The organism is Mycobacterium sp. RTGN5 (assembly GCF_033804465.1).
Lineage (GTDB): Bacteria > Actinomycetota > Actinomycetes > Mycobacteriales > Mycobacteriaceae > Mycobacterium.
The window spans coordinates 285,678-336,188 of the sequence record NZ_JAPZLA010000006.1 but is presented as its reverse complement, the minus strand read 5'-3'; the positions used below and the strand labels follow the sequence as shown (position 1 = coordinate 336,188).

General features: G+C 66.6%; 52 protein-coding genes, 1 tRNA gene and 1 rRNA gene (1 of these 54 cut by a window edge). 30 read left to right on the top strand and 24 right to left on the bottom strand.

Annotated features, from left to right (window positions below; genetic code table 11):
- Positions 1-103: ribosomal RNA gene (gene rrf, locus SLQ31_RS25635) — 5S ribosomal RNA — on the top strand; the annotation flags it as partial.
- Between the two features lie 60 nt (positions 104-163).
- Here rrf and SLQ31_RS25630 read toward each other — a convergent pair.
- From SLQ31_RS25630 to SLQ31_RS25610, 5 genes are all read right to left on the bottom strand, one after another.
- Positions 164-670, bottom strand: a complete 507-nt coding sequence (locus SLQ31_RS25630) for a methylated-DNA--[protein]-cysteine S-methyltransferase (RefSeq protein ID WP_319436944.1) — start codon at positions 668-670, stop codon at positions 164-166.
- The gene (locus SLQ31_RS25625) at positions 670-2,160 is read right to left on the bottom strand and encodes a DNA-3-methyladenine glycosylase 2 family protein (protein WP_319436943.1); all 1,491 of its coding nucleotides are present in this window, start codon (positions 2,158-2,160) and stop codon (positions 670-672) included. Before SLQ31_RS25625 ends, SLQ31_RS25630 begins: the two co-directional genes overlap by 1 nt.
- 65 nt (positions 2,161-2,225) lie before the next feature.
- Positions 2,226-2,900: an HD domain-containing protein gene (locus SLQ31_RS25620; RefSeq protein WP_319436942.1), complete on the bottom strand. Its 675-nt coding sequence runs from the start codon at positions 2,898-2,900 to the stop codon at positions 2,226-2,228.
- 87 nt (positions 2,901-2,987) lie between these two features.
- Entirely contained in the window at positions 2,988-3,653 is a 666-nt protein-coding gene (gene trhA, locus SLQ31_RS25615) for a PAQR family membrane homeostasis protein TrhA (protein WP_319436941.1), read from the bottom strand.
- A complete protein-coding gene (locus tag SLQ31_RS25610; protein WP_319436940.1) occupies positions 3,650-5,254 on the bottom strand; it encodes an adenylate/guanylate cyclase domain-containing protein in 1,605 nt (534 codons plus the stop codon). Before SLQ31_RS25610 ends, trhA begins: the two co-directional genes overlap by 4 nt.
- 49 nt (positions 5,255-5,303) lie before the next feature.
- Between SLQ31_RS25610 and nucS the strand changes: the two genes are divergently transcribed.
- Both nucS and SLQ31_RS25600 read left to right on the top strand, forming a co-directional pair.
- Positions 5,304-5,978: an endonuclease NucS gene (gene nucS, locus SLQ31_RS25605; RefSeq protein WP_319436939.1), complete on the top strand. Its 675-nt coding sequence runs from the start codon at positions 5,304-5,306 to the stop codon at positions 5,976-5,978.
- On the top strand, positions 5,975-6,277 hold the full coding sequence (locus SLQ31_RS25600) for a hypothetical protein (protein ID WP_413643007.1): 303 nt from the start codon (positions 5,975-5,977) through the stop codon (positions 6,275-6,277). Before nucS ends, SLQ31_RS25600 begins: the two co-directional genes overlap by 4 nt.
- Positions 6,278-6,297: 20 nt before the next feature.
- Here SLQ31_RS25600 and mce read toward each other — a convergent pair whose 3' ends face one another.
- On the bottom strand, positions 6,298-6,765 hold the full coding sequence (mce, locus tag SLQ31_RS25595) for a methylmalonyl-CoA epimerase (RefSeq protein WP_319436937.1): 468 nt from the start codon (positions 6,763-6,765) through the stop codon (positions 6,298-6,300).
- Between the two features lie 93 nt (positions 6,766-6,858).
- Here mce and SLQ31_RS25590 point away from each other — a divergent pair, with 93 nt between their 5' ends.
- The 3 genes from SLQ31_RS25590 (at position 6,859) to SLQ31_RS25580 (ending at position 9,398) form a co-directional block, all read left to right on the top strand.
- Positions 6,859-8,037 carry an acetyl-CoA C-acetyltransferase gene (locus tag SLQ31_RS25590; protein ID WP_319436936.1) on the top strand — a complete coding sequence of 393 codons (1,179 nt, stop codon included), beginning with the start codon at positions 6,859-6,861 and terminating at the stop codon, positions 8,035-8,037.
- Positions 8,038-8,110: 73 nt separating this feature from the next.
- Positions 8,111-8,485, top strand: coding sequence for a DUF3817 domain-containing protein (locus SLQ31_RS25585; protein WP_319436935.1), 375 nt, complete (start codon positions 8,111-8,113; stop codon positions 8,483-8,485).
- 13 nt (positions 8,486-8,498) lie between these two features.
- Entirely contained in the window at positions 8,499-9,398 is a 900-nt protein-coding gene (locus tag SLQ31_RS25580) for a tetratricopeptide repeat protein (RefSeq protein ID WP_319436934.1), read from the top strand.
- A 4-nt stretch (positions 9,399-9,402) separates the two neighbouring features.
- Here SLQ31_RS25580 and glgB read toward each other — a convergent pair whose 3' ends face one another.
- Both glgB and SLQ31_RS25570 read right to left on the bottom strand, forming a co-directional pair.
- Positions 9,403-11,598 (bottom strand): 1,4-alpha-glucan branching protein GlgB, encoded by a 2,196-nt coding sequence (glgB, locus tag SLQ31_RS25575; RefSeq protein WP_319436933.1) that lies wholly within the window; start codon positions 11,596-11,598, stop codon positions 9,403-9,405.
- 25 nt (positions 11,599-11,623) lie between these two features.
- A complete protein-coding gene (locus SLQ31_RS25570; protein WP_319436932.1) occupies positions 11,624-13,711 on the bottom strand; it encodes an alpha-1,4-glucan--maltose-1-phosphate maltosyltransferase in 2,088 nt (695 codons plus the stop codon).
- Positions 13,712-13,904: 193 nt separating this feature from the next.
- Between SLQ31_RS25570 and glgP the strand changes: the two genes are divergently transcribed.
- The gene (glgP, locus tag SLQ31_RS25565; RefSeq protein ID WP_319436931.1) at positions 13,905-16,469 is read left to right on the top strand and encodes an alpha-glucan family phosphorylase; all 2,565 of its coding nucleotides are present in this window, start codon (positions 13,905-13,907) and stop codon (positions 16,467-16,469) included.
- A gap of 119 nt (positions 16,470-16,588) precedes the next feature.
- Entirely contained in the window at positions 16,589-17,314 is a 726-nt protein-coding gene (locus SLQ31_RS25560; protein ID WP_319436930.1) for an MspA family porin, read from the top strand.
- Between the two features lie 8 nt (positions 17,315-17,322).
- Here SLQ31_RS25560 and SLQ31_RS25555 read toward each other — a convergent pair whose 3' ends face one another.
- The 4 genes from SLQ31_RS25555 to SLQ31_RS25540 form a co-directional block, all read right to left on the bottom strand.
- A complete protein-coding gene (locus SLQ31_RS25555) occupies positions 17,323-17,805 on the bottom strand; it encodes a DUF3887 domain-containing protein (protein ID WP_319436929.1) in 483 nt (160 codons plus the stop codon).
- Between the two features lie 73 nt (positions 17,806-17,878).
- Positions 17,879-19,321: a neutral zinc metallopeptidase gene (locus SLQ31_RS25550; protein ID WP_319436928.1), complete on the bottom strand. Its 1,443-nt coding sequence runs from the start codon at positions 19,319-19,321 to the stop codon at positions 17,879-17,881.
- Between the two features lie 89 nt (positions 19,322-19,410).
- On the bottom strand, positions 19,411-21,396 hold the full coding sequence (locus tag SLQ31_RS25545) for an ATP-dependent DNA helicase (RefSeq protein ID WP_319436927.1): 1,986 nt from the start codon (positions 21,394-21,396) through the stop codon (positions 19,411-19,413).
- The gene (locus tag SLQ31_RS25540; RefSeq protein ID WP_319436926.1) at positions 21,393-22,682 is read right to left on the bottom strand and encodes a nicotinate phosphoribosyltransferase; all 1,290 of its coding nucleotides are present in this window, start codon (positions 22,680-22,682) and stop codon (positions 21,393-21,395) included. Before SLQ31_RS25540 ends, SLQ31_RS25545 begins: the two co-directional genes overlap by 4 nt.
- A 66-nt stretch (positions 22,683-22,748) precedes the next feature.
- On the opposite strand from SLQ31_RS25540, the gene clpS reads away from it, so the two are divergent.
- The 12 genes from clpS to SLQ31_RS25480 are packed head-to-tail and all read left to right on the top strand — an operon-like array spanning position 22,749 to position 31,682.
- Positions 22,749-23,054 (top strand): ATP-dependent Clp protease adapter ClpS, encoded by a 306-nt coding sequence (clpS, locus tag SLQ31_RS25535; protein WP_319436925.1) that lies wholly within the window; start codon positions 22,749-22,751, stop codon positions 23,052-23,054.
- Between the two features lie 33 nt (positions 23,055-23,087).
- A complete protein-coding gene (locus SLQ31_RS25530) occupies positions 23,088-23,675 on the top strand; it encodes a DUF2017 domain-containing protein (RefSeq protein ID WP_319436924.1) in 588 nt (195 codons plus the stop codon).
- On the top strand, positions 23,672-24,724 hold the full coding sequence (locus SLQ31_RS25525; RefSeq protein WP_319436923.1) for a P1 family peptidase: 1,053 nt from the start codon (positions 23,672-23,674) through the stop codon (positions 24,722-24,724). The genes SLQ31_RS25530 and SLQ31_RS25525 overlap by 4 nt, the downstream gene beginning before the upstream one ends.
- Positions 24,725-24,750: 26 nt before the next feature.
- Positions 24,751-25,170: a M67 family metallopeptidase gene (locus SLQ31_RS25520; RefSeq protein WP_319436922.1), complete on the top strand. Its 420-nt coding sequence runs from the start codon at positions 24,751-24,753 to the stop codon at positions 25,168-25,170.
- A 14-nt stretch (positions 25,171-25,184) separates the two neighbouring features.
- The gene (locus SLQ31_RS25515) at positions 25,185-25,457 is read left to right on the top strand and encodes a MoaD/ThiS family protein (protein ID WP_319436921.1); all 273 of its coding nucleotides are present in this window, start codon (positions 25,185-25,187) and stop codon (positions 25,455-25,457) included.
- 12 nt (positions 25,458-25,469) lie between these two features.
- Positions 25,470-26,441 (top strand): cysteine synthase, encoded by a 972-nt coding sequence (locus SLQ31_RS25510; RefSeq protein ID WP_319436920.1) that lies wholly within the window; start codon positions 25,470-25,472, stop codon positions 26,439-26,441.
- On the top strand, positions 26,432-27,112 hold the full coding sequence (locus SLQ31_RS25505; RefSeq protein WP_319436919.1) for a rhomboid family intramembrane serine protease: 681 nt from the start codon (positions 26,432-26,434) through the stop codon (positions 27,110-27,112). Before SLQ31_RS25510 ends, SLQ31_RS25505 begins: the two co-directional genes overlap by 10 nt.
- Positions 27,109-27,930, top strand: coding sequence for a glutamate racemase (gene murI, locus SLQ31_RS25500; protein WP_319436918.1), 822 nt, complete (start codon positions 27,109-27,111; stop codon positions 27,928-27,930). Before SLQ31_RS25505 ends, murI begins: the two co-directional genes overlap by 4 nt.
- A gap of 57 nt (positions 27,931-27,987) precedes the next feature.
- Positions 27,988-28,761: a cyclic nucleotide-degrading phosphodiesterase gene (locus tag SLQ31_RS25495; RefSeq protein ID WP_319436917.1), complete on the top strand. Its 774-nt coding sequence runs from the start codon at positions 27,988-27,990 to the stop codon at positions 28,759-28,761.
- A 22-nt stretch (positions 28,762-28,783) separates the two neighbouring features.
- Positions 28,784-29,563, top strand: coding sequence for a ribonuclease PH (gene rph, locus SLQ31_RS25490; RefSeq protein WP_319436916.1), 780 nt, complete (start codon positions 28,784-28,786; stop codon positions 29,561-29,563).
- A 2-nt stretch (positions 29,564-29,565) separates the two neighbouring features.
- A complete protein-coding gene (locus SLQ31_RS25485; protein ID WP_319436915.1) occupies positions 29,566-30,177 on the top strand; it encodes a non-canonical purine NTP pyrophosphatase in 612 nt (203 codons plus the stop codon).
- Positions 30,178-30,224: 47 nt separating this feature from the next.
- Complete coding sequence (locus SLQ31_RS25480; RefSeq protein ID WP_319436914.1) at positions 30,225-31,682, top strand: MFS transporter; 1,458 nt, start codon at positions 30,225-30,227, stop codon at positions 31,680-31,682.
- Here SLQ31_RS25480 and SLQ31_RS25475 read toward each other — a convergent pair.
- Genes SLQ31_RS25475 through SLQ31_RS25465 form a run of 3 tightly spaced genes read right to left on the bottom strand, consistent with a single transcriptional unit; the run spans position 31,672 to position 33,210 of the window.
- Positions 31,672-32,031: a DUF3817 domain-containing protein gene (locus SLQ31_RS25475; protein ID WP_319436913.1), complete on the bottom strand. Its 360-nt coding sequence runs from the start codon at positions 32,029-32,031 to the stop codon at positions 31,672-31,674. The genes SLQ31_RS25480 and SLQ31_RS25475 overlap by 11 nt on opposite strands.
- Positions 32,028-32,420, bottom strand: a complete 393-nt coding sequence (locus SLQ31_RS25470; RefSeq protein WP_319436912.1) for a hypothetical protein — start codon at positions 32,418-32,420, stop codon at positions 32,028-32,030. Before SLQ31_RS25470 ends, SLQ31_RS25475 begins: the two co-directional genes overlap by 4 nt.
- A 49-nt stretch (positions 32,421-32,469) precedes the next feature.
- A complete protein-coding gene (locus SLQ31_RS25465) occupies positions 32,470-33,210 on the bottom strand; it encodes an LAGLIDADG family homing endonuclease (protein WP_319436911.1) in 741 nt (246 codons plus the stop codon).
- Between the two features lie 88 nt (positions 33,211-33,298).
- Between SLQ31_RS25465 and SLQ31_RS25460 the strand changes: the two genes are divergently transcribed.
- From SLQ31_RS25460 to SLQ31_RS25435, 6 genes are all read left to right on the top strand, one after another.
- A tRNA-Leu gene (locus SLQ31_RS25460) sits at positions 33,299-33,384 on the top strand.
- Between the two features lie 36 nt (positions 33,385-33,420).
- On the top strand, positions 33,421-33,768 hold the full coding sequence (locus SLQ31_RS25455) for a VOC family protein (RefSeq protein ID WP_319436910.1): 348 nt from the start codon (positions 33,421-33,423) through the stop codon (positions 33,766-33,768).
- A 344-nt stretch (positions 33,769-34,112) separates the two neighbouring features.
- Entirely contained in the window at positions 34,113-35,315 is a 1,203-nt protein-coding gene (locus tag SLQ31_RS25450; RefSeq protein ID WP_319436958.1) for a DUF1214 domain-containing protein, read from the top strand.
- Positions 35,312-36,457: a sulfotransferase gene (locus SLQ31_RS25445; RefSeq protein WP_319436909.1), complete on the top strand. Its 1,146-nt coding sequence runs from the start codon at positions 35,312-35,314 to the stop codon at positions 36,455-36,457. Before SLQ31_RS25450 ends, SLQ31_RS25445 begins: the two co-directional genes overlap by 4 nt.
- Positions 36,458-36,480: 23 nt before the next feature.
- A complete protein-coding gene (locus SLQ31_RS25440; protein ID WP_319436908.1) occupies positions 36,481-37,140 on the top strand; it encodes a TetR/AcrR family transcriptional regulator in 660 nt (219 codons plus the stop codon).
- 15 nt (positions 37,141-37,155) lie between these two features.
- Positions 37,156-37,959 carry an SDR family NAD(P)-dependent oxidoreductase gene (locus SLQ31_RS25435; protein WP_319436907.1) on the top strand — a complete coding sequence of 268 codons (804 nt, stop codon included), beginning with the start codon at positions 37,156-37,158 and terminating at the stop codon, positions 37,957-37,959.
- 19 nt (positions 37,960-37,978) lie between these two features.
- Here SLQ31_RS25435 and SLQ31_RS25430 read toward each other — a convergent pair whose 3' ends face one another.
- Positions 37,979-38,788 carry an SDR family NAD(P)-dependent oxidoreductase gene (locus tag SLQ31_RS25430; protein ID WP_319436906.1) on the bottom strand — a complete coding sequence of 270 codons (810 nt, stop codon included), beginning with the start codon at positions 38,786-38,788 and terminating at the stop codon, positions 37,979-37,981.
- A gap of 82 nt (positions 38,789-38,870) precedes the next feature.
- Between SLQ31_RS25430 and SLQ31_RS25425 the strand changes: the two genes are divergently transcribed.
- The 3 genes from SLQ31_RS25425 to SLQ31_RS25415 all read left to right on the top strand — a co-directional run bounded on the left by SLQ31_RS25425 (position 38,871) and on the right by SLQ31_RS25415 (position 41,677).
- Positions 38,871-39,863, top strand: coding sequence for an NAD-dependent epimerase/dehydratase family protein (locus SLQ31_RS25425; RefSeq protein WP_319436905.1), 993 nt, complete (start codon positions 38,871-38,873; stop codon positions 39,861-39,863).
- A complete protein-coding gene (locus SLQ31_RS25420; protein WP_319436904.1) occupies positions 39,860-40,426 on the top strand; it encodes a TetR/AcrR family transcriptional regulator in 567 nt (188 codons plus the stop codon). Before SLQ31_RS25425 ends, SLQ31_RS25420 begins: the two co-directional genes overlap by 4 nt.
- A gap of 84 nt (positions 40,427-40,510) precedes the next feature.
- Positions 40,511-41,677, top strand: a complete 1,167-nt coding sequence (locus SLQ31_RS25415) for a cytochrome P450 (protein WP_319436903.1) — start codon at positions 40,511-40,513, stop codon at positions 41,675-41,677.
- Here SLQ31_RS25415 and SLQ31_RS25410 read toward each other — a convergent pair.
- The 8 genes from SLQ31_RS25410 to SLQ31_RS25375 all read right to left on the bottom strand — a co-directional run bounded on the left by SLQ31_RS25410 (position 41,674) and on the right by SLQ31_RS25375 (position 49,698).
- On the bottom strand, positions 41,674-42,171 hold the full coding sequence (locus tag SLQ31_RS25410; protein WP_319436902.1) for a hypothetical protein: 498 nt from the start codon (positions 42,169-42,171) through the stop codon (positions 41,674-41,676). The genes SLQ31_RS25415 and SLQ31_RS25410 overlap by 4 nt on opposite strands.
- 103 nt (positions 42,172-42,274) lie before the next feature.
- The gene (locus tag SLQ31_RS25405) at positions 42,275-43,645 is read right to left on the bottom strand and encodes a lipocalin-like domain-containing protein (RefSeq protein ID WP_319436901.1); all 1,371 of its coding nucleotides are present in this window, start codon (positions 43,643-43,645) and stop codon (positions 42,275-42,277) included.
- 1 nt (position 43,646) lies between these two features.
- Positions 43,647-44,753, bottom strand: a complete 1,107-nt coding sequence (locus SLQ31_RS25400; RefSeq protein WP_319436900.1) for a Zn-dependent alcohol dehydrogenase — start codon at positions 44,751-44,753, stop codon at positions 43,647-43,649.
- Positions 44,754-44,780: 27 nt separating this feature from the next.
- On the bottom strand, positions 44,781-45,623 hold the full coding sequence (locus SLQ31_RS25395) for an LLM class F420-dependent oxidoreductase (RefSeq protein ID WP_319436899.1): 843 nt from the start codon (positions 45,621-45,623) through the stop codon (positions 44,781-44,783).
- A gap of 38 nt (positions 45,624-45,661) precedes the next feature.
- Entirely contained in the window at positions 45,662-46,522 is an 861-nt protein-coding gene (locus tag SLQ31_RS25390; RefSeq protein WP_319436898.1) for a mycofactocin-coupled SDR family oxidoreductase, read from the bottom strand.
- Between the two features lie 54 nt (positions 46,523-46,576).
- Positions 46,577-48,106, bottom strand: a complete 1,530-nt coding sequence (locus SLQ31_RS25385; RefSeq protein ID WP_319436897.1) for an aldehyde dehydrogenase family protein — start codon at positions 48,104-48,106, stop codon at positions 46,577-46,579.
- Between the two features lie 30 nt (positions 48,107-48,136).
- Complete coding sequence (locus SLQ31_RS25380) at positions 48,137-49,273, bottom strand: thiolase family protein (RefSeq protein WP_319436896.1); 1,137 nt, start codon at positions 49,271-49,273, stop codon at positions 48,137-48,139.
- On the bottom strand, positions 49,270-49,698 hold the full coding sequence (locus SLQ31_RS25375) for an OB-fold domain-containing protein (RefSeq protein ID WP_319436895.1): 429 nt from the start codon (positions 49,696-49,698) through the stop codon (positions 49,270-49,272). The genes SLQ31_RS25380 and SLQ31_RS25375 overlap by 4 nt, the downstream gene beginning before the upstream one ends.
- Positions 49,699-49,785: 87 nt before the next feature.
- On the opposite strand from SLQ31_RS25375, the gene SLQ31_RS25370 reads away from it, so the two are divergent.
- On the top strand, positions 49,786-50,511 hold the 5' portion of the coding sequence (locus tag SLQ31_RS25370) for a CaiB/BaiF CoA-transferase family protein (protein WP_319436894.1). Its footprint extends 495 nt past the window's final position; only the first 726 of its 1,221 coding nucleotides appear in the window; its start codon is at positions 49,786-49,788; the stop codon falls past the right edge of the window.

Below are 50,511 nucleotides of genomic sequence, written 5' to 3'. Positions count from 1 at the left end.
ATAGCGGCAGGGAAACGCCCGGACCCATCCCGAACCCGGAAGCTAAGCCAGCCAGCGCCGATGATACTACCCAAAAGGGTGGAAAAGTAGGACACCGCCGAACACAATTTAAGTCCTGGGCCCCCAATTTCGATTGGGGGCCCAGGCATTTGTGTATCTGGGTCTAATCGAAGAGTGAAAGATCGGCCGGCATTCGGCTTCTCTCCAGCGCTAAAAGCGCACGCTTTCGATCAATTCCGCCGCCATATCCGGTCAACCCACCCGTGGAACCGATAACGCGATGGCACGGCACAATAATGCCGATTGGATTTCGGCCATTGGCCAATCCCACCGCGCGCGAGGCGCCCGGTGATCCGATTTGCATGGCAATTTCGCCATACGACCGCGTCTCCCCATACGGAATGGTGCGAAGCGCACCCCATACTTTCCGCTGGAATTCCGTGCCGGCAAGATTAAGGTCGAGCTCGAATTCGGTGAGGTCGCCCGCGAAATAGGCCGCCAGCTGCTCGACCGTCTCGGCGAATACCTCGCTTTCGGCCGGCTGCCACGCGGAGCGGTCCGGCTCGTGGGTCTGATCCACCATCCGTAGATGCATCAAGGTCGATCCGGCGCCGGCCAGCGTGAGCGGCCCGACCGGGCTGTCGATCGTTCGGTAGTGCATCGTCGTCATCACATCGTCTCCTTCGGTGGCCACTGATTCACGGAGTGGTCAAGAGTTGTCCAAAGATGCTGCACCGCGTACGACCGCCACGGTCGCCAGCGTGCACTGTGCGCGGTCAACGCCCGCACCTCGGTCGCCAGGCCGAGTTGTTCGGCCGCCAGCCGCACGCCGAGATCACTGGCGGGGAAGGCATCGGGATCACCGAGCCCCCGCATCGCCACAATCTCGGCGGTCCACGGCCCGATGCCGGGCAGCGCCAGCAGCTGCTGACGCGCTTGCTCCCAGTCGCAGCCGGGATTCACGGTCAGCTCGCCGGTGGCCAGCGCCCCGATCAGCGCGGTCAGCGTCCGTCGGCGGGCTTCCGGCATCGCCAGATGGGCCGGGTCGATATCGGCCAGCTGGGCGATGCTGGGGAAGGTGTGGGTCAGGCCGCCGTGCGGATCGGTCACCGGGCTGCCGTAGGCGCTGACCAGCCGGCCCGCGTGGGTGCGCGCCGCCTTGGTGGACACCTGCTGCCCGAGTACCGCCCGCACCGTCAGTTCCTCTTCGTCGACCGTCCGCGGGATGCGCTGCCCGGGCGCCTTGGCCACCACCTCCCGCAGGTCGGCGTCGGCGCCCAGCACCGCGATCACGGCCTCGGGGTCAGCGTCGAGATCCAACAGCCGCCGACACCGGGCGATCGCGGTCGACAGATCGCGGACCTGCTCGAGCACAAGCGTGCACCGGACGTGGTCGGGCTGCGGTGTCAGGCTGACTACTCCATAGCCCGAGGGCAGGCGCAGCGTGCGGCGGTAGGCGCCGTCGCGCACCTCTTCGCAGCCCGGCGCCGCGCCGGCGGCCAGATGGCCGAACACACCCTCGTAGGCGAACGGCGTCCGTACCGGCAGCCGTAGCGACAGCGCTTGCCCGCCCGGTGCACTGTTCTGCCGATCTCGGTGGATGGTCTTGTGCCGCAGCGCCGTCGGAGTCATGTCGCAGGCCGCTCGAAGGGTGTCGTTGAACTGCCTGATGCTGGCGAAGCCCGCCGCGAACGCGATATCGCTGAACGGCATGTCGGTGGTCTCGATGAGCACCCGCGCCGTTTGCACCCGCTGGGCCCGGGCCAGGGCCAGCGGACCGGCACCCACCTCGGCCTGCAGCATGCGCTCCAGCTGGCGGGTCGTGTATCCCACCCGGGTGGCCAATCCGGTGACCCCTTCGCGGTCCACCGCGCCATCGGCGATCAGCCGCATGGCCCGGGCCACGACGTCACCGCGAACATTCCACTCGGGCGATCCCGGCGACGCGTCGGGACGGCATCTCTTGCAGGCCCGGAAACCCGCTCGCTGGGCGGCCGCCGAGCTGGGATAAAAGCACACGTTGCGGGCCAGCGGCAGGCGCACCGGGCAGCTGGGCCGGCAATAGATACCGGTGGTCTTGACCGCGGTGACGAACCAACCGTCGAACCGCGAGTCCCTGGACTGAACAGCCCGGTAGCAGTGGTCGAAGTCGTCGTGCATATCTCGACCTTTACACGCCGGCACCGACAGTACTGGCGGAAAACCGACATCGTGGTCGGCGGCCGCTAACTGACGACGGTACGCACCGGCTGATCGCCCCAGCCCGAGGTGCTCACCAGGTCCAAGAAGGTGGGCGCGGGTCCGCCGTTGATCAGGTGGTCCAGGTGCGCGGGAAACGAAAACGGCGGGGCCTTCATCGGGTTGGCCCGGGTGCCATCGGCGATCGCCGCCGCGATCGCGTATCCCAGATCGTGGCGTGGCCACGCGGCGTGCACCCGTTCGGCGAACCCGGCCGACAGTCGCTGCTTGTCGAACCCGTTGATGTCCAACGCAATTCCGAGGTGCGACACCGCCTGGACTGCGCCGAACCGGTGCGCCAACCCGACGCTGGTGTGCAGGGCGATCGTCTGCCACACGGTCTGCACCGGTTCTTCGCCGACTCCGCGCTCGCGCAGGAATCGCACTGCGGCATCCGCCCCGTCGACTTCGAAGCGCTGATCCCCGCCGCCGTATTCGGTGACGCCCAGGTCGTGCAGCACACAGCTGAGGAAGACGAGTTCGTCGTCGTAGTCGACCCCGGCGCGCAGCCCATTGGCGGCCGCGAGTTCGCGGCCGAACAGGTAGCTACGGATGCAGTGATTGGTGATGAATGCGGGGGACACGTCGGTCGCCAGCTGCAGTGCCGCTGAACAGATATCGGAGTCCGGGAGGCCCCACGGGGCCGAGTCGCTGACTGTCATGCCACCACGGTGCCCAACGTGGGCCCGGCACACCAGTGGCTCGCAGGCCCGGTACCCCTCGGATCAGGACATCAGCCCGGCGCTGGGTCAGACCACGATGAGCCAGATCGCTATGAAATGACAGGTCGCCGCGGCGGCAGTGAACGCATGGAAGAACTCGTGGTAGCCGAACGATGCGGGCCATGGGTTGGGCCAGCGCAGCCCGTAGAGCACCGCGCCGATGTTGTACAGCACGCCGCCGGCCACGAGAAGGACGACGACGGTCAGCCCGGCGCCGTCGAGAAGTGTTCGGGCGAAACCGATCGCGGCGTAGCCGAGCATCAAGTACAGGGGCACACCGACCCATCGAGGCGCCGAGGGCCACAGCACCTTGAGCGCAATTCCCGCCGCGGCACCGATGCCGACGATGGTCAGCACCTGTGTTGCGCTCCGCACCGGCATCGCCAGGACGGCGACGGGCGTGTAGGTGCCGAGGATGAAGACGAAGATCATCGAGTGATCGGCGCGCTTCATCCACATCAGCGCGTTCGCCGAGCGCCACCGGACAAGGTGATACGTCGCGCTCACACCGAACATGGCGATGATCGTGGCGGTGTAAATCGTTGTCGCCCAACCGGCGTCCGGTGACGCCGCGGTGAAGGCCATTCGCACCAGGGCGGCGCTGGCGATGACGGCGACAACGGCCGAAATGAAGTGAATCCACCCGCGTACCCTCGGCGTCGCGAGTACCTCGACGATGGCCGCGGACGTCACGCCGGAACCGCAAGCCGGGTCGGCTGGTCGTGGCCGCGCAACGTCACCGCGTCACCGAGGACCCAGCGAGCACGCTCCTGCTCACTGGCGTTCTCGACCGCCACCGCCGACGCCAGCACCCGGCTGTCGGTGGACTTGGCCAGCTCGGACAGGCGTGCGGCCTCGTTGACCGGGCCGCCGATCACGGTGTACTCGAATCGCTCGTTGGCGCCCACGTTTCCGGCGACGACCTGCCCGGCCGCCACCCCGAGGCCCGCGGGGCATTCGGGTACCTCCCGTTCGAGCCGCTTGACGATCGTGCGCGCCGTGGCCAGCGCGTCGTCTTCCGGATTGTCCAACGTGACGGGGGCGCCGAAGATCGCCAGCGTCGCGTCACCTTCGAACTTGTTGACGATGCCGCGGTGGCGGTCGACCTCCTCGACGATGACGGCGAAGAACCGGTTGAGCAGTTCGACCACCTCGATCGGCGGCAGCGCGCTGACCAATCGGGTGGATCCGACGATATCGACGAAAAGCACTGCTACATGGCGCTCTTCGCCGCCGAGCGTGGGTCGCTGCAATTCGGCTGCGGCAGCGACCTCCCGTCCGACGTGGCGGCCGAACAGATCGCGCACCCGCTCACGTTCCCGCAACCCGCTCACCATCGAGTTGAAACCCCGTTGCAGCTCACCGAGTTCGGTGCCGTCGAAGACGACGAGGTTGGCGCTGAGGTCCCCGTCTTCGACGCGTTTGAGCGCCGAACGCACGATCCGGACGGGAGTTGCGGTGAGCCAGGCCAGGATCCACATCAGCATGAACCCGAACACCAGGGTGGCCAACGAAACGATCAGGATCGCGACTTCCAGCTGTGTCTTGCTGAGATTGTCGAGCACCAGCGAAAACAGCGCGGTCAACCCGATCCCGATCACGGGAACACCGGAGCCCAGCATCCACACCGTCATCGTGCGGCCCATGATCCCGGGCGCCAGTCGGTGCGGCGGCGGTCCCGCCGCCAGTGCTTGGGCCGCCACCGGGCGCAGCGCGAACTCGGTGAACAGGTAGGCGCCGGTGGAGACCAGGACGCCGCAGAAGCCCACCCCGAGCGCGATCCGGGGAATGAAGTCGGTGTCGTAGAGCCCGTAGAGGACGGTGAACGCGGCGGTGCCCACCGCCCAGAGCGTCAGCTGCGCCTTTGCGACCTGCCACGGGGTGAAGAACGCATTGCGCTGGTCGGCCCGGGTCGGCGCGCGCCCTTCGGCCGCCCACCGGAGGTCGTTGACGGTGCGCGTGGTGATCCACCAGGTGCCGAACGCCAGCGCGAACGCGGCATAGGCCGGCGCGAGTCCGTAGGTGAGCCAGGCCGGCACGTCGGTGAACACGCTGGGCACCGGATACGCCACGGTCACCAGCAAGGCCGCCACCAGGATCCCGATAAGGTTGACCGAGATCAATGACACCGTGACCAGCGTCTGGATCCGGACCCGCCGGCGGGCGGGACTTTCGGTCACCTTGCCCAGGAGCAGCGACCCGTAGGCCGGTGTGCCGATCAGCCGACCGCTCTGTCGGGTGACCCGTTCGAGTACCCGGCCCAACCGCTGCGCAAAGCTCGGGTGGGAACTCATGGTGGCGTCAGCCTAATTCGTCGCGGACCGTAGACCCTAAGCTTGTGCGGTGCGCCTCGTGATCGCTCAATGCCACGTCGACTACGTCGGCCGTCTCACCGCCCACTTGCCTTCGGCTCGCCGGCTGCTGCTGATCAAGGCCGATGGTTCGGTCAGCGTGCACGCTGACGACCGCGCCTACAAGCCGCTGAACTGGATGAGCCCGCCCTGCTGGCTCACTGAAGAGGCGAAGGACGATTCTTTGCCGGTGTGGGTCGTGGAGAACAAGACCGGTGAGCAGCTTCGCATCACCATTGAAGGCATCGAGCACGACTCCAGCCATGAGCTCGGGATCGATCCCGGGCTGGTGAAGGACGGTGTCGAAGCCCATTTGCAGAAGCTGCTGGCCGAGCACATCGAGCTGCTGGGTGACGGCTACACCCTGGTTCGCCGGGAGTTCATGACCGCGATCGGTCCGGTCGACATCCTGTGCCGCGACCACACGGGCGCCACGGTGGCGGTGGAGATCAAGCGTCGCGGTGACATCGACGGCGTCGAGCAGCTCACGCGCTACCTCGAACTGCTCAACCGGGACAGTTTGCTGGCTCCGGTCAGCGGCGTGTTCGCCGCCCAGCAGATCAAGCCGCAGGCGCGCACGCTCGCCGTCGATCGCGGGATACGTTGTGTCACTCTCGATTACGACGTCATGCGCGGTATGGACAGCGACGAGTTCCGGCTCTTCTGATGCCGCGGCGCCGGCCGGATCGTCGGAAGGGCAGCGATCTACCGCCGCCCCTGCTCGGGCAGCGTCGAGTTGAGACGGGCGCCGACGGATTCGATTACGAGGTACGGCCGATACCGGGGGCGCGTGCCGTCAAGAACTATCGGTGCCCCGGCTGTGATCACGAAATCCGTTCGAGCACAGCACATGTGGTGGTGTGGCCGGTCGATCAGGGTGAGGCTGGGCTCGAGGACAGGCGGCACTGGCACACCACATGCTGGACCAATCGTGCAACGCGCGGACCGACCCGCAGGTGGTCGTAACCCGTTAGTGGTCGTAACCGTTAGTGGGAAGCGGGCTCGACGAGTTCCACCAGGACGCCGCCGGCGTCCTTCGGGTGGATGAAGTTAATGCGCGAGTTCGCGGTTCCGCGTCGCGGCGCGTCGTAGATCAACCGGACACCCTGGCCAAGCAGCTGCTCAGAGATGGCATCCAGATCGCTGACCCGGTAGGCCATCTGCTGGATGCCGGGGCCGCGCTTGTCGATGAATTTGGCGATCGTCGAGGTCTCGTCGAGCGGGGCCATCAGCTGGATCTGCGCGCAGTCGGGCGCGGCGTTCTTCAGCGACAGCATGGCCTCGCGAATACCCTGGTCTTCGTTGATCTCCTCGTGCACCAGGATCATGCCGAGGTGCTCGTGATACCACTGGATGGCTGCGTCGAGATCCGGCACCGCGATGCCGACGTGGTCGACAGCGGTGACGAGCGCACTGGCCAGGACTGGACGGGCGTCAACTTGCTCGGCGGTCATAACGCAAAGGTAACCTAACCACATCGGATTCAACAGCTGGAGGATCCGTGAATAGCCGCACTGGGGCGGCTCGAAACGCTCATGGAGGTAGGAATGACGACGTCGGTGATCGTTGCTGGAGCTCGCACTCCCATCGGAAAACTGATGGGTTCCCTCAAGGATTTCTCTGGCAGCGATCTGGGCGCCATCGCCATCAAGGCGGCTCTGGAGAAGGCGAAGGTTCCCGCGTCGCTGGTCGAGTACGTGATCATGGGCCAGGTCCTGACCGCTGGTGCCGGTCAGATGCCGGCCCGCCAGGCGGCGGTGGCCGGCGGGATCGGCTGGGACGTGCCTGCCCTGAGCATCAACAAGATGTGCCTGTCCGGGATCGACTCGATCGCGCTGGCCGACCAGCTCATCCGGGCCGGTGAGTTCGACGTCGTGGTGGCCGGTGGCCAGGAATCGATGACCAAGGCGCCGCACCTGCTGGTCAACAGCCGTGAGGGCTACAAGTACGGCGACGTCACCGTGCTCGATTCCATGGCCTACGACGGCCTGCACGACGTCTTCACCGACCAGCCGATGGGCGCCCTCACCGAGCAGCGCAACGACACCGACAAGTTCACCCGCCTCGAGCAGGACGAATTCGCCGCCACCTCGCATCAGAAGGCCGCCGCGGCGTGGAAGGACGGGGTGTTCGCCGACGAAGTCGTGCCGGTGAAGATTCCGCAGCGCAAGGGCGACCCGATCGAGTTCGCCGAGGACGAGGGCATCCGGGCCAACACCACAGCCGAATCGCTGTCCGGCCTGCGGCCCGCGTTCCGCAAGGACGGCACCATCACCGCCGGTTCGGCCTCCCAAATCTCCGACGGCGGTTGCGCTGTCGTGGTGATGAACAAGGCCAAGGCGCAGGAACTGGGCCTGACGTGGCTGTGCGAGATCGGTGCTCACGGTGTGGTCGCCGGCCCGGATTCCACGCTGCAGTCCCAGCCGGCCAACGCGATCAAGAAGGCCATCGCGCGGGAGGGCATCAGCCTCGACGACCTCAGTGTCATTGAGATCAACGAGGCGTTCTCCGCCGTCGCGCTGGCCTCGACTCGCGAGCTCGGGGTAGATGCCGAGCGGGTCAACCGCAACGGTGGCGCCATCGCGGTCGGTCATCCGATCGGCATGTCAGGCGCACGCATCACGCTGCACGCGGCGCTGGAGCTCTCCCGTCGTGGCTCGGGCTACGCCGTGGCCGCGTTGTGCGGCGCTGGCGGCCAGGGTGACGCGCTGATCCTGCGGGCCTAGCCGGCGAGGGTAGCGGCGACCGCAGCAACGACGCAGCGTAGTAGCTGGCTCGGGGCTGCGGCACAATGGCGGCATGACGAGCACTTTTGATATCCGCGGCACGGCGGGGCGGTTCCGCGTGGTGGCGCTGGCCGAAGCGGTGAGCTGGGTTGGACTGCTGGTCGGGATGTACTTCAAGTACCTGGGCAGCCCGCGCACCGAGGTCGGGGTCAAGGTCTTCGGCATGGTGCACGGACTGGTGTTCATCGCTTTTGTGATCACTGCTCTGCTGGCCGGGATCGCCTACTCCTGGGGCGTGGCCACGTGGTTGCTGGCGTTGCTGGGGAGCATCGTGCCGCTCGGAAGTGTGATCTTCCTCATATGGGCTGATCGGACGGCTAAATTCGGTGGTGAGGCGGCTCCGGCGGTTTCTTCTCAACCGCGAGATTCGGCGCCGTCGACGACGTGACAGACTTGGATACGTGACACGCCCACGCCCTTCGATCGGCCCCGCTTTGGCCGCCGGTGCCGTCGATCTCTCCGCCCTCAAGCAGCGGGCCCAGCAGCCTGCGTCCGGCGGTCCGACCGCCCCCAGCGGTGGGCTGGAGGTCACCGAAGCGAATTTCGAAGCCGAGGTGCTGGTCCGGTCGGGTCAGCTGCCGGTTGTGGTGGTGCTCTGGTCACCTCGCAGCGATACCTCGGTGCAGCTGGCCGAGGCACTGGGCACGCTGGCTGCCGACGACAACGGCACGTGGTCGCTGGCCACCGTGAACGTCGACGTGGTGCCGCGGGTGGCCCAGATGTTCGGCATCGAGGCGGTGCCTACCGTGGTGGCCCTGGCGGGCGGGCAGCCGCTGGCCAGCTTCCAAGGACCGCAGCCCCCCGATCAGCTGCGTCGTTGGGTCGATTCGCTGCTGTCGGCGACCGCAGGAAAGCTCGCTGATTCCGCCGATCCCGAGGACGAGGCGGCCGTCGATCCCGTTTTGGCGCAGGCCCGTGATCTTCTGGAGGCCGGCGATTTCGCGGGTGCGGCGACGGCGTATCAGGCCATCCTCGACGGCGACCCCGCGAATGCCGAAGCCAAGGGCGCGCTGCGGCAGATGACCTTTCTCGAACGCGCCACGACACACACGCCCGACGCGGTTGCCGCGTCCGATGCGGCGCCCGACGACATCGACGCGGCCTTCGCCGCTGCCGATGTGCAGATCCTCAACCAGGACGTCATCCCCGCCTTTGACCGGCTGATCGCGTTGGTGCGCAAGACATCCGACGACGACCGCACCAAGGTGCGCACCCGCTTGATCGAGCTGTTCGAGCTGTTCGACCCGGCTGATCCCGATGTGATCACCGGGCGGCGCAACCTCGCGAACGCGCTGTACTGACCCCCTAAGCGGGCTCGAGCCAGATCGCTGAGGTGGGTGGCAGCACCAGCGTCGCCGACGCGGTCCGGCCGTGCCAGGGTTCGTCGGTGGCCTCGACGGCGCCGAAGTTGCCGACCCCCGCCCCGTTGTAGATCGTCGCGTCGCTGTTGAGCACCTCACGCCAGGTTCCGCTGTGCGGCAGGCCCAGTCGGTAGCGGGTGTGCTCGGCGCCGGAGAAATTGAACACACATGCCAGCACCGAACCGTCGCTGCCGTAGCGCAGGAAGCTCAGCACGTTGTTGGCCGAGTCGTTGGCGTCGATCCAGGAATAGCCCTCCGGCCGGCTGTCCTGGCTCCACAACGCCGGGCGGTCGCGGTACAGCGCGTTGATATCGGCGACGAATCGCGTGATACCGGTGGAGTAGCTGTTCTCGTCGAGCTGATACCAGTCGACGCCGCGTTCCTCCGACCATTCCGCGCGCTGGCCGAATTCCTGGCCCATGAACAGCAGCTGCTTACCGGGGTGGGCCCACTGATAGGCCAGCAGGCTGCGCAGTCCGGCCGCTTTGACGTGGTCGTTACCCGGCATGCGTCCCCACAGTGTGCCCTTGCCGTGCACCACCTCGTCGTGGCTGATCGGCAGGACGAAGTTCTCGCTGAACGCGTAGAGCAACGAGAACGTGAGCTCGCCGTGGTGATAGGTGCGATAGATCGGGTCGCGGCCGATGTAGTCCAGGGTGTCGTGCATCCACCCCATGTTCCATTTCATCGAAAAACCAAGTCCGCCAAGGTTGGTCGGGCGTGTGACGCCGGGCCATGAGGTGGACTCCTCGGCGATCGTGACAATGCCCGGCGCCATCTTGTGGACGGTCGCGTTCATCTCTTGCAGGAACTGCACCGCCTCCAGGTTCTCCCGCCCGCCATAGATGTTGGGCGTCCAGCCATCGGCCGGGCGGGAGTAGTCCAGGTAGAGCATGGAGGCGACGGCATCCACCCGCAGACCGTCGATGTGGAATTCCTGCAACCAGTACAGCGCGTTGGCGACCAGGAAGTTGCGCACCTCGGCGCGGCCGAAGTCGAAAACGTAGGTGCCCCAGTCGAGTTGCTCACCGCGGCGCGGGTCGGAGTGCTCGTAGAGTGGGGTGCCGTCGAAGCGGCCCAGCGCCCAGGCGTCCTTGGGGAAGTGCGCGGGCACCCAGTCAACGATCACGCCGATGCCGGCCCGGTGCAAGGTGTCCACCAGGAACCGGAACTCGTCGGGCGTGCCGAACCGCGACGTCGGCGCGTAGTACGACGTCACCTGATAGCCCCACGAGCCACCGAAGGGGTGTTCGGCCACCGGCAGAAGTTCGACGTGGGTGAAGCCTTGGGCCAGAATGTAATCGGTGAGTTGCTCGGCCAGTTCGAGATAGCTCAGGCCGGGCCGCCACGAACCGAGGTGAACCTCGTAGGTGCTCATCGGTTCGAACACCGGGTTCTTCGCCGCCCGCTGGGTCATCCACTCGGTGTCATCCCAGGTGTAGTCCGAGGTGAACACCCGCGACGCGGTGTGCGGCGGGACCTCCGTCGCGAACGCGAACGGATCGGCCCGGTCGGTGACCGAGCCGTCGACCCCGTGCACCCGGAACTTGTACAGCCCGTCGGTGGGGAACCCGGGCCAGAACAACTCCCACACGCCACTGGACCCGAGCACGCGCATCGGGGCGTCGTTGCCGTCCCAATGGTTGAACTCGCCGATCAGGTTGATTCCCTTGGCATTCGGAGCCCACACCGCGAACGACACGCCCTCCACGACGCCGTCGGCGGTGGTGAAGGACCTCGGGTGGGCGCCAAGGATCTCCCATAGCCGCTCGTGGCGTCCCTCGCCGAACAGGTAGAGGTCCATCTCGCCCAGCGTGGGCAGGAACCGGTAGCCGTCGGCAACGGTGACGGTGTGCCCGCCCGGATAGGTGACCTCGAGCCGGTAGTCGACCAGGTTGGTGAACGGCAGGGCCACCGCGAACACACCGGAGTCGAGGTGCGTCATCGGGTGACGTTCGTCGCCGACTAAGGCCACGACCTCCTCCGCATGCGGTTTGAGCGCCCGGATCACGGTGTGATCGTCGTACTCGTGGGCGCCCAGAATGCTGTGCGGGCTGTGATGCACGCCGCCGACCAGCCGGGCCAGCTCGGCGGGGTCGGGTGCCAGATGCGGGCTGGCGAGTTTGTCGGTTCTCGTCATTGCCAGGGCTCCTTTGTAGTTCCCGTCATTCCCGTCGCAGCAGACTTGCTCTCTGCTCCTGCGGTACCAACGGCATGTTCAAGATGTGCGCGACGGCCCGGGAGGGCTCCAACCGCACATAGTTCGACTGTCCCCACTGGTATTCCTCTCCGGTGATCTCGTCCCGGACCCAGAACCGGTCATAGGGGTGCATACCCAGTGCAGCCATATCCAGCCATACGGTGCCTTCTTCGGGACCGAAGGCGTTCAACGTCACCACCACCAGCACAGTGTCGCCGGATACCGGATCGAACTTGCTGTAGGCCAGCAATGCGTCGTTCTCGACGTTATGGAACGTGATGGTGCGCAGCTCACACAACGCCGGGTGAACGTGTCGGATCTCATTGAGGCGCTGCAGGAATGGCTCGAGTGAGAGTCCCTGCGCCAGTGCGCCCTCGAAGTCGCGCGGTCGCAGCTCGTACTTCTCGGAGTCCAGGTACTCCTCGCTGCCCGCTCGCACCGGCAGATGCTCGAACAGTTCGAAGCCCGAGTAGACCCCCCACGAGGTGCCCATCGTCGATGCCAGCACCGCCCGGATCGCGAACATGCCAGGACCGCCCTGCTGCAGGCTCTCGTGCAGGATGTCCGGGGTGTTGACGAACAGGTTGGGCCGCGTGTAGTCGGCGTGCTCGGCGATCTCGCGACCGAACTCCTCGATCTCCCACTTCGCGGTACGCCAGGTGAAGTACGAATACGACTGGGTGAAGCCGAGTTTCGCCAGCCCGTTCAGCCGGGCCGGCCGGGTGAACGCCTCGGCAAGGAACAGCACGTCGGGATCGACCGATTTGACCTGACTGATCAGCCACGCCCAGAAATTCGGTGGCTTGGTGTGCGGGTTGTCGACCCGAAAGATCTTGACGCCGTGGTCCATCCAGTGCCGCACGACCCGCAGAACTTCGTCGTACAGGCCGCCGGGATCGTTGTCGAAGTTCAGCGGATAGATGTCCTGGTACTTCTTCGGCGGGTTCTCCGCGTAGGCGATGGTGCCGTCGGGCAGCTCGGTGAACCACTGCCGATGATCCTTGGCCCACGGGTGATCCGGGGCGCACTGCAGTGCGAGATCCAGTGCCACCTCCAGACCGTTCTCACCCGCGGCGGCCACGAACCTGTCGAAATCGTCGATCGTCCCGAGATCGGGGTGAACCGCGTCGTGGCCACCCTCGGCGCTGCCGATCGCCCATGGCGACCCCACGTCGCCGGGTTCGGCGGTCACGCTGTTGTTGCGGCCCTTGCGGTGCACCTTGCCGATCGGGTGAATGGGCGGCAGGTAGACGACGTTGAATCCCATCGCGGCGACCCGGGGCAGCGCCGCGGCCGCGGTGGCGAACGTGCCGTGCACCGGCTTGCCGCTCTCGTCGCGGCCGCCGGTGGAGCGGGGGAACAGCTCGTACCAGGCGCTGCAGCGCGCCAGCGGCCGATCCACCCACACGCCGTAGGTGGCGCCCCGGGTGACCAGCTCGCGCAGCGGGTATTGGGCCAGCAGGTCGGTGACCTCACGCGAGAGCGCGAGCGCCGCACGGGTCAGCGGGTCGCCGGGCTCGCGCAGTGCGGCCGCGGCATCGAGCAGCGGCGCGCGGTGATCGCGCGGAACACCGGTGGCAGCCCGTGCCAGCAGGCGCGCGCCGACGTGTAGATCGTTGTCGAGTTCCGATTCGCCTTGACCGGCGTTGAGTTTCGCGGTGACCGCACCGCGCCAACTGGTGATCGGGTCACCCCAGCCGTCGATCCGAAACGTCCACAGCCCCACCCGGTCGGGCACGAATTGGCCGTGAAACAGATCCGGTGAGCGTCCGGTCGACATCGCGTAGAGCGCTGGCTTGACCCGGCTGGCCGCAGGCGCCGCCTCGGCCAGGTCGGACCCCTCTAACGCCTTGACCCGGCGAGCGGGACTCTGCCCGAGCTGCGGGTAGGCCGTTCCGAGGTAGCGCACCACCAACGTCGCCGCCACCGCGTCGTGACCCTCCCGCCACACCGTCCCGGACACCGGCACGACTTCGCCGACGACCGCTTTGGCTGGGTAGGTTCCGCAGGACACGACGGGCGCGACGTCATCGATCTCGATACGACCGGGCACCCAACCACTCCATTCCTGACGGTGCGGCGTGGTCTGCCCCGCGCCGGCTCCGTCGGTCTATTTCTCGTCGGTCTTCGTTCCTCGGGGTAACCGCATCGCGCTCTATTCACACCGTAGTAGCCCGAGTGAATGCGGGGGGAAGAAGCACACGGTCGCCCGTCGGCACGGTCCGATCTCAGTAAGGTTGGAAAACGTGAAGGCACTCCGCAGGTTCACGGTCCGCGCCCATTTGCCCGATCGGCTCGCCGCCCTCGGTCGGTTGTCCACCAATTTGCGATGGTCGTGGGACAAACCGACGCAGGACCTGTTCGCCTCGATCGACCCGCAACTGTGGCTGCAGACCGGTCAGGATCCGGTGGCGTTGCTGGGCGCGGTCGCCCCGGCCCGCCTGGACGAGCTGGCCGTCAACGAGCCGTTCCTGAACATCCTCGACCAGCTCGCCGCCGATCTGGACGACTACCTGAACCGGCCGATGTGGTTTCAGGAGGAGGACGCGGCCAGCATGCCGACGGGCATCGCCTACTTCTCGATGGAGTTCGGCGTCGCCGAGGTGCTGCCCAACTATTCGGGCGGTCTGGGCATTCTGGCCGGCGACCACCTGAAGTCCGCCTCAGATCTGGGTCTGCCGCTGATCGCCGTCGGCTTGTACTACCGGTCCGGGTATTTCCGGCAGTCACTGACCGCCGACGGCTGGCAGCATGAGAACTATCCGTCGCTGGACCCGCAGGGGCTGCCCCTGCGGTTGCTCGCCGACGCTGCCGGGGCGCCAGTCCTGGTGGAGCTCGCGATGCCGGACGCGAAAGTGCTGCGGGCCCGGGTGTGGGTGGCGCAGGTCGGTCGGATTCCGTTGCTGCTGTTGGACTCTGACATCCCCGAAAACGAGCATGACCTGCGCAACGTCACCGACCGGCTGTACGGCGGCGACCAGGAGCACCGCATCAAACAGGAGCTGCTGGCCGGTATCGGCGGGGTACGGGCGATTCGCGCGTTCACCGCGATCGAGGGCCGGCCCGCTCCCGACGTGTTCCACATGAACGAAGGCCACGCCGGTTTCCTTGGCGTGGAGCGGATTCGCGAGTACATGTCCGAGCAGCAGCTCGACTTCGACACCGCGCTGACCCTGGTGCGCTCGGCGACGGTGTTCACCACGCACACCCCGGTGCCGGCGGGCATCGACCGGTTCCCGGTCGACATGGTGCAGCGCTATTTCGGCGACGACGGCAAAACCGGGTTGCTGCCCGGTGTTCCGGTTGAGCGGGTGCTGGCGTTCGGGGCCGAGGATGACCCGTCGAAGTTCAACATGGCACATATGGGTCTGCGCCTTGCCCAGCGCGCCAACGGGGTATCCCTGCTGCACGGGCGGGTCAGCCGGACGATGTTCGACGAATTGTGGCCTGGCTTCGACCCTTCCGAGGTGCCGATCGGGTCGATCACCAACGGCGTGCACGGCCCCACCTGGGCGGCCCCGCAATGGCTGCAGCTCGGCCGCGAGCTGGCCGGCTCCACCGAGGCGCTGCGCGAGCCCAGTGTCTGGCAGCGGTTGCAACAGGTCGACACCGGTCACATCTGGTGGATCCGCTCTCAGCTGCGCGCCTTGCTGGTCGAGGACGTTCGGCTCCGGCTGCGCCGGTCCTGGCTGGAGCGTGGCGCATCGGAGGCCGAACTCGGCTGGATCGCAACGGCTTTCGATCCGGACGCCTTGACCATCGGTTTCGCCCGGCGGGTGCCCACCTACAAGCGCCTCACGCTGATGCTGCGTGACCCGCAACGCCTCGAGGCGCTGCTGCTCGACGAGGACAAGCCGCTCCAGCTGATCGTGGCCGGCAAGTCCCATCCCGCCGACGATGCCGGTAAGGCGCTCATCCAGCAGATCGTCAAGTTCGCCGATCGCCCAGAAGTGCGCCACCGCATCGCCTTTCTGCCCGACTACGACATGTCCATGGCGCGCCTGCTGTACTGGGGTTGCGATGTGTGGCTGAACAATCCGCTGCGGCCGCTGGAAGCCTGCGGCACGTCCGGAATGAAGAGCGCGCTCAACGGCGGACTCAACCTGTCCATCCGGGACGGCTGGTGGGACGAGTGGTACGACGGCGAAAACGGTTGGGAGATACCGACTGCGGACGGTTTGGCCGACGAGGGACGCCGCGACGACCTCGAGGCCGCCGCGCTCTACGCCTTGCTCGAGAATTCGGTGCAGCCGCGGTTCTACGACCGTGACGACAACGGTGTGCCGAACCGGTGGGTCGAGATGGTGCGGCACACCTTGCAGACGCTGGGCCCCAAGGTGCTGGCGTCGCGCATGGTGCGCGACTACACCGAGAAGTACTACGCGCCGGCCGCCCAGTCATTCACCCGGACCAGCGCGCCCGGTGCGGCCAGCGAGCTGGCGGCCTACCGGCTTCGGGCCAAAGAAGCCTGGCCCAAGATCCAGATCACCGATGTGGACAGCACCGGCCTGCCGGACACCCCGCTGCTCGGGTCGGAGCTGACGCTGACGGCCGCCGTCCAGCTGGCCGGGCTGCGGCCCGACGAGGTGGTGGTACAGGCGGTACTGGGCCGCGTCGACGCCGCGGATGCCCTGCAGGACCCGGTCACCGTCGCCATGGCCCATACCGGTTCCGGTGACGGCGGCACCGACATCTTCACCACGACGACGCCCCTGCAGCTGGCCGGGTCGCTCGGCTACACGGTGCGAGTGCTGCCCCATCATCGGTTGCTGGCCGGTGACAACGAGCTCGGCCTCGTCACGCTGGCGTAACGCTGGGACTTGCGGAACCGGTTAGCAGGGCATGGGCGCCACCTGTAGGTTCCCAACAGGAGCGTCGAGGGGTCCCGCATCGGGGCGGACCACCGGCATCCGGGAAGGCGTTCGGGGCAGTGTTTGTTCGTCGTGCGGTGCTGATGGCGCTGGTAGGCACGTTGTTGGCGACGCCGGTACCCGCATGGGCCGATCCCGATCCAGGCGGCCCTGATCTGGCCCAGCCCGTCGCCGCGGCCGACCCGGCCCTCCCACCACCCGTCGATGACGGAAAGGTGATGTCCACGCCGCCGATCAGCACCAAGTCGCCCGACGGCTGGACGCTGACGATCTCGGCCAAGGATGAGCTCCAGATGCCGATCGCACCGCTGACCACCGCGATCTCGTCCCGCGAATACACCGTCAGCGGCGTCTTCAACGGTGCGCTCGACGGACCCAGTGACATGCCCAAGGGCGTGTTCGAGGTCGGCTACCAGATCGGCTGCGGCATCGACATGAGCACGTCCAACGGTGTCGCGTTGGGCGGCACCATGGGCCTCAATGCGTCGCTGGGCTTCATCGGCCTGGACTTCCCCAACAACGCGGCGGACGGTCTGCTGCCCGGCATCGGCGGCAACGTCGGCGGCGCCATCACCGTGGGTCTCAAGCCGGGCATCATCAACATGGTTCCGGTGACGAAGAAGGAGTACAAGGGCGACCGCCCCTGGGTGTCGATCAGCAACTTCCACGTGAAGATCGACGGCTGCGTGGGGGAGTCGTTCATCCGCTCCTACGCGACGCTGTCCAAGTCCACCGACGAAGGCGACGCGATCCTGTCCTGGTACGGCGTGACGAAAAAGATCTAGCCGCTATCTCAACGAGCCTGGGCGCCAGCCGCATCGGGATCAAGGATGTACAGCCCGGCAATCGACTGATCGTCACGGAAGCTGATGCGAGCGACGAATTCGCCGGCCTCGAAGCTCAATGGCGTGTTGGTGGTGGTGAAGTCGCCCGCCCGTACGGCGTCAGTGTCCCCGTGGCTTTCGTAGGCCCCGGCCAACCCCGCAATGTGCGCCCATCCCTCGGCGAGCCCCTCCTCGGTGAGCCCGTCGCGCATCGTGGCGTCGAACCGTGCGCGGACATCAGCCCACCGGGCATGAGCAAGATCATCGATGACCGTGCGTGCCAGCTCTTCGGCCTCGGGAAGTGCATTCGTATTCATGACCTCGCCGATCTCCTGCCAGCTTCGGCCCGCCTCGCGCGCCTGCTGCACCGCCGCGGTCAGCGATGCCTCCGCTCGGTCCCGAGCCTCGCGCGCTGCACGCACCAACTCGAGCGGATCGCTTTCGTCATGCATGACATCGAGTGTGCGCTCAGATCGCGAAACCAGGCGGCGCAACGATCTCTTCGCACACTCGGCGAGCTCGGCGCTACGGGAAGCGTTTGATGCACCGGTCCTGATCGCCGAGCACCCCGATGCGGAAGGCATCGATGCGGTTGAACCCGGCGGGCACCGATTCACCGTTGACATCGCTGGCGACCAGACCGTTGGTCAGCAGACCCGACACGGCTTCGTCGATGTCGCCCGCAGTGAGGGCGACGGTGTTGCCGTCGGATGTGGTGACTTCCTTGGACAATTTCGTGGTGGCCACCCCGGTCAGGCACGCGGTGCGCAGCCCGGCCTCGGCGTTGTCGAGCACCAGGCCGCCGCGCTCGTGCTGGACCGCCAGCATGTAGCGCGACACCAGCACCGAGTAGGCGGTGTTGTCCCCGGTGACCAGAACGTTGTCTTGGCCCTCGTTCGAGGCGCCCATTTTCTCCAGGCCGGGCAGGTCGACGACGATGGTGTTGGTTGCCGGGCAGAAGGACACCGGCGAGCTGGGCCGGGCGTCGGGGCACTTGGCTGCCGAGGCGGCATCGAAGCTCAGCGTCGGCGGGTTCTTCGGCTTGAACAGGATGTTCATCGCCTCGACAATCGCCCGGGTCGACTCCTCGGTCACCGGCCACTCACCGGTCTGGTCGCGTTGCAGTTCGATGGGCAGATTGCCGCGGCGCTGACCGATCTCCTGGGCGTCGATGGCCGCGCAGGACGACGGCCCGTCGGTGAACCCGAACTGGAAGGCCGAGATTCGTTCGAACGCCGATCCGTGTTCGTCGCCGGTGTCGGAGTAGTCGTCCTGGCTCAGCAGCGGATCGCGGAACGCGATCATCGCGGCCAGAAGGTTATTCAGCCCGTCGCCGGTGCTCAGCGTGAACCGCTTCGAGTTGCCTTCGGCCACCCAGCGCATGTAGACCCCGGCGAAGCAGTCGGCCTGCTGCTCGGCCACCAGCGTCGGGGTGCCCTTCTTGTTGAGATTGGCCATCTTCTGGATCGCGTGGCCGTATTCATGCGCCAGCACCATCGTGATTGCCATGTCGCCGTTGGCTTGTCGCAACGCCGGCAGCAGGACGCCACGATCCCAGCCGATGGTGTTGTCGTCCTCGCAGAACGCGGCGTTGATCAGCCCGGAGGTGGTGTCGTCGCAGAACTCGCCGTCGTAGGCGTCGGAGTCCCAGGAGATGAGGTCCTTCACCGGCTTGAACTGACCGTCGAACGTACCGCTGTAGTTATCCGCCCAGAACGACTCCAGGTCGCTGACCGACTGCGCGGCGATCTCGTCGGCCTTGCCGCCGTCGGTGTGGGAGACCTTGCGGGTGGGCTTCTCGGCATCGGAACGCAGGCCGCTGGTCCCGTCGACCGCCTGCAGGCCGCCGACCTTGAACGGGTCGTCGAACACCGACACCGCCTTGCCCGAAATGGTGGAGCCGCAGCCGGCCAGCACCACAGCGGTGCCCGCAAGCGCGAGCAGGCGGGCAAGGGATCGTCGGTGCATGAGGGCCACTCTCTCAGGGGTGTCAGACCGGCGGGTGTGCAAAATTGCTCTCACAATAGTGCCGTGGCCCCGGCTCTACCGATCCCAATTCATGGCCCGACGTCGTCGCGTAGGCGCTGAAGTGCTTGTTTGACGCGGTCGGGATCGGTGGTCGGCCAGAACGGCGGCAGCGACGCACGGAGGTAGCTGCCGTACCGGGCGGTGGCCATCCTCGAGTCCAGTACCGCGACGACGCCCCGGTCGTCCACGCGGCGCAGCAGCCGGCCCGCGCCCTGAGCCAGCAGCAGTGCGGCATGGGCGGCGGCGACCGACATGAACCCGTTGCCTCCGCGCGCGGCGATGGCCCGCTGCCGCGCGGTCAGCAGGGGATCGTCGGGGCGCGGGAACGGGATGCGATCGATGAGAACCAGGGACAGCGACGGTCCCGGCACGTCGACGCCCTGCCATAGCGACAGCGTGCCGAACAGCGATGTCTCGGGATCGGCGGCGAAACGTTCGACCAGGGCGGCCGTCCCGTCGTCGCCCTGGCAGAGGATCGGGGTGTCGATGCGCGCCCGCAGTGCCTCGGCTGCCGCCTTGGCGGCGCGCATTGAGGAGAACAACCCCAGGGTGCGCCCACCCGCGGCCTCGATGAGTCCGGCGATCTCGTCGAGCTGCTCCGGGTTGCCTGCGCTGTCGCGGCCCGGCGGCGGCAGATGGGCGGCGACGTAGAGGATGCCGGACTTCGCGTGCTCGAACGGGGAGCCGACGTCGAGGCCCTTCCATTTGGGGCCGTCGCCGAGTCCCCACGCGCCGGCCATCGCGTCGAACGAGCCGCCGACGGTCAGCGTCGCCGACGTCAAAACTGTTGTGGCACTGTCGAACAGACGGGTACGCAGCAACCCGGCGACCGACAGCGGCGCCACCCGCAGGACGGGTCTGAGATTTCCCCTGATGTCTTCATGGTCCAGCCACACCACCTCGGTGCGGTCCGGGATCGCCGGCACGAATGAGTCCAGCACCCGCGAGGCGGCGTCGCCGATTTCGGTCAGCGACGCGATCGCCTCGCTGCGCGCCGCCGCGGCCTTCGGGTCTTTCGGCGCCGGATCGATGTCGCCGCGGGCGGCGGTGGCGGCGTCCCGCAGCGCGGTCAGGTAGGTGGCCAGTTCGTCGTCGAGATAGTCGAGCCGGCCTGGCTGGGCGTCGTGGATCGCCGACGAGAACGTCGCCACCGCCGCCTCCATCCGCTGGACGAGCCGTGGGCTGATCAGCCGGGAGATGCGCCGGGTGGCCACCCCGAGCGGGGCGGGGGTCAGCTCGCCGGTGGCCACCGACGTCACCCGATCCACCAATTCGTGCGCCTCGTCGACCACCAGGTAGCTGTGTTCGGGCAACACCGAGGCGTCCGCGATCGCGTCGATGGCCAGCAGTGCGTGGTTGGTGACGATGATCTCGGCGCGGCCGGCCTCGCCACGCGCCCGTTCGGAGAAGCAGTCGGTGCCGTACGGGCAGCGCGCCATCCCGAGGCACTCCCGGGCCGAGACGCTGACCTGCGACCAGGACCGGTCGGGCACGCCCGGCGTCAGCTCGTCACGATCGCCGGTCTCGGTGGACGACGCCCACGCCGTCAACCGGGCCACGTCGCGGCCCAACGCGGTCGCGGCGACGGGTTCAAACAGCTCTTCCTGCGGGTTCTCGGCATTTTCTTCGCCGCCGCCGTTGTGAATCTTGTTCAAGCACAGATAGTTTCGGCGCCCCTTGAGCAGAGCGAACGTGGGCCGCCTTGGCAGGCTGTCGGCAAGGGCGTCGACCAGTCGTGGCAGGTCGCGATCGACGAGCTGGCGTTGCAGGGCGATGGTCGCGGTGGACACCACGACGGGGGTTTCGTCGGCGACCGCCCGGGCGATCGCCGGAATGAGGTAGGCCAGCGACTTGCCGGTTCCGGTGCCCGCCTGCACCGCTAGATGCTCGCCGCCGGCGAACGCCTGCGCCACCGCCTCGGCCATCTGCACCTGGCCGGGCCGCTCGTTGCCGCCCAAAGCGGCCACCGCCGTCGTCAGCAACTCGGTCACCGGCGGCACTTCGTCCGCACTCACCGCATCGGCACCTGACGGGTCGGGATCGCCGGCTCGCCCTGGGACAGGGCCAGACCCTCCCACGGCAGGCTGCGCAGCCCGGTCGCCACCAACGCGCGCGCCGCAGCCAGGTCCGGTACGGCGACGGGCTGCCCGCCGCGCACCAGCGGCACGGTCAGCGCCCGCGAAGGTTCGGTCAACTCGGGAGGTGCGGACACCGGGTAGATGACCTCCTCGATGATCGTGCCCGTCGGTCGGGACAGCCGCAGGGCTGCCTTGCGGCCGCCGTGAGATTCCTTGCGGCTGCTGCGTTTTTCCACCGGCAGGCCGTCCACCTCGACGAGTTTGTAGACCATGCTGGCGGTGGGCGCGCCGGAGCCGGTGGCCACCGAAGTCCCGACACCATAGCTGTTGACGGGATCGGCGCGCAGCGCCGCGATCGAGAACTCGTCGAGATCCCCCGACACCACGATCTGAGTGCCGGTCGCGCCAAGGTCGTCGAGTTGGGTGCGCGCCCGGCGGGCCAGCACGCCGAGGTCACCGGAGTCGATGCGCACCGCGCCGAGTTCGGGTCCGGCGACGGCGATCGCGTTGGCCACCCCGGTCGTCACGTCGTACGTGTCGACCAGCAGAGTCGTCCCGATGCCCAGTGCGTCGACCTGCGCGCGGAATGCGGCCCGCTCGTCCGGGCCGTCGGCAGTCGTGTAGAGCATGGTGAACGCATGCGCGCTGGTTCCGATCGCGGGGATGCCGTAGCGGCGGTGGGCTTCGAGATTGGATGTCCCGGTGAAGCCGGCGATGTAGGCGGCCCGTGCCGACGCCAGCGCCGCAATTTCGTGGGTGCGCCGCGAACCCATCTCGATCAGTGTCCGGCCGGCGGCGGCGCTGACCATCCGCGCGGCGCCCGAGGCGATCGCGGTGTCGTGGTTGAAGATCGACAGCGCCAGCGTCTCGAGCAACACGCACTCGGCGAAGGTGCCGGTGACCGACAGGACCGGGGAGCCGGGGAAGTACAACTCACCTTCGGCGTAGCCATCGATGTCGCCGGTGAAGCGGAAGTCCCGAAGGTAGTCCAGGGTCGTGGAGTCGAGGAACGACGACAGCGATTCCAATGCCTCGTCGTCGAAAATGAACTCGCTCAAGGCTTCCAGGAACCGCCCGGTCCCGGCCACCACTCCGTAGCGGCGACCGTCGGGCAGCCGGCGAGCAAACGCCTCGAATGTCGTCCTGCGTCCGGCTGAACCATCGCGCAGCGCGGCGGCCAACATCGTCAGCTCGTACTTGTCCGTCAGCAGGGCGGCGGTCACAGCGCAACCGTATCGGCCGCCCCACGGGCTGGATAGCGATTGAACCCGCTCGCTATCCTTATCCGCATGGGCTCGCAAGCAGCTCCGACCAAGCCGGACGCAGCAGGACAGCAACAGACTGAAACCGTCAGCGCTCTGGACAACCCCTGGGTGACGATCGTCTGGGACGACCCGGTTAACCTCATGAACTACGTGACCTACGTGTTCCAGAAGCTCTTCGGCTACAGCGAGCCGCACGCGACGAAGCTCATGCTGCAGGTTCATGAGGAGGGCAAGGCAGTGGTATCGGCGGGGAGCCGGGAATCCATGGAAGTAGACGTGACCAAGCTGCACGCCGCCGGGTTGTGGGCGACCATGCAGCAGGATCGCTGAGCAAGGCCACCCGGTCTATCGGTCAGGAATAACGTGCGCAAATGGAAGCGGGTCGACACCGCCGAGGGTCCCCGTTTCCGTTCAGCACTGGCTCCGCACGAAGCGGCGCTGCTCAAGAACATGGTGTCCTCGGTGCAAGGGATGCTCGACGAGCGCGAGGCCGCGAATCCGTCGGACCCGCTGGAGCAGATCACCGGCATCCGCGCGGGCAATCCGCAGCCGCCCGAGGACTCCACCATGCGGCGACTGTTGCCCGACTTCTTCAAACCGCAGCGCGATCACCCAGCCGGCTCGGCCGCCGCTGAAAGCCTCAACGGCGCCCTGCGCAGCCTGCATGAGCCCGACATCATCGATGCTAAAAAGGCTGCGGCACAACGTGTTCTGGACACGCTTCCCGACGGCGGGGGCAGGTTCGAGATCACCGAGGGCGACGCGAATGCCTGGATATCGGCGATCAACGACGTACGGCTTGCGCTGGGCGCGATGTTGGAGATCGGACCCGAGGGTCCCGACCGGCTGCCCGCCGACCACCCGCTGGCCGGGCACCTCGACGTGTATCAGTGGCTGACCGTCCTGCAGGAGTATCTGGTGCTGGGGCTGATGGGTAAGCCCATCCGATGAGTCCCGGACCGATGAGTCACGGATCGATCACCGACGTCGACGGCATCCTGGTCGGCCATCACGGTCGCCTCGACGCGGACGCGACGCTGGGATCGGGCTGGGCCTGCGGCACCACGGTGATCGTCGCGCCGCCGGGGACGGTCGGGGCCGTCGACGTCCGGGGTGGTGCGCCCGGTAGCCGCGAGACCGATCTGCTCGACCCGTCCAACAGCGTCCGGCACGTCGATGCCGTGGTGTTGACCGGCGGCAGCGCGTACGGACTGGCCGCCGCCGACGGCGTGATGACCTGGCTGGAGCAGCAGGGCCGCGGTGTGGCGATGGACGGGGGCGTCGTTCCGATCGTTCCGGCCGCGGTGATTTTTGACCTTCCGGTCGGCGGCTGGGGCTGCCGGCCGACCGCGGACTTCGGATACGCGGCCGCGCAGTCGGCCGGCGTGGACGTGGCGGTCGGCACCGTCGGAGCGGGCGTCGGCGCGCGCGCCGCGGTACTCAAGGGTGGCGTCGGCACCGCATCGATGACACTCGATTCCGGGGTGACCGTCGGCGCGATCGTCATCGTCAACAGTGCCGGCAACGTCGTCGACCCGGCCACCGGCCTGCCCTGGATGAGCCATCTCGTCAAGGAGTTCGGGCTGGTCGCACCGCCCGCCGAACAGATCGCCGCGCTCACCGCCCTCGACGCCGAGTCCAGCCCGCTGAACACCACCATCGCGGTGGTCGCCACCGACGCCGCGCTGTCGCCGTCGGCCTGCCGGCGCTTCGCGGTGGCCGCGCAGGACGGCCTGGCGCACACCATCCGGCCGGCGCACACCCCGCTGGACGGGGACACCGTTTTCGCGTTGGCCACCGGTGCCATCGAGCTCGAACCGGACGCCGACACCCCGGCGCAGATGGCGCCGGAGACCAAGCCGCTCGCGAGGCTGGGCGCGGCCGGGGCAGACTGTTTGGCGCGCGCGGTACTGGTCGCTGTGCTGGCCGCGGAGTCGGCGGCCGGAATACCGACCTACCGCGACATGTTGCCCGGTGCGTTCGGCGCATCCGCCCGCTGAGCCCGACCACAGGAGGAAGCCCCGCCGTGCTGGTGATCCGTGCCGACCTGGTCGACGCCATGGTCGCCCACGCCAGGGCCGACCACCCCGACGAAGCGTGCGGAGTGCTGGCCGGGCCCGAAGGGTCCGATCGTCCCGAGCGGCATATCCCGATGATCAACGCCGAGCGGTCGCCGACGTTTTATCGGTTCGATTCCGGTGAGCACTTCCAGGTGTGGCGGTCGATGGATCAGGCCGATGAGGCTCCCGTCGTCATCTACCACTCGCACACCGCGACCGAGGCCTATCCCAGCCGCACCGACATCTCGTATGCCGGCGAACCCGGCGCGCACTACGTCCTGGTCTCCACCCGGGATCCCGAGGAGCACGAGCTGCGCAGTTACCGGATCGTCGACGGCGTCGTCACCGAAGAACCCGTCACCATCGTCGAGCAGTACGAGAACTGAAGAAGGAGCCACCCATGTCTGTAGAGGTGTCCATCCCGACCATCCTGCGCACCCACACCGGCGGCGAGAAGCGCGTCAACGCTGACGGCTCGACGCTTCAGGCCGTGATCGCCGATCTGGAGGCCAACTACTCCGGCATCTCCGAGCGGTTGGTGGAGAACGGCAAGCTGAACCGGTTCGTCAACATCTACGTCAACGACGAGGACGTCCGGTTCTCCGGTGGGCTGGACACCGAGATCGGTGACGGCGACTCGGTGACGATCCTGCCCGCGGTGGCCGGTGGCTGAGCGGGAGACGAATTGACGCGCTACGGCTCGCTGCTGCAGGCGGTCGGCGACACCCCGCTGGTCGGGTTGCCGCGGCTGTCGCCGCGCTGGGACGAGACGGACGACGGCCCGCATGTCCGGCTGTGGGCCAAACTCGAGGACCGCAACCCGACCGGATCCATCAAGGATCGGCCCGCCCTGCGGATGATCGAGCAGGCCGAACGGGACGGGCTGCTCACACCGGGCACGACCATCCTCGAACCCACCAGCGGCAACACCGGGATCTCGCTGGCGATGGCCGCGCTGCTGAAGGGCTACCGGCTGATCTGCGTGATGCCGGAGAACACCTCGATCGAGCGCAGGCAGATCCTCGAGCTCTACGGCGCGCAGATCATCTCGTCGCCCGCCGAGGGCGGCTCGAACACCGCGGTGGCCCGGGCCAAGGAGCTCGCCGCCGAGCACCCCGAGTGGGTGATGCTCTACCAGTACGGCAATCCGGCCAACGCCGACGCGCACTACTACGGCACCGGGCCCGAACTGCTCAAGGACCTGCCCGAGATCACGCATTTCGTCGGCGGCCTCGGGACCACCGGCACGCTCATGGGCACCGGACGGTTCCTGCGCGAGCACGTCCCCGGCATCGCGATCGTCGCCGCCGAACCGCGCTACGGCGAGGGCGTCTACGCGCTGCGCAACATCGACGAGGGTTTCATCCCCGAGCTGTACGACCCCGACGTGCTGACCACCCGTTTCTCGGTCGGCTCGATCGACGCGCTGCGCCGCACCCGGGAGCTGATTCAGGTCGAGGGCATCTTCGCCGGCATCTCCACCGGCGCGATCCTGCACGCCGCGCTCGGGGTGGCGGCCAAGGCCGTCAAGGCCGGTCAGCGTGCCGACGTGGCGTTCACCGTGTGTGACGCGGGGTGGAAGTATCTGTCCACCGGTGCCTACGCCGGTAGCCTGGACGAAGCCGAGCAGGCGTTGGAAGGGCAGCTATGGGCATGACCGGGCCGGCCGGCTATCCGGCACAGGCGCCGCAGCCGAAGAAGCGACCGCTGTGGATGACGGGTGGCATCACCATCCTGTCGTTCGTCGCGCTTCTCTACGTCATCGAAGCCGTCAATCAGGCCACCGGCGACCGTCTTGACTACAGCGGCGGTATCAGGCCGCTGGACTCGGATGGACTGTGGGGCATCCTGTTCGCGCCGCTGCTTCACGCAGACTGGCAGCACCTGATCTCCAACACCGTGCCCGCGTTGGTGCTCGGCTTTCTGATGACGCTGCTTGGCATGTCGCGGTTCATCTTCGCGTCTGCATTCATCTGGATCGCAGGCGGCTTCGGCACCTGGCTGATCGGGAATGTGGGCAGCACCTGCGGCGGCGAGCCGAACATCATCGGCGCGTCCGGCCTGATCTTCGGGTGGCTGACATTCCTGCTCGTGTTCGGGTTCTTCACCCGCACGGTGTGGCAGATCGTCGTCGGCATCCTGGTGCTCCTGTATTACGGCACTGTCCTGTTTGGCGCGCTTCCCCAGGTTGGCTGTACCGGCATCTCCTGGCAGGGGCACCTGTGCGGCGCGGTCGCCGGGGTGTTTGCGGCCTATTTGCTGTCCGGCCCGGAACGCAAGGCCCGGGAACGCAAGAAGTCCGGTCAACTCCCCGGGCTGACTTCGTGAGCGACCGCTTCGCACCCGTCGGGATCTTCGACTCCGGCGTGGGCGGGCTGACCGTGGCCCGCTCGATCATCGACCAGCTGCCCGACGAAGACATCATCTATGTCGGCGACACCGCCAACGGACCGTACGGCCCGCTGACGATCCCCGAGGTCCGGGCGCACGCCCTGGCCATCGGCGACGACCTCGTCGAACGCGGGGTGAAGGCCCTCGTCATCGCCTGCAACACCGCATCGTCGGCCTGCCTGCGCGATGCCCGCGAACGCTACGACGTGCCCGTCGTCGAGGTGATCCTGCCCGCGGTGCGACGCGCCGTGGCCACCACCCGGACCGGACATATCGGTGTGATCGGGACTCAGGCGACCATCGCCTCGCAGGCCTACCAGGACGCCTTCACGGCGGCCCGCGACGTCGACGTCACGGCGGTGGCGTGCCCGCGATTCGTGGACTTCGTCGAGCGTGGCGTCACCAGCGGCCGGCAGGTGCTGAACCTGGCCGAGGGATACCTGGAGCCGCTGCAGCACGCGCAGGTCGACACGCTGGTGTTGGGCTGCACGCACTACCCGCTGCTGTCCGGGCTGATTCAGCTGGCGATGGGGGATTCGGTCACGCTGGTGTCCAGTGCCGAGGAGACGGCAAAAGACTTGCTGAAAGTGCTGACCGAGGGCGATTTGCTGCGGCCCCATGAGGCTCCGGCGGCGACCCGACTGTTCGAGGCGACCGGCGATCCTGAGGCATTCACGGCCCTGGCGGCACGCTTCCTTGGGCCGGCGATCACCGGTGTCCACCCTGTTCAGCGTCACGTCGCCGCGACGAAGTGAATCTCGTAGCGAAACCCGTCATGTTTTCCTCTTGCGGCATCCGGACATGGCAAGCTAGTGGGTGTGCGAATCACGATCCTCGGTTGCTCCGGCAGTGTTGTCGGGCCTGATTCGCCGGCGTCTGGCTACCTGCTGACGGCACCGGACACGCCACCGCTGGTTCTGGATTTCGGCGGCGGGGTGCTGGGCGCCCTGCAACGCCACGCCGACCCCAACGACGTCCACGTTCTGCTGTCGCATCTCCACGCCGATCACTGCCTGGATCTCCCCGGCTTATTCGTGTGGCGCCGCTACCACCCGAGCCCGGCCAAGGGCCGCGGGGTGATGTACGGCCCCAGCGATACCTGGAGCCGGCTTGCCGCGGCGTCCTCGCCGATGGGCGGCGAGCTCGACGACTTCTCCGACATCTTCGATATCCATCACTGGCAGGACAAGCGACCGGTGCAATTCGGCGCCTTGACCGTGTTGCCACGATTGGTGACGCATCCGACCGAGTCGTTCGGTATGCGGATCACCGACCCGAGTGGTGCCACCCTGGTCTACAGCGGTGACACCGGGGTGTGTGACTCGCTCGTCGAATTAGCCAGCGGCGCAGATGTTTTCCTCTGCGAGGCGTCCTGGACCCACGCGCCGGACCGGCCGCCGCATCTGCATCTGTCGGGTACCGAGGCGGGCCTGATGGCCAAGCGCGCCGGTGTCGGCGAGCTCTTGTTGACTCATATCCCGCCCTGGACGTCCCGCGAGGACGTGATCAGTGAGGCCAAGGCCGAGTTCGACGGTCCTGTCCACGCCGTGGTCTGCGGGGAGACCATCGAGGTCCATCGGCACTGACCCGCTCCGCTAGGGTTGCGAGGTGTCCCGACGCAAAGACGGCAGGCTTGACGACGAGCTGCGGCCGGTCACCATCACCCGCGGTTTTACGTCCAATCCGGCCGGCTCGGTCCTGATCACTTTCGGTGAGACCCGGGTGATGTGCACGGCCAGTGTCACCGACGGGGTGCCGCGCTGGCGCAAGGGGTCGGGCCAGGGCTGGCTCACCGCGGAGTACGCGATGTTGCCGGGGTCCACCCACACGCGTTCAGATCGTGAATCGGTGAAGGGCCGCCTCGGCGGGCGCACCCAGGAGATCAGCCGGCTGGTCGGCCGCTCACTGCGGGCCTGCATCGACCTGGCCGCCCTTGGTGAGAACACCATCGCGATCGACTGCGACGTGCTGCAGGCCGACGGCGGGACCCGCACCGCGGCGATCACCGGCGCCTACGTCGCGCTCTCCGATGCCGTCACCTTTCTGGCCGCGGGCGGCAAGCTGTCCGATCCCCGCCCGCTGTCGTGTGCCATCGCGGCGGTCAGCGTCGGCGTGGTCGACGGCCGGGTGCGCGTCGACCTTCCCTACGAAGAGGATTCGCGCGCCGAGGTCGACATGAACGTCGTCGCCACCGACACCGGAACTCTCGTCGAGATCCAGGGCACCGGTGAGGGTGCGACCTTCCCGCGCTCGACGCTGGACAAGATGCTCGACGCCGCGCTGGCGTCGTGCGAGACGTTGTTCGCCGTGCAGCGCGAAGCGCTGGAGCTGCCCTATCCCGGCGTGCTGCCGGAAGGCCCGCCGTCGAAGAAGGCGTTCGGCTCGTAACCATGGCGCGACTGCTGGTCGCCAGCCGCAATGCCAAGAAGCTGGCCGAGCTGCGCCGGGTTCTCGATGCCGCCGGCGTGTCCGGGCTGACCTTGGTGTCGCTCGACGACGTGCCACCCTTCGAGGAGGCCCCTGAAACCGGCGCCACCTTCGAGGAGAACGCGTTGGCCAAGGCGCGGGACGGCTACGCCGCCACCGGTCTGCCGACCGTCGCCGACGATTCGGGGATCACGGTCGCTGCCCTCAACGGAATGCCGGGTGTGCTCTCGGCGCGGTGGGCCGGCGCGCACGGTGACGATGCCGCCAACAACGAACTGCTGCTGGCTCAGTTGCGCGACGTCCCCGACGAGCGGCGCGCGGCGGCTTTCGTCTCGGCGTGCGCACTGGTCTACGGTCCCGGCGACGCCGACAACGCGGTCGTGCGCGGCGAGTGGCCCGGGCTGCTCGCCCGCGAGCCGCGCGGCGCGGGCGGCTTCGGCTATGACCCGCTGTTCGTCCCGGAGGGGGAGACCCGCAGCGCCGGGCAGCTCAGTCCGGCGGAGAAGGACGCGGCATCACACCGCGGCCGGGCGCTGGCGCTGCTGATTCCGGCGCTGCGTGCGCTGGTCAGCTGAGTATCCGCAAATTTTTCTAGCGCATCTAACTGTGTCATGATGCTCGCGTGGGTCGTCACTCGGTCCGGGCGGCGCACCCCGGTGTTCTGATCGCCGTTCTGGCGGCTGCCGGTATCAGTGTGTCGCTGATGCAGACGCTGATGATTCCGCTGATTCCCGAGCTTCCGACGCTGCTGCACACCAGTCCGGCCAATGCCTCGTGGGCGATCACGGTGACGCTGCTGACCGCCGCGGTGACCACGCCGGTATTCGGCCGGCTCGGCGACATGTACGGCCCCAAGCCGATGCTGATTATTTGCGCTGCCACGCTGACCGTCGGCTCATTGATCGCGGCGATGACCAGTTCCCTGCTGCCGTTCATCGTCGGCCGTGGGCTGCAGGGTCTCGGCATCCCGATCATCCCGCTGGCCATCGGTGTGCTGCGGGCCGCGCTACCGGCCGACCGGGTCGGCTCGGCGATGGGCTTGATCAGCGCGTCGCTGGGCGTCGGCGGCGCGCTCGGGCTGCCGCTCTCGGCGGTGATCGCCGAGAAGGCTGACTGGCACACGCTGTTCTGGGGCGCGGCCGGCCTCGGGGTCGGATCGATGTTGCTGTTTCACTTCCTGGTGCCGAAGGTCCCCGCCACGTCCAACGACCGGTTCGACCCGCTCGGCACGGTGCTGCTGACTGTCGGACTGGTGACACTGCTGCTGCCGATCTCCAAGGGGTCGACGTGGGGGTGGACGAGCCCGACGACCGTGTGGCTGTTCGTTGGCTGCCTGGCGGTTTTCGCGCTCTTTGCGTGGTGGCAGTTCCGGGTGGACGCGCCCCTCGTCGATCTGCGCACCACGCTCACACGGTCCGTGCTGACCACGAACATCGCCTCGATCGCGGTCTGCTTCGCGATGTTCGCGATGTCATTGGTCGGACCGCAAATTCTCGAGCTGCCGCCCCAAACCGGCTTCGGGCTCGGTCAGACGATGCTGCAGGCCGGTCTGTGGATGGCGCCCGGCGGTCTGGCGATGATGGCCGCGGCGCCCATCGCCGCGCGGGTGGCGGCGAGGCGGGGCTCGAAGTTCACCCTCATCGTCGGCTCGGTGATCATCGCGAGCGCGTATCTGGCCGGGGCCTACCTGCTGATCAGTCCGGTTCAGGTGATGGTGTTCAACATCGTCATCAGCTTCGGCGTGGGCTTCGCATACGCGTCAATGCCGGCGTTGATCAACGCGGCGGTGCCCATGTCGGAAACCGCTGCCGCCAACGGAATCAACGCGCTGGCGCGATCCTTGGGGACGTCGATATCCAGTGCGGTGATCGGGGCGGTGCTGGCGACGATGTCGATCTCGTTCGCCGGTCACGTCGTGCCGTCGTTGGCAGGCTTCCGAGTCGCGCTGCTGATTGCCGCCGGCGCGGCGGCGCTGGCTGCGGCGATCGTGCTGACGCTTCCGGCGGCGGCCGACGCCGCGGTCGAGGACTGGTCGCCCGATGAGCTCGAGCTCGAGGATGATCCGCTGATCAGAGGTTGAACCGGGTCTTCAGTTCCCGGGTCTGCACCTGCTCGACGATGATGCCCAGCAGCGGAATCGTTCCGGCCAGCAGCACGCCGATGGTCTTGGCGATCGGCCAGCGCACCTTCACCGCGAGGTTGGCGGTGAACAGCAGGTAGATGAAGTAGACCCAGCCGTGCACCACGCCGATCCAGGTCGGCGGGTCGTCGACCTTCACGATGTACTTCATGACCATCTCGTAGCAGAGCGCGATCAGCCAGATACCGGTTGTCCAGGCCAGGACCCGGTAGCCGAGAAGGGCTTTGCGGATCGTCTCGTTCGGCTCGCCCGCCTGTGTGTGGGCTTCGGGCGACTCGGGTGCACTCATGCGGTGGTCCTGTTCTGCTCTTCTGGGTTCTTGTCGGCCTGGGCCAGCTCAGCGAGGTAGGCGTTGTATTCGCGCATGGCGGGGTCGAGCTCACCGGAAGTGGCTCGGGCCGTGGGACGTTCGGGCAGCAGCCCGGCGGGAATCTCGGTGAGAGATTCCGCGGCCGACGGCGGCACAGGTGGGGCGTCCTCGTAGCGAATGAACTTGCGATAGGCGTACACACAGAACCCCGCGAACATGGGCCATTGCAGGGCGTAGCCCAGGTTCTGGAAGCTGCCCGACGTCGACTCGAATCTGCTCCACTGCCACCAGCCCAGAGCCAGGCAGCCGCTGGCAGCGATGATCACTCCGATGATCAGCGTGAACCTGCGGCGGCGGGTCGTGGACACACCACGACGGTACCGTGCCAGCGGTTATGGGTTCATGGGTGCGTGACGCTCAGCACTTCGGACCGATGAATTCGTCGAGTCTCGCGGTAGCTGCCTTGCGGTAGATCGAGACGACGTACTTGGTCGACCGGGTCCACGTGATGCCGAGCTGGTCGAGGGTGTGGGTAAAGAGACCGAGGATGTCCTCGGAGTGGTTGGTGAAGTGGTAGCGGATGCTCTTGACGCCACGGTCGTTGGCGATCACGCGGCAACCGTCGCTGTGTATCAGGCCGCGAATGAATTCTTCTGGTGCTTGCTCCACGAGCTGCTCTTGCCACGGCTCCAACGTGATCGGCCGGAGGTGCTTCACGCCGGGACCGTGTTGAGGGAACAGGCATGGCCAGTGGTTGGAGCAGAGGTACACATCCGCGTACGTGCCACTCGGCCGCGTCCACAGGCCCGCCCGTTGTCCCGGCATCACGGTGTCGATCACTCTGCGACAGTCATCGATGATTCCGGGATACTTCGTATCGCAGGTGATCCTGAGCATCCAAGTTCGTGCGGTCTTCGAGATACAGCCGTCTCCGAGATACAGACCCAGCAGATAGCAGTAATCATCAGCCGGCAGGTTGCCGAAGTCGTGGACGCGAGCACAGACTCCCGATCGTCGTTCACGATCCCACCTGGGCGGCCGCGTGCGCCAAACCTGCACCGTGCGACGCGGAATCCCTGTCTGTCTCGAGATCGCGCAATCATTCAAGCCAGCCTCGATGAGGCCGCGTACGAGCTCGAATTCCTTGGCTGAGCGCACGTTGCGTCCTATTCGGGTGTCCTCAACACAACATATGAGCCACCACCGACAAGAATGGTGCGTCGCCGACGCTAGAATCGACCGTTACGCGGGCGTGGCGGAATGGCAGACGCTATGGCTTTAGGTGCCATTGCTCGAAAGAGCGTGTGGGTTCGAATCCCTCCGCCCGCACCATTGAGATGTGTCACAGGCCGGGGTTAGCGTCGGAGGATGGCACTCAAGACCGAGAACATCACGTTCGACACCACCGATCCCGAAGGCTTGGCCGCATGGTGGGCACGTGCCCTGGATGGTCAGGTGAATCCCATTGCGCCGCCCTTCTTCGTCGTGGTCAGTCGACTCGAGGGGCCGGGTCTGGCCTTCCAGCAGGTGGAGGATCCGACACCGGGGAAGAACAAGGTGCACCTCGACTTCTCCACCGATGACGTCGAGGCGGAGGTCGCGCGGCTCGTCGAGCTCGGCGCCACCGAAACCGGTCGTAACAGCTTCGGCGACTTCGGCTGGGTCGTGCTCGCCGACCCCGAGGGCAATGCGTTCTGCGTAGCGCCGCAGGGCTAGCGCGCCCGCTGCAGGTCAGCGGTGCTTTTTTGGGGATTTTCCCACACTTAACTTGGTAGTTTCTACCGAGATTAATACTTGCGGCCCAGGCTGCACTCCGACTGAGCCGCCCGGCGGATCGCTACGGTGGGTGAATCGCGAATCGTACTGTGGTTTAACGGCATTGGCGCTGGTCGGCCTGGCGAACCTTCGCGACTTCCGGCCAAACCATTGACACGACGGATTCGCGGTGTCACGATCAGGCCGTTGAATCGAAAACAACGTTTTCGAAATCTCACCGCCGAGCTGGACCGAAGGAGCGCACCGTGGCCGCCGAATCGGACCCGCCCGCCTGGAAGAACCCGTTGTCCTGGCTGCCGCACTCCATTGCCGAGGCGGCCCTGTCCGGCACCGGTCATGACGTCGAATTGCCCGCCGCATGGGCGCATCTGCAGGAGCGCCTCGAGGCTGCCTCGCAGCTGGTGATGTCAGATCCGGTGAACAAGAACAACATCGACTTCGCCGCCGGGATGCGGCACCTGATGATCCTGCTCACCGTCGGCATCGATATGGCCTTGCGCGTCGATCCCGACCCGGTGCTCGCCGTCAATCGCGCAAGCATGGACGACATCGTCACGTGGGGTCTGGAATGTCCCGACTGCGTGTATCTGAACGCCAGCCTGCGCGCTGGGGAGAGCTACCGGTTGTACGGATCCCGCGGGACCGCCCGCTATGTCGGCATCCAAACCATGGACGGCATCGCCGCGACCGCCAACTACCTGGTCGACGATCTCGACGTCAATCCGGACGGGACCTTCGAGGCGATCCTGTCCGCGGACGAACACCCCGCCAACTGGATCAAACTCACCGGCGAGCATCCGACGCTGACGGTGCGCAACTTCCTTTACGACTGGTACACCGAGGAACCCGCATCGCTGCGCATCGAACGGATCGGCCCGAAGGTCGACGTCGAGAGCGCCGCGGTGGAGCCGACCACGTTCGTCTCCCGCCAGCTCTTCGCCCTCGGCGACTTCGTCTACGACAACCTGAAGTTCTTCCTCGACTTCGGTGCGATGCCGCCAAGCAACGGGTTCCTTGAGCCGGCCGACATGACTCAGATGGGTGCGGCCGCCGAAAACCGGCCTGTCATCGGACGATTCGCCCTCGACCCGGGGCAAGCGCTCATCGTCGAATTCGAGCCGCCCAAGGGTGTGTACTGGAGCATCTCGCTCGGCAACCCATGGCTGGAGACCATCCACTACGGTCGCCACCAGTCCAGCCTCAACGGTCACCAGGCGATCGTCGACGCCGACGGGATCGCCCGCTTCGTGCTCAGCGACGAGGACCCCGGGGTGGCCAACTGGTTGGATACCGCCGGCCATAGCAACGGGGCCATCTTGCTGCGCTGCGTTCGCACCGAGACCGCACCGGTGCCTGCCACGCGCATCGTGGCCACCGACGAGGTGCTCGCCGCGCTGCCCGGCGACACGACGACGACCACCCCAGCCGAACGTGTCGACGTCATCGCACGGCGGCGCCGTGCCGTTCACGAAAGGTTCTATCGATGACTTTCTCCGCTGACGAGCTTGAAGCCGGTGCCCGTGCGGCGGCCGGTCTCGAGGATTTCGAGTCGACCTACTACCGCGAGGGCCTCGAGCGCACCGTTGATGGCCTCAACACCGAAGCCGAGCTCAACGACCTCGGGCGGGTGATGCAGCACGCGACGATCAGCAACGCTCTGATCCAACGGCTGCGAATCGTCGACACCCTCAAGAAGCATCCCGAGATCGGCGAGGAAGTCGTCGACGGACCCATCGTCGTCCTGGGCTTGCCCCGCACCGGGACCACCGCACTGGGCCAACTGGTTTCGGCAGACCCACAGTTCCGGTTCCTGCGTACCTGGGAATCTCAGGCGCCGACCCCGCCGCCCGAGGCGGCCACCCAGCGCACCGATCCCCGGATCGCGCAGGCCGCCGAGGGCATCGCGATGATCCAGCAGATGTTCCCGGACTTCCGGGCCATCATCAACTCCGAGGCCGAAGCCGCCACCGAATGCCAGGACCTGATGGGGATGAGTTTCCGGACCTTCCACTTCGACGGTGTGGTTCGGGTTCCCGGATATGTCGAGTGGCTGCTCGACTGCGATATGCGCGAAACCTACGGCTTCCACAAGGAGGCACTCAAACTGCTGCAGTGGCATTGCAAGCCGAATCTGTGGCTGCTGCGCACGCCGGTGCACATGTTCGCTCTCGACGCCTTCGTTGAAACCTATCCCAACGCAAAATTCCTCTGGAGCCACCGGGATCCGGCCAAGGTGCTCGGCTCGGTGTGCAGTCTCATCGCCTACGTCCGCAGCTGGAGTAGCGACTACGTCAACAATGCCGAGCTGGGCGCCGAGCAATTGGCGTGGTGGTCCGAAGGCATCAAGCGGGCGATGGACTTCCGGACGAAATTCGGTGACGACCGCTTCGTCGACGTCTCGTTTGCCGATCTGCAAAACGACCCCGTTGGCACCGTGTCCAAGAGCTACCGCGAGCTGGGGCTGGATTTCTCGGCCGAGTCGCGCGCCAGGGTCGCGGGCTGGGCGGACAGCCATCAGCCAGGACAGCGCGGCACCCACAGCTACGATCTGGCCGACTACGGCCTGACGCCCGACCAGGTGCAGGAAACGTTCAGCGACTATCTCACGGCGTACGACGCGTCGGCGTAGCGGCAGCGTGGTAATTACAGGACATGCAACCGACAACCACGGCTGGCCGCAAGAAACTCGACCCCGATCCGCGCGTGCGCATCGAGATCCTGTCCGCGGCGTCGAAGTTGGTGCGCGAAGAGGGTGTTCGTGCACTCAGCATCGCCGCCGTCCTGTCCCGTGCGCACCTGAGCACACGGGCGTTCTACCGGCATTTCGACTCCAAGGACCAACTGGTTGCTGCGGTGTTCGTGGAGATGGCTCGCGTCGAGAAGCTGCGACTGCGCAGTCGGATGGCCGAGTATGACGACCCGGTGCGCGCGGTGGCCGAGTGGATCGACGGCCGCCTCGACCTGGCGTTCAACGAACAGATCCGATCGGACCTGCGCAAGATGTCGCTGGAGGCGCAGTCCCAGATGTTCGCCGAACCCGAACTCGTCGGGCCGGCCTACACCGAGATCCTGCTGCCATTGCGTGAGCAGCTCGAACGCGGCAGCAAGGCAGGAGTTTTCGTCGGCATCGATCCCGATGCCGAAGCGCTGTGCATCCAGGGCACCGTGTGGGCGAATGTCGAGCGGCACTGGGCCACCGGTGATTGCGAGCTGAGCAGTCTGCGTGAACGCGTGCTGCGCTTCTGTCTGCGCGGACTTGGCGTGGCACCGGACGCGATTGCCAACGTACTACGGGAATTTCATCAAACCTGACGAGAGGGAACAGCGATGGACTTGGGACTGGCTGGAGCGACCGCGGTGGTCACCGGTGGCAGCAAGGGGATGGGGCTGGCGATCGCCCAAACCCTGGCCGAGGAGGGCGCGCGGGTGGCCGTGATGGCTCGAGAGCAAGGACCGCTCGACGCCGCGGCGGAGTCGCTGCGCGCCGCCGGATCACCTGACGCGGTGGGGATTTCCGTGGACATGAACGACCCGGAATCCATCGCCGCTGCGTTCGCCGAAGTCGCCGAGCGGTGGGGGAGTCTCAACAGCCTGGTGCACACCATCGGCCCCGGCGACGGGTACTTCGAGGAGATGACCGACACCGACTGGGACTCCGCATTTGGACTGGGCACCATGTCCGGTGTGCGCAGTATCCGGGCCGCGTTGCCCAGCCTGCGCCAGGCCGAGTGGGCCCGCGTCGTGACGTTCGCGGCGCACTCGATCCAGCGGCAGAACCCGCGCATCGTCGCCTACACCGCGTCGAAGGCAGCGCTGACGAGCATCACCAAGAACCTGTCGAAAAGCCTTGCCAAAGACGGCATCTTGGTCAATTGCGTATGCCCGGGCACGATCGTGACCGCGAGCTTCACCGAGAACCTCAAAGACATCCTGGCCGCCGACGGTCTGGATGCCACCGATCCGGTGGACGTCATGACTTGGATCGACGACAACTTCCACCAACCCTGCGACCTCGGCCGCGCGGGACTGCCCGAAGAGATCGCCTCGATCACCACGTACTTGGCGTCTCGGCGCAACGGCTACGTCACCGGTGCCACCGTCAACGTCGACGGCGGCTCGGACTTCATCTGAGCCGCCCGCGATTCGTTTCCTACGAGCTGGGCCCCAGGGCGTAGTCGCCGGTTTCGGGATGGTGATACCAGCCGCTGCTGGCCTGCGTTCCGCCGTCGACGTGGATCGTCTGCCCGGTGATGTAACTCGACAGATCGGATGCCAAAAACACGGCAGCTCCGGCCATTTCATCGACGTGACCGGCTCGCCCCATCGGGACGGTGAAGCCGAAGCGCCGCTCACCGCCCGGCGGAGCGACCTGCATCATTCCTTCGGTGAGGGTGATATCGGGTGCCAGCGCATTGACGCGAATGCCGTTGAGCGCCAGCTCGAGGGCGGCCGTCTTGGTGTAGTTGATCACACCGGCTTTGGCGGCCGCGTACGTTGCGTAACCAGGTGCGGCGCGGACACCCTCGATCGAGGTGACGTTGATGACGCTGCCGGTCAACCCCTGCGCCACGATGGCTCTGGCCACCCGCTGCGTGCACAGGTAGACGTGGCGCAGATTGGCCTTATACAGAGCGTCCCAACCATTTTCGGACGTCTCGAGGATGCCTGAGTGGAACACTCCACCGGCATTGTTCACCAGGATGGTGACCGGGCCAAGCTCGGCCGCTGTCTGGGCCAGCGCGGAGTCGACCTGCGCGCTGTCCCGGACGTCCGCCGGAATTCCCAGTGCCCCAATCTCTTGCGCCGCTGACGCACAACTGTCGGGGTCACGCTCCCAAATCGCCACCCGCGCCCCGAACGCGGCAAGGCCGGCCGCGATACCGCGCCCGATGCCGGCGCCGCCGCCGGTGACGACCGCAACCCGGTCGGTCAACAGAATGTGAGAAGGATCGATAGACATGGTGCGAATGTAGACCATGCCCAGTTCGGCTGTTACATTCAAGACTTAATCTGTCGTATATGTAACAACTCGAGAGGGTGGGATGAGCGCCACGATTTTTGTCACCGGGGGCACCGGACAGACCGGCGGCAATGTGTGCGAGCAGCTGATCGAGCGCGGCGATCACGTCCGGGCTCTGGTGCGCAACCCCGACGAAGCCCACGCTCTGGCAGACCTCGGCGTCGAGTTGATCAAGGGAGACATCAGCGATGCCGACGACGTGCTGCGCGCGGCCACCGGCGCCGAGGCCGCCATCCACTGCGCGGCGTTGCTCGGCGGAGCCAGCCAGGACATCAACGACTTCCGGGCGGTCAACATGACCGGCACCACGAATGTTCTTGACGCGGCCAAGAAGCTGGGGATGCGCCGTGTCGTCGCGTTGAGCACCGCCACCTTCATCGACCAGACCACTGATGAACAGTTCGAAGATGCTCCGGTGCTGGCGAATCCGCCCGACGACCCCTACACAGTGACCAAGTTGGCCGCGTTTCTCGAGACCCACGAGCGCGCCGCCGCCGGCGAGGATGTGCTCACGTGTCACCCGGGAGCGATCTTCGGACCGGGCGTTGTCATCGAGCGGGCGTTGCACCGGACCAGCTTCAACCGCGTCCTGCTGGCGGGCATGCGCGGCCGGATCGCCCGCTATCTGGCGTTCCCGGTCACCTGGGTGGCCGGCGCGGATGTCGCACGCGGCTCGATCGCGGCCCTGGACCGTGGTGTGGCCGGCGAACGCTACCTGTTGATCGGCCGTCCGGAGGACACCGTCAGCACCGCGGCCGGCATCAACCGTGCGTGCGAGATCGCCGGGGTCGACCACCGGGTGGAGGACCTCGACTACCGCGCCGATCCCGATCGCTTCACTGCCGAGTTCGGTCCGACGTTGATGGCGATCGCCGAAGCTGCGGCCAAGGAAGTTCGCCCGCCTCGCTCGGCGGACAACCCGACCCGCCGCCGTCTGGGTTATGACCCGATCTCCTTCGACGATGGACTGCGCGCCTACATCCCGTGGTTGCGTAAACTCGGGCGATTGACATGACGAGTGCGGCCGAGAACGCCCGGTCGGATCACGGTGATCTGACCGGCCGGATCCTCGATGCCGCGCGCAGGCTGGTTCTGCAGTCGGGGACGCGCAAGCTGTCCCTGACTGAAGTGGCCGCCGTCGCCGGAGTGTCGCGGCAGAGCATCTATCGATACTTCCTCTCCAAGGAGGAACTCATCGACGCGCTCGGCAAGTATGAGTACCAGCGCTTCAATGCCGCGATGGCGCGGGCGATCGAGGGGCGCACCGGTCCGGCCCGCATGGAGGCAGCCCTCGACGTGGTGGCCACGGTGCTGCAGGACCAGCCCCCACGACGCATGGTTGACCTGGATCCGCGATTCGCGCACGAGCAGATTGTCGGGGCACTACCGGTGATCACCGAAGGGCTTGTCGGCGTGATCCGGCAGTGTCAGCGTGACGGTATGCATCTGGCGGCGGCTCCGCGGGACCTCGCTGCGGCGATCGCGCGCACTGTGCTGAGCCACTACACGTTTCCGGACCAGGATGCCGCCGCCGCGCGCCGGCAGATCCGCGCCATCGTCGGCCTGCCCACCAGCTGATACCCGTGTCGACCCCGCGCCACCGTTTTGTATGCTTACCGTAATCAATACGGTTGATGAGCTTTGCCCGGCGGAAGGTACCTGATGACGGCCCCGAAGATCGACGACCCGGACTTCTGGCGCGACCGCCCCGACCGCGAACTGGCCGAATTTCGTCGCCGCTGCCCGGTCGCCGAGCTGCCCGACTCCGGGTTCTGGGCCGTCACCGGTCACGCGCAGATCACCGAGATGAGCAAGGACCCCACCGCCTACATCTCCTCCAAGGGCGTGCTGATCGGCGACGTCAAGAGGAACGTCTCGGGCAATGACTCGATCCTGTACGTCGACCCGCCGCGCCACGTCACGATGCGCCGAATCGTCAACAGGGGCTTCACTGTTCGCCGCGTTGCCCAGCTCGCCGATCTTGCGGAGTCCATTGTGGCCACGGTGTTCGACGACATCGACCCGACCGTGCCCGTCGATGCGATCGACGCTATCAGTGCTCCCGTGCCGCTGCTGATCATCGCCCACATGCTCGGGGTGCCTGGCGAGGACATACCGACCTTCCGGAAGTGGTCCGACGCGATCGCGATCGCCGCCACCGACCCCACCGATCCGCGGGCCATGGCCGCCATCGACTTCTTCGGCTACTTCAACGCCAAACTCGACGCCCGGATTGCCGAGACCGATCCGCCCGAGGATCTGCTGACCGCGATCACCGCCGACTCCGACCTGACCCGCAGCGAGCAGCTGGGCTTCTGTATGAGTCTGCTGGTGGCCGGAAACGAGACCACCCGCCACTTGATCAGCGGTGGTCTCGTGGCGCTGGCAGAGCACCCCGATCAGCGCGCGGTGCTGGCCGCCGACGAGTCGCTGATCCCGGCCGCCGTCGAGGAGATGTTGCGTTGGGTCACACCGATTCTGGCGATGGGACGGACCACCGCGTGCCCGGTGGACCTCGGGGGCACACAGGTCTCCGAAGACGAGTACCTGGTGATGCTGTACGCCGCCGCGAACCGTGACGAAGCTGTCTTCGGCGACACCGCCGATGCCTTCGACGTGACACGCTCACCCAATCCGCATCTGGCCTTCGGGATCGGTGAGCATTTCTGCCTGGGGGCACAGCTGGCCCGCCTCGAGGCCAAGATCGTCTTCACTGAGATCCTGCGCCGCTGGCCGAATTACCAGGTGCTCGACGGGGTGGAACTGGGGGCCTCGACACTGCTGCGCGAGACCACGAAACTGCCGATCCTGTTGCAGCCCAACAACTAAGAGCCGGTGATGCGTTGCGTGTCCGCCACGGCGCGCTGCGGTTGCCACGGTGCGTAGCCGCGAAAGTCTTCCGTCGCCCCGCATGTTCCTGGCAGCGACGCGGCTTGCATCGCTTGGGTCTTGAACGCGATCGCGGCCGCGCTGAGCCGGTGTTCTACATCGTGAAAGCGGTCGCCCGGCAGGGATCGTCCATCACCCCATATGGTGACTTCGGTTCCGGGACTATGCATCAACGCATCGATCCTGGTGCGAATCCGATGCGGCAACGCCGTCACACCACTCCCGATGGCGACCGCGGCAGGCCTCGGCCCTGGCCACAGATCACTTCGTTCGTCGTCCAGCGTTCTCACTGACACGCCGAGTATCCGCAAGGGTGTGATGTCGAGGCCGGCGGGCACCCATGCCGTGACATCCCATCCGGCCCACACCCGGTCGCACATCCATCCGCCGGCATCCCGGACGGCATCGCCGACACGATCGATGACGACGGTCATCGCGTGCACGTGAGCTTGCCCGGGGCTTGCAGTAGCAGGGTGTACGGATGAACAGGGTGGTGCCAGGTGAGGTCGCGACGTCAACGCGGTCAGGACTCGCTCGTTAGTGGAGGTCATTGCGCACAGCCTCGATGAGTCCGTCGAGCAATTCGAGCAGCTCGGCTGACACCGGCGCTGGGAGCTCAGCCAGCTGCGCGCGCACCGTGCCGTCGAGGTGCGCCAACGCGGCGGCTTTGTCGTTGTCGGCGATCAGCGTCCGGGCTGTCCCCACATCCTCGAGGAGCGCGGCCGATTCGGCTTGTTGATAGACGATTTGGGTCTCGAGAACATCGACGAGTTCCCAATCGCGATACATCGCGTTGGACGCTTCATAAAGTGCTACGCCGGTGACCGGTGCGCCCCCCATCGTGCCGACGTAGGCGTAGGGGCCCTCCAGGTATTCGATGGGCAGGGCGTGGCCGGGGGCGCGTACCAGCGGGTCGCCAAAGAGTTCCAGGTCGAGCGTTTTGGACCGGACGACATGCCGTTCGGGCAGATACCGTGCCGCAGCAAGCGGTTTCATCAGACTGCGCACCTCGTCGGGCCAGCGCACGTAACTGGTGGTGGTGACGTCGAGGTCATCGATGCATTCCGGTTGTGTCCCATCCTCATACGTGGCGGTGATACCGGTGAAGGGCACCAACACGTTGGCCCCGCGCCGGTCGTATTGCCGCCACACACTGAGGTCCACACCGTTGTCGAGGGCGATCGTGTGCCATTCGTGGGCCTGCCCGCGCGCGTCCCCGCCAGTACCCCCACCGCCGGCGTAGCGGGGGAACCACTGCCGGTCGATGTGTGCCGAATCGCTGTGCACCCGTTCCTCGATATCGCCCCACCGCAAGGTGCCGGTCATTCTGAGTCCGGTCTGGAAGTACGAGTAGGTGTCTGGTTGCAGACACGCATCGATCCGGCCGTTGTGCACCGAACCACCGACCGGCACGGGGCCCCGCGTTGGCGTGAGATGGAGGGTGAGCTGCATGGGTGCACCGTTCCTGTCGGTGCCGACCGCGTTGTAATCGTAGGTGTAGGGCACCAATTCACCAGCGTCGTCGCGGTTGGCCGACCATGTGACGGTGCCCGCGCTGCTGTCGTAGCGCAGGTCGAGATGACCCTCGGCGCTGGTCAGCTTCGGCACCGCGCCCGGCGCCATGTTCTTCGGCGGCATGTCGTAGTCGGTGTAGGTGCCGTACGCGCCGTGGTCGGTATCGAACAGCGCGAACGTGTAGAAGTCGGCGACCACGTCGCCGCCCGGCCGGTTGCGGTTGAAGATCGTGATGAACGCGTACCGGCGGCCGGAATCGGTTCCGGTCAGGTGTCCTGCCAGATACCAGGTGTCTGACTGGAATTCGGGGTGAGTGCCCTCGGCGGCGGGGAAGTGCAGCAGTGGTTCACCGGGCACCAACTCGTAGGGGTATTGCCGCCACGCTTCGGTCATGTCACTCGCCCCTTACTTCGTCGTTCACGATCATGGATCGAATTCCGTTGCCGCTCATCAGGTCATCGAATGCCGAGTTGACCTCGTCGAGGCCGATTCGCCGGGTGATCAGCTTGTCCAGTGGCAGCGCGCCCGTGCGCCAGAGGTTCAGCAGCATCGGGAAATCGCGTCCTGGCACCACCGATCCGTACTGACAACCCACCACCGTCTTGCCCTGCATAAAGAGGTCATGCGCCGACAGCGAGATCTTCTCGGCGGGCGAAGCCGCACCCACCACGCAAGTGGTGCCGCCCGGGCGGGTGGCGCTGAATGCGGTCTCGATCGTTGCGGCACGCCCGACTGCCTCGAACACGGAGTCGGCACCCCTGCGCCCGGTGATGGCCTTGATCTGTTGGACAACGTCCTCGGTGCTCGGATCGATGACGTGCGTGGCGCCGAGTTCGACGGCGATCTCGCGGCGGGACGCTACGGGGTCGACGGCGATGAGCTCCGCCGCGCCCCGGACGCGGGCGGCCATCAACGCGGCAAGGCCCACTCCGCCCATGCCGATCACCGCCACCGCACTGCCGTGCTGGACCGGAGCGGTGTTGAGTGCGGCCCCGGCGCCGGTGGCCACGCCGCAGCCCACCAGTGCGGCGATGTCAAACGGAATGTCGTCGTCGATCTTGACGACCGCCCGCGCCAGACAGTTGGTTGCCGTCGCGAAACTCGATACCCCCATCGAGGTGAACAGCGGTGTGCCCTCGGTGTCGGTGGCGTACGGCATCGAGTAGACATCGCGAATCGCATTGCGGCACAGGTGTACCTCGCCGCGATAGCAGTACCAACACCGGCCGCATGCTGCGGTCCAGGCGATCGCGACATGGTCTCCCGGCTTGACATGGGTAACCTCGGAGCCGACCTCTTCGATGATCCCGGCGCCCTCGTGGCCCAGCACGCACGGCGTGCCGGCAGGCAGGACCCCGGTGGCCTGGGACAGGTCGGAATGGCAGACGCCGCTGGCGGCGATGCGCACCCGGACCTGGCCGGGGGCCAGCGGGGCGAGGTTGATCTCCTCGAGCACAAGGGGCTCGGAGATCGCGCGAAGAATTGCGCCATGTTCACTCATTGCTGCCCCTCAGTCGTCGCGGTGCCATCACATCTTGCTCATGATTTCGTCGGTGAACCGGGCAATTCCGTCAAGTGCTCCGCTGGTGCGCTGCCACGGGTCGACGATCACCCGGTCGATGCCGATGTCAGCGAGTCGCTTAACGTCGTCGCGGGTGGTCACCGAGTGGGTGATGGTGATCTGCGGGCGGCCGACTCGGCCGTGCTCGACCCACAGTTCATTCAATGTGCGCAACGAGGCCGGCAGCATGTCGAGGGTGTGATTCATCGGTAACCAGCCGTCGCCGAAGCGGGCCACCCGCCGCAGGGCCGCCTTGCCGTCGCCGCCCACATGGATCGGCGGGCCGCCCGGCTGCACCGGCTTGGGTTCGAACATCACCTCGTCGAAGCTGAAGAAACGGCCCTGTAGCGCCACCTTCGGTTCCGACCACAGTGCGCGGCAGATTTCCAGTGCCTCGTCGACGCGGGCGCCGCGGGTGTCGAAGTCCCATCCCACCGCGTCCCATTCCTCACGCAGCCAGCTTGCGCCGATCCCGAAGTCCAGCCGGCCCGCCGACAACACGTCGAGAGTCGCCGCGGCGCGGGCGCTGACGAACGGGTGGCGCAACCCGATGTTGTAGACGTGGGTGCCCAACCGGATGGAGCGGGTCTGAGCGGCCAGGAACGACAAGTAGTTCAGTGCGTCGAAGACCGGGGTCTGCGGGGGTATGGGCGGATGTTCGGCGCCGTGGTGCGGGCTGCCGCTGATATTCACCGGCAGGACCAGATGCTCGGGGATCCAGACGGATTCAAATCCGAGTTCATCCGCACGCTGGGTCAGGGTGCTCCAGATCCCCGGGTTGGCTCTGGCCAGGGTGATGCCGAACTTCACTGCTGTGGTGTCCTATCGGTCGATGGCGGTGGGTTCGGCTATCCGGACCAGGCAACGGCTTTGATCGTGCCGCCGGCGTCGATGCGCAGCTGCTGTCCCGTGACGTAGCGCGCCGCGTCGGAGGCCAGATAGAGCACCGCTTCGCTGATGTCTTCGGGTTCGACGTAGGGCACCGGCATCGCGTTGAGGAACGGGAACGTCAGCTCGGCGTCCTCACGGGTCGGGTTCTCCAGGTCGGGCCGGAACGCGGCATACATCGGCGCGCTGTGCAGCATCGCCGTATTGACGTTGGTCGGGTGTACGGCGTTGACCCGAATGAATTCCGGCGCCAGCTGCAACGCCAGGTTGTTCACGTAGTGCGCCACAACCTGTTTGGCGAAGCCGTAGCCGGCTCCGCCGGGACCGGCGTCCATGCCACTGGTGTTCTGCGAGGCCAGCGAGGCGGCCAGGGAACCAGTCGCGATGATCGATCCGCCGGCCGTGAGGTGCTTGAGGCTGGCGTGCACCAGGTTCAGTACGCCCACGAGGTCGACGTCGACGGCGTCGACGAAGGCTTGTCGGGGACCACCTTTGGTCAGTGGAGCGATACCGGCGTTGGCGACGACGATGTCGAGCTTGCCGAATTCGGCCACCCCGGCCTCGACCGCGGCGGCGACGGCGTTGCGGTCCCGCACATCGACAATCGCGGTATACGCGTTGCGCCCCTCCTTCTCGACCAGACGAGCCGTCTCGTCCAAGTCTTCGGGCCGAGCCAGGGGGTAATCGTTGGTCTCGATGTCGGCGCAGATATCGATCGCGATGATGTCGGCGCCCTCGGCGGCCAGCAATCGCGCGTGCGATCGGCCCTGGCCGCGCGCTGCGCCGCTGATGATGGCGACTTTGCCGTCAACTCGTCCCATGGTGTTCTCCCTGATGTTGGTGAATGCTGGTTATGTGCAGTGTGTTTAGCGGGGCTACAGGTAGCCGATGGTCTTGGTCTCGAGATACTGTTCGAAGCCCTCGATACCGTTCTGGCGTCCGATGCCGCTGGCCTTGTAGCCGCCGTACGGGGCGTCGGCCCCGTAGAACAGCCCGCCGTTGACGCTGAACGATCCCGCCCGGATCCGATTTGCGAACGCCATGCCCCGATCCGGAGACGTGGTGAAGACCGATCCCGACAGTCCGTAGTCGCTGTCGTTGGCCAAGGCCAGTGCCTCGGCATCATCGGAGTAGGGGAGCACCACCATCACCGGGCCGAACACCTCGTGCCGGGCGATCTCAGCGGAGTTGTCTGTCCCGGCCACCAATGTCGGCAGGACATAGCTGCCGCCGGCCAGCTCTGGATGCAGATCGGTTGGGGCCGCACCGCCGGTGAGTATCTGAGCGCCAGCAGCTTTCGCGCGGTCGACGAATCCAAGGATGCGATCGCGCTGCGTGGGATTGATCACCGGGCCGAGCAGTGTGTCGCCGCGCGCCGGGTCGCCGGGCCTGATCATCTCGAACAGCTCGAGGACCCGGGCGACCACCTCGTCGTAGCGCTGCGCCGGCACCAGCAGCCTGGAGTTGATCGCGCAGCCTTGACCGGCGTGGAAGCACACCTGAAGGGTCGAGGGGATGGCCGTGTCCAGGTCGGCGTCATCGAGCAGGACGAGTGCGGACTTGCCACCCAATTCCAGAAACACTCGCTTGAGGGTCTCGGCGGCCCTGCCTGCGATCCGACGCCCGACGTCGGTCGACCCGGTGAAGGACACCAGATCGACCCGGGGATCGCTGACCAACAGCGCGGCCACGTCGTTGTCCGGGGTCGGGACCACGTTGACCACCCCTGGCGGGATGTCGGTGTGCTCAGCGATCAGACGGCCCAACCGCGTCGACGTCCACGGCGTGTTCGGATCCGGTTTGAGCACAACGGTGTTCCCGGTCGCCAGGGCTTGACCCAGTTTGTTGGATACGATCTCGAACGGGTAATTCCATGGCGCGATTGCCGCGACCACACCGACGGGCTCCTTGACCACGCGGCGCTGACCATCGCCGGCCTTGCCGACGCCCAGCTCGCGTGACCATGCGAACGAGTCGATGAGGTCGGTGGGAAACCTCAGGGCATCGGCAAGCGGCCAGTCGACCTGGGCCATCATCGTCGTCATCAGCGGTGCACCGACTTCGGCCACGATTTCCTCGCGCAGCTCCTCGGACTCCTTCTCCAGGGCCTCCTGCAGCTGCACCAGGCATCGTTTGCGCAGCGCGTGGTTGGTGCTCCACTCGGTTCCGTCAAACGCACGCCGCGCGGCGGCGATGGCCGCGTCCATGTCCTCGGGGCCTGCCGCAGTCGTGATGCCCAACACCGCGCCGGTGGCGGGGCTGATGTTGTCGAACTGCCTGCCGGAGTGAGCATCACGGAGTTCACCGTCGACGTACATCCGGGACTCCGCGCGCTCGGCAGCCCGATGGTTGAGTGCCGTGGATTCGGTCGGCTCGCGATCGGTGACGGTCGAGGTCGCTGTCATTGCGCTCCTGGTGGGCTCAGTGGGAGATGGTCATGTGGTCAGCACCAGTGAGGCGCAGTGCGGTCCATGGGCGTTGGCAACGACGGCGACTTGGGCATCGGGGACCTGGCGGGCGCCGCATTCACCGCGCAGCTGCGCCACACCCTCGGCCAGGAAACTCAAACCGTGCAGCCGGCCTTCGGCCAGTTGGCCGCCCTGGGTGTTCAGCGGCAGTGTGCCGCCGGGGCCGATCGCGGAGCCGGCGTCGACCCAGTCGCCGAATTCCCCTATGCCGCAAAAGCCCATCGCCTCGATCCACGACAGCGTGATGTGGGTGAAGCCGTCATAGAGCTGTGCGACATCGACATCGGCTGCGCTCACCGATGAGCGCTTCCACATGGTCTCGGCACAGCGGCGGGTCCCGCCGAAGAGAAAGTCGTCGGTGTAGGTCCAATCCGGCTTCCACCCGGTGCCCATCGCGATCGCGTCGATCCACACCGGCGTCTTGGGTGTGTCGACAGCCCGCTGGGCGGAGGTGATGACGACCGCGCATGCGCCGGTGACCGGATAGTCACAATCGAAGAGGTGCACCGGATCTGAGATCATCCGTGAGTTCAGATAGTCGTCGATGGTGATCAGGTCCCGCAGGACGGCGCGCTCGTTGAGGCTCGACCAGCGCCGCGCGTTGACCGCGATATGACCGTAGTCTTCTGGCGAGCCGCCGAGGGTGTGGAATCTGCGGCGCATCTTCATCGCCATTACCGGGATCATCCCGCCGGCGATGCCGTAGGGCAGATCCCACTGCCACATACCCGACGGCGGCGGCAGCATCTTCTCCGCGGACTGTTGGCCCCACTCCCTGGTGACCGACCGCACCACCAGCGCGACCTCACACGCGCCCGACTGGACTGCCATGTGCGCGCCGACGACCGAACTCATGGCCGAGGGACCCCACGGGCCGAAATCGCCGAAAACAACCAGGTTTTCGATGCCGAGCATCTTGGCGATGTCGTAGGACTGTTCGTTTCCGGCGTACTCGAAGATTCCGTCGACATCGGAGATCTGCAGACCGGCATCGGCGATCGCGGCGCGGGCGGCGTCGACGGCCAAGCCGCGCCCGTCGACCCCCTTGGCCCGGTGCACGCTTGAGTAGCCGATACCGACGACAGCCGCCTTATCGTGGGTCACCGTGCTGTCCGTATCGGCCGAAACTGCGGGATCGCCATGTCGGCGCGCGGTTCGAACACCACCTCCATCGGCATGCCGATGGTCAATTCGTCCGGATCGGCCTCGACGATATTGGTCATGATCCGGACGCCGGGGGCGTCGTCGAGCTCGGTCAACCCGATCAGTAGCGGGACCGCGTCGAGGAAGTCCGGATGGAACGGCTGGCGTAGCACCGTGAACGAGTACAGCGTGCCGCGACCGCTGACCTCGACCGCGATCGGGACCGCACCCGCCGGCCCGCCGCCGGGAATCTCGGGTGTCGGTCCCGGCGGATGCTGCCGGACGTCGAGCCCCTCGAAACCCTGCACGGTGAGCGTGCCGTTCTTGGCGTGCTCCCAGTAGTAGGCACTCACCGGGTCGGGAATCGGAACGGGTTTGACGTTCAACTAATCCTCCGCTTCGCCACCGTTGTGAATTGCAACCGTATGTCTTACGGTAACGTTGTGTCAACGCCGGTCGAAGAGGGGATGTCTATGTCAGGGGTGCTCGCTGGGGTTCGTGTCGTCGAGATGGCGTCGTGGACCTATGTGCCATCTGCGGGTGCCGCCCTCGCCGACTGGGGGGCCGACGTGATCAAGGTGGAAAGCGTCGAGTTCGGCGACCCGAGTCGGGCGCTGGTTGTCGGCGGGTTCACGCGCGACGTGGCCAGGGCCGACGTCGATTTCATGATGGAACTGGGTAATCGGGGCAAGCGCAGCCTGGCCTTGGATCTCAAGTCCGAGTTGGGCCGTGAGCTGTTCGGCAAGCTGCTCGGCACCGCCGACGTCTTGCTGACCAACTGGTTGCCCGGGGCGCTGGCACGGGCCCGGCTCACGGTCGACGACATCCGCGCTTTCAATCCCAACATCATCATCGCTCGCGGATCGGGCCTGGGGGTTCGCGGCCCGGATAGCGATCAAGGCGGCTTCGACGGGGCGACCTACCTGGCCCGCGGCGGCGTCGGCTACACGCTGACGCCCTTCGGCGCCGAATACCCCGCCGGTCAAGGGCCCGCCTTCGGAGACCTGCAGGCCGGCGCGACCCTCGCCGGTGGCGTCTGTGCGGCCCTGTTCCACCGGGAGCGCACCGGAGAGGGCGCGGTGGTCGACTCTTCCCTTCTGGCACAGGCGATGTGGGCCGGCGCACCATCGATCGCGGTCGCCGACCTCTTCGATGCCGACGGGATTCCCAGCGCGCCGCCGGGGGTTGCCTTCAACCCC

What these genes read in the sequence shown, in the direction of transcription:
- SLQ31_RS25630 (WP_319436944.1), bottom strand. Translation starts at nt 670, where the DNA reads ATGACGACGATGCACTACCGAACGATCGACAGCCCGGTCGGGCCGCTC.
- SLQ31_RS25625 (WP_319436943.1), bottom strand. Translation starts at nt 2,160, where the DNA reads ATGCACGACGACTTCGACCACTGCTACCGGGCTGTTCAGTCCAGGGAC.
- SLQ31_RS25620 (WP_319436942.1), bottom strand. Translation starts at nt 2,900, where the DNA reads ATGACAGTCAGCGACTCGGCCCCGTGGGGCCTCCCGGACTCCGATATC.
- SLQ31_RS25610 (WP_319436940.1), bottom strand. Translation starts at nt 5,254, where the DNA reads ATGAGTTCCCACCCGAGCTTTGCGCAGCGGTTGGGCCGGGTACTCGAA.
- mce (WP_319436937.1), bottom strand. Translation starts at nt 6,765, where the DNA reads ATGACCGCCGAGCAAGTTGACGCCCGTCCAGTCCTGGCCAGTGCGCTC.
- SLQ31_RS25590 (WP_319436936.1), top strand. Translation starts at nt 6,859, where the DNA reads ATGACGACGTCGGTGATCGTTGCTGGAGCTCGCACTCCCATCGGAAAA.
- SLQ31_RS25585 (WP_319436935.1), top strand. Translation starts at nt 8,111, where the DNA reads ATGACGAGCACTTTTGATATCCGCGGCACGGCGGGGCGGTTCCGCGTG.
- glgB (WP_319436933.1), bottom strand. Translation starts at nt 11,598, where the DNA reads ATGACGAGAACCGACAAACTCGCCAGCCCGCATCTGGCACCCGACCCC.
- SLQ31_RS25555 (WP_319436929.1), bottom strand. Translation starts at nt 17,805, where the DNA reads ATGCATGACGAAAGCGATCCGCTCGAGTTGGTGCGTGCAGCGCGCGAG.
- SLQ31_RS25550 (WP_319436928.1), bottom strand. Translation starts at nt 19,321, where the DNA reads ATGCACCGACGATCCCTTGCCCGCCTGCTCGCGCTTGCGGGCACCGCT.
- clpS (WP_319436925.1), top strand. Translation starts at nt 22,749, where the DNA reads ATGGGCTCGCAAGCAGCTCCGACCAAGCCGGACGCAGCAGGACAGCAA.
- SLQ31_RS25525 (WP_319436923.1), top strand. Translation starts at nt 23,672, where the DNA reads ATGAGTCCCGGACCGATGAGTCACGGATCGATCACCGACGTCGACGGC.
- SLQ31_RS25515 (WP_319436921.1), top strand. Translation starts at nt 25,185, where the DNA reads ATGTCTGTAGAGGTGTCCATCCCGACCATCCTGCGCACCCACACCGGC.
- SLQ31_RS25505 (WP_319436919.1), top strand. Translation starts at nt 26,432, where the DNA reads ATGGGCATGACCGGGCCGGCCGGCTATCCGGCACAGGCGCCGCAGCCG.
- SLQ31_RS25485 (WP_319436915.1), top strand. Translation starts at nt 29,566, where the DNA reads ATGGCGCGACTGCTGGTCGCCAGCCGCAATGCCAAGAAGCTGGCCGAG.
- SLQ31_RS25475 (WP_319436913.1), bottom strand. Translation starts at nt 32,031, where the DNA reads ATGAGTGCACCCGAGTCGCCCGAAGCCCACACACAGGCGGGCGAGCCG.
- SLQ31_RS25455 (WP_319436910.1), top strand. Translation starts at nt 33,421, where the DNA reads ATGGCACTCAAGACCGAGAACATCACGTTCGACACCACCGATCCCGAA.
- SLQ31_RS25445 (WP_319436909.1), top strand. Translation starts at nt 35,312, where the DNA reads ATGACTTTCTCCGCTGACGAGCTTGAAGCCGGTGCCCGTGCGGCGGCC.
- SLQ31_RS25440 (WP_319436908.1), top strand. Translation starts at nt 36,481, where the DNA reads ATGCAACCGACAACCACGGCTGGCCGCAAGAAACTCGACCCCGATCCG.
- SLQ31_RS25435 (WP_319436907.1), top strand. Translation starts at nt 37,156, where the DNA reads ATGGACTTGGGACTGGCTGGAGCGACCGCGGTGGTCACCGGTGGCAGC.
- SLQ31_RS25430 (WP_319436906.1), bottom strand. Translation starts at nt 38,788, where the DNA reads ATGTCTATCGATCCTTCTCACATTCTGTTGACCGACCGGGTTGCGGTC.
- SLQ31_RS25425 (WP_319436905.1), top strand. Translation starts at nt 38,871, where the DNA reads ATGAGCGCCACGATTTTTGTCACCGGGGGCACCGGACAGACCGGCGGC.
- SLQ31_RS25420 (WP_319436904.1), top strand. Translation starts at nt 39,860, where the DNA reads ATGACGAGTGCGGCCGAGAACGCCCGGTCGGATCACGGTGATCTGACC.
- SLQ31_RS25415 (WP_319436903.1), top strand. Translation starts at nt 40,511, where the DNA reads ATGACGGCCCCGAAGATCGACGACCCGGACTTCTGGCGCGACCGCCCC.
- SLQ31_RS25410 (WP_319436902.1), bottom strand. Translation starts at nt 42,171, where the DNA reads ATGACCGTCGTCATCGATCGTGTCGGCGATGCCGTCCGGGATGCCGGC.
- SLQ31_RS25405 (WP_319436901.1), bottom strand. Translation starts at nt 43,645, where the DNA reads ATGACCGAAGCGTGGCGGCAATACCCCTACGAGTTGGTGCCCGGTGAA.
- SLQ31_RS25400 (WP_319436900.1), bottom strand. Translation starts at nt 44,753, where the DNA reads ATGAGTGAACATGGCGCAATTCTTCGCGCGATCTCCGAGCCCCTTGTG.
- SLQ31_RS25390 (WP_319436898.1), bottom strand. Translation starts at nt 46,522, where the DNA reads ATGGGACGAGTTGACGGCAAAGTCGCCATCATCAGCGGCGCAGCGCGC.
- SLQ31_RS25385 (WP_319436897.1), bottom strand. Translation starts at nt 48,106, where the DNA reads ATGACAGCGACCTCGACCGTCACCGATCGCGAGCCGACCGAATCCACG.